Raw genomic sequence first — 56,041 nt, forward strand, 5'->3', positions numbered from 1 at the left:
ACACCGCGCCCGACTCCACGGTCTACGGATACGACAGCGCGAACGGCCTCCTGCGAGTCAGCCCGGACGGCGTCACCTGGGAGGACCGGGCCTCGCTGCGCGCCCTCGACATCGCCGTCTCCCCCACCGCCCCCGACACCGTCCTCGCCACCACCGAGACCGGCGTGGCCCTCAGCACGGACGGCGGCAGGACCTTCGCCCCCGGCACGGGCCAGGTCCTCTCGTACGTCTCCTGGGGTGCTCCCGACGCCCTCTTCGGCGTCGACCGGGGCGGGGCTCTCTTCCGCGGTACGGATACGAGGAAGGGGACCGGGGCGGGGGCGGGGACGGCACCCAGTACGGCGACGGGTTCCGGCATCCGCTGGGACCGGGTCTCGACCGTGCCGGGCGGGGCCCCGCAGGCGCTCACCGTCGTGGACGCCCGCCGACTGCTCGCCGCCACCCAGGACGGGGTGTACGAGTCGCGCGACGGCGGGCGGACCTTCGAGCGGCGGGTCACGGTGGCCGCGGGGAGCCACTGACCCGCGCGGCCCTCACCCCGCGCGCCGCTCCACGACCACCGCGCCGCCCACCACGACCGTCTCCGCCACCGTGCCCGGGATCTCCTCGGGCGCGATGCGGAGGATGTCACGGGAGAGGACGACGAAGTCGGCGAGCTTGCCCACCGTCAGCGAACCCCGCTCGTCCTCCAGGAAGTTCGCATACGCCGAGCCCAGCGTGTAGCCCTCGACGGCGGCGGCGACGTCGATCGTCTCCTCCGCCGTCCAGCTCTCCCCGCCGCCGGGCGGGCGGCGGGTGACGGCCGCGTGGATGCCCACCATGGGGTCCATCTCGGCGACGTTCCAGTCGCTGGAGAGCGCGAGGACCGCCCCGGCCGCGCGCAGCCCGCGCAGCGGCCAGGCCTTGTGCCAGCGGTCGGGACCGATGTTCTCGGCCCAGTCCTTGCCGGGGCCCGCGATGTCGGGGGCGGCGTGCCGGGGCTGCATGCAGGCGACGACGCCGAGTTCGGCGAAGCGGGGCGTGTCGTCCGGGTCGAGGCACTCGACGTGGACGATCTGGTGGCGCGCGTCGCGCGGACCGTTGGCGGCGCGGGCACGGGCGACGGCGTCGAGGACGGTGCGGATGCCCCGGTCGCCGGTGGCGTGGACGAAGCACTGGAAGCCGCGCGCGTCCAGCCGGGTGAGCAGCTCGGCGAACTCCTCCGGCGGATAGAAGGTGTCGCCGCGGTGGTGGGAGCAACCCGCGTACGGCTCCAGGAGGGCGGCCGTGCGGGGTTCGACGACGTCGTCGATGTACAGCTTGAGCGGACCGACCCGCAGCCGGTCGTCCGCGAACTCCTTCGCCGCCGCCTCGAAGTCGTCCAGGTCGTCGTCGGTCGTGCCACGCGGGTGGAAGAGCGCGGCGACGATCCGCGAGCGCAGTCGGCCCTCGGCCCGGGCGCGCTGGAAGAGGGCCAGGTCGTCGAGGGAGTTCTGCGGCTCGACGACGGTGGTGATGCCGTAGCCGATGGCGTCGTCCAGGCTCTTGGCGAGCCGGCCGTACTGCCGGTCGGGCGAGGCCCAGGGCAATCCGAGGTCGCGCAGTGCGCGGTGGCCGTCGCGGGAGAGGCCCTTGATCGCGAAGTCCTTGACGAATCCGGTGGGTTCCCCGGTGTCCGGGTCGGTCACGGCCCGGCCGAAGGGCAGGTCGGTGTGGTCGCGGTCGACCCCGAGCCGCCGGAGGGCGGCGGTGTTGAGCCAGGCGGTGTGCACGTCGTAGCTGAGGACGAGGGCGGGGGTGTCTCCGGTGGCCGGATCGAGGTCGGCGGCGGTGGGCATGCGCCCGTCGGGGACGGCCGAGTAGTCGAAGGCCTCGGCCTCGATCCACTCGGCGTCGGGGTGCGCCTCGCGCCAGGTCCGGATGCGCGTGTGGACGGCGTCGAGGGTGCGGGCGCCCGCGAGCTGGACGCAGGCGTCGTCCGAGCCGAGGCGGACGTGGTTGTGGGCGTCGACGAAGCCGGGCAGGACGAGCCGCCCTCCGGCGTCGAGGACCCGGGTGTCGGGGCCCGTCCAGGCGCCCGCTCCGACGTCGGAGCCGATCCAGACGATGCGGCCGCCGCGGACGGCGAGGGCCTGCGCCTCGGGGAGCGCGGGGTCGACGGTGTGGATCCGGGCGCCGGTGAGGACGAGGTCCGCGGGAAGGGGCGTGGTGTCGTGCATGCGGGGTGGCTCCATGACGTACGTACCGCTGGGTGTGCAGGAGGGATCGGCGAGGGGTGCGGGGGGGGATCTGCGAGGGGTGCGGGCGGGGCTCAGGCGGCGCGTGCCGGTCTGACGCTCCTCCCCGCGAGGAGCACGTACGCGAGAGCCGAGACCACCGCGCCGAGCAGGGTGAGGTCCGCGCCGCCGAGGGGGGCGACCAGGGGGCCGGTCCAGAGCTCCGAGTCGCAGGTGAGCGCGGAGAAGAGGAGGCCCGCGGTGAGCGCGGTCAAGCCGGCCGGGTGCCATCCGGAGCGGTACCAGTAGGCGCCGCCCTCGCGCACGTGCAGCGCGGCGGAGTCGTACGCGCAGCGGCGGAGCACCATGTCGGCGAGGAAGACCCCGGCCCAGGGGGCGAAGACGATGATCAGGAGGGAGAGGAAGGAGAGGAGCGAGGTGGTGAAGTCGGTGAGGAAGAGGGCTCCGAGGGAGCCGGCGGCGGTCACGGCGGCGCTGATGACGATGGCGCGGGCGCGGCTCCACGGGATGCCGAGGACCTGGAGGTTCAGGCTCGACGAGTAGAGCGTGATGATCGAGTTGGTGACCGAGCCGCCGAGGACGAGGGCGAGGAAGAGGGGCTGGAACCAGCCGGGGAGCAGGCTCGCGGCGCCCGCCACCGCGTCGGTCATGTCGGCCTGTGTCGCGGCGGCCACGCCGGCGACGCCCAGGGCGACGGAGGAGAGGAAGCCGCCGAGTCCGCCGCTGAGGGTGACGGCCTTCAGGGAGGTGGTGCGGGGCAGGTAGCGGGTGTAGTCGGCGGGCATGGGGACGTACGAGAAGGGGCCGGCGAGCATGACGACGAAGGCGATGCTCCAGCCGGCGGCGCCGGGCGCGGCGGAGGGGGCCGAGGTGTCGGCACCGGGCAGCACGAGGACGAGCAGCGCGGCGAAGCCGATGGCGAGGACGTACGCCATCCAGCGTTCGGCGAACTGGACGGTGGCGTGGCCCCAGAGGGCGACGGCGAAGGTCAGCGTGAGGGTGACGGCGAGGGCGAGGGCCCTGGAGAGGTGTCCGCCGTGCCAGCCGAGGTCGGCGAAGAAGGCTTCGAGGGCGAGGGTGCCGACCACGGTGTTCACGACGGTGTAGCCGATGCTGACGATCCAGTTGAGCAGACCGGCGGGCCAGTTGCCGCGGACGCCGAAGGCCGCCCGGGAGATCACGAGTGTCGCGGTGCCGGTGCGCACGCCGCTGAGTCCGGCCGCGCCGATCGCGAGGAAGGAGAGGCCGCCGAGGACGACGACGGCGGTGGCCTGCCAGAAGGAGAGGCCGAAGGCGACGGCGAGGGCGCCGTTGATGACGTAGGTGAAGGTGAGGTTCGAGCCGAACCAGAGCCAGAAGACGTCCTTGGCGCTGCCGTGCCGCTCCGCGTCGGGGATGGGGTCGATCCCGTGCTCCTCGACCCGGAACACCTCGTCCCGGCCCGTCGTCCCCGTGGTCACGGGCGTCGTCTCGTGTCCGATCACGACCGCACTCCTGTCTTGAATGCCGTTCTAAGTATTTGAATGGCATTCAAGATGGGCGATGGATTCAGGCCACGTCAAGACCCTCACAGGTTGCGGTTAAGGTCGACCCCACGGACAGCGGGATGCGGAACATGGATCGGGGCCCGGACGGGACCCGGATCGGGACTGGGATCGGGGGACGACGGCGGTGGCTGGGGCGGCACGACGGCGGGACGGGAACGTCACCCAGGAGCGGATGCTGGAGGAGGCCATGGCGGTGATCGCCGAGGAGGGCCTCGCCTCGCTCACCATGTCCGCGCTCGCGGAGCGGCTCGGGACGAGCGGCGGCCACATCCTGTACTACTTCGGCAGCAAGGACCTGCTGCTCCTCGCCGCCCTCCGCTGGAGCGAGGCCGCGCTCGCCGGGGAGCGCGGTGCCCTGCTGGCCCGGCGGATCCCGGCCGAGCGCAAGCTGGACCTCTTCCTGCGGCTCTACCTGCCGCGCGGGCCCCGCGACCCCCGCTGGACACTGTGGATCGAGCTCTGGGCCCGCACCCCCGGCAACACCGCGCTGCGCGAGGCCCAGGACGCGCTGGACCGGGACTGGCAGGAGGACCTGGAGGCCCTGCTCGCGGCGGGGGTCACCCGACGGCGCTTCGCACCGCTCGACGCCACCGCCCGCGCCTCCGAACTCCTCGCCCTGCTCGACGGGTTGAGCACCCGCGTCGTCCTGGGCCAGGACTCCGGCCGGGACGCGCGCCCCGCGTTGGAGGCGGCGCGCTCGGCGGCACGTCTGCTCATCGCCCCGTACGCCCCCGACACACCGCACACGTAAGCGATGTGATGGTGCGTCAGCCCCGGTAGGCCTCCAGGAGGCGCAGCCACGTCTCGCTCAGCGTCGGGTACGACGGTACGGCGTGCCAGAGCCGGGAGATCGGGACCTCGCCGACGACGGCGACCGTCGCCGAGTGGAGGAGCTCGCCGATCCCCGGGCCGACGAAGGAGGCACCGAGGACGACCTCCCTTTCGAGGTCGACGACCATCCGGGCCTGGCCCTGGTAGCCCTGGGCGTAGAGACCGGCTCCGGCGACCTGCCGCATGTCGACGTCGACGGCCCGGACCCGGTGACCGGCCCGCTCGGCCTCGGCCAGGGAGAGTCCGACGGCCGCCGCCTCGGGGTCGCAGAACACCACCTGCGGCACGGCGGCGTGGTCGGCGGTGGCCGTGTGGGCGCTCCAGCTCTCGCCGGCCGCCGGCTCGGTGCCGTGCGCGCGGGCCCCGATGGCGGCGCCGGCGATCCGGGCCTGGTACTTGCCCTGGTGGGTCAGGAGCGCGCGGTGGTTGACGTCCCCGACCGCGTAGAGCCAGTCGGTGCCGGTGACCCGGAGGCTGTCGTCGACGTCGAGCCAGGAGCCCGGTGCGAGACCGACCGTCTCCAGGCCGAGGTCCTCGGTGCGCGGGGCACGGCCGGTGGCGAAGAGCACCTCGTCGCCCTCGACGTGGTCGCCGCCCTCCAGGACCACGGTCACCGGGCCCGTACCCCCGTCGCGCACCACGGCGGCGACGTCGACACCCGTGCGGATGTCGGCCCCGCGCATCGCGAGGGCCGCGGCGACCCGCTCGCCGACGAAGGGCTCCATCCGGGGCAGCAGACCCCCGCCCCGCACCAGCAGGGTGACCTTCGCGCCGAGGGCCTGCCAGGCGGTGGCCATCTCCACGCCGACCACTCCCCCGCCGACCACGGTCAGCCGCGCGGGCACCCGGTCGGAGCTGGTCGCCTCACGGCTGGTCCAGGGCCTGGCCCCGGGCAGGCCGGGGAGTTCGGGGAGGACGGCGCGGCTTCCGGTGCAAACAGCAACCGCGTGGCGGGCCGTCAGGACGTGCTCGTCCCCCTCGGGTCCCGTGACGGCGACCCGGCGGGGCCCGGCGAGGCGGCCGTGGCCGCGGAAGAGCCGTACGCCGATCGAATCCAGCCAGTCGACCTGGCCGTCGTCCTTCCAGTGCCCGACGACGGTGTCCCGGTGGCGGAGGACCTCAAGGGCGTCGAGCGGGCCGTAGACCGACTCGCGGAGCCCGGCGACCTTGCGGGCGTCGGAGCGGGCGATCGCGGGGCGCAGGAGCGCCTTGCTGGGCATGCACGCCCAGTACGAGCACTCGCCGCCGATCAGTTCGGCCTCGACGATCGCGGCGGTGAGCCCGGCCGCCCGCACCCGGTCGGCGACGTTCTCGCCCACCGGTCCGGCCCCGAGGACCACCACGTCGTAGGTGCTCTCCTCCGCCCCGTGCCCGTGCGTGTGCCCGTGCCCGTGGCCCTGGTCCTGTCCCGCATCCACCGTTCGCGTCATGGGGACCAGTCTGGTGGCACGGGTCCGGAATAGCGCGGCTCGATACGCCGTTGTGCCGGGCGAGTCCCCAGGGGACCGTGAGGACACCGCCAGGAGACCCCGAAAGGTAGGCACCATGAGCACCGTAGAGCTCACCAAGGACAACTTCGACGAGATCGTCAGCGGGAACGAATTCGTCCTGATCGACTTCTGGGCTTCGTGGTGCGGTCCCTGCCGTCAGTTCGCCCCGGTCTTCGAGGCCGCGTCCGAGCGGCACCAGGACCTGGTCTTCGCGAAGGTGGACACCGAGGCCCAACAGGAGCTGGCCGCCGCCTTCGAGATCCGCTCGATCCCGACGCTGATGATCGTCCGGGACAACGTGGCCGTCTTCGCGCAGCCGGGCGCCCTGCCGGAGGCCGCCCTGGAGGACGTCATCGGGCAGGCCAGGAAGCTGGACATGGACGAGGTCCGCAAGTCGGTCGAGGCCGCTCAGCAGCAGTGAGCCCCGCCGTGACCCCGTGACGACGACGGGGCGAGGACGGGTCGAGGACAGTACGAGAGAGGGGTACGGGAGAGCCTCCCGTACCCCTCTCTCGTACGTACGTGTACGTACACGTACGTGCGCGGGCATGCGTGCGCGGGCGTGCGTGCCCGGGCATGCGTGCACCCGGGCCTACGCGCCCGGGTCAGCGCTCCAGGACCAGTGCCAGGCCCTGGCCCACGCCGATGCAGAGCGCCGCGAGGCCCGTGCCCGACCCGGCCGTGGCGAGCTGGTGCGCGACGGATCCGGCGAGCCGGGCGCCCGAGGCGCCCAGCGGGTGGCCGATGGCGACGGCGCCGCCGCGCGGGTTCACGATCTCGGGGTCGAGTTCCGGCCATTCGGCGAGGCAGCCGAGAGCCTGGGCCGCGAAGGCCTCGTTGAGCTCGAAGGTCTTCAGGTCGGCGAAGGAACATCCCGCCTTCGCCAGGGCCCGCCGGACCGCCGCGACCGGGCCGAGGCCGAAGAGCTGGGGCTCGATGCCGGTGACGGCCGACGTGCGGATACGGGCGAGCGGCTCGCGGCCCGTCTCGCGCAGTCCGTCCTCGTCCACGAGGAGCAGGGCCGCCGCGCCGTCGTTGAGCGGCGAGGAGTTGCCCGCCGTGACCGTGCCGCCCGTGGTGCGGAAGGACGGCTTGAGCTTGGCGAGCGCCTCCATGGAGGTGGTGTCGCGGATGCACTCGTCGCGGGTCAGGTCCACGCCGGCGTACGGGACGACCTCGTCGTCGTACAGCCCCTTCGCCCACGCCTCGGCGGCCTTGCGGTGGCTGGCGAGCGCGAAGGCGTCCTGCCGGTCGCGGGTGAGGCCGTGCTTGTCGGCGACGAGCTCCGCGCCCTCGCCGAGGGAGACCGTCCACTCGGCGGGCATCCTCGGGTTGGTCATGCGCCAGCCGAGGGTCGTCGAGTGGAGCTGCTGGTGACCGGCGGGGAAGGCCCGCTCGGGCTTCTGCAGGACCCACGGGGCACGGGACATGGACTCGACGCCGCCGGCGATGGCGACGGAGGCGTCGCCCAGCGCGATGGCGCGGGCCGCCTGGATGACGGCCTCCATGCCGGAGCCGCAGAGGCGGTTGACGGTGACACCGGGGACGCTGACGGGGAGTCCGGCGAGCAGGACGGCCATCCGGGCCACGTCGCGGTTGTCCTCGCCCGCGCCGTTGGCGTCGCCGAAGTAGACGTCGTCGACGCGGGCCGGGTCGAGCGCGGGCGAGCGGTCGACGAGCGCCCGCACCACGTGGGCGGCGAGGTCGTCCGGGCGCACCCCGGCGAGCGCGCCCCCGAACTTCCCGATCGGTGTGCGGACGGCGTCGACGATGTAGACGTCGCGGATGCTCATCGGTTCTCTCCCACGTTACCTTCGGAACGACTCTGTTCGCCTGGTGTGGAGACTTTCGTCTCCGGCATGCGCCGCCGAGTCTGTGCCCGCCGCCGCACGGTGTCAACGGGCCTCTTCCGGCCGGACGGGAGCGGGTCGGCCGGGGAGAGTGCCAGGTCAGCCGCGCGCCGCCGGGCGGACGAGGGCCGTGAGGCCGTAGTCGAGTTCGCGGCCGTCGACGAGCAGGGCCTCGACCGTCCTCGTCTCCGGGTCGATGTCGGCGACGATGCCGTGTCCCTCGTAGATCGGATAGCCGGAGGCGCCGTGCCGCCCGGTGGCCTCGACGACGGCCGTGCGGACGGCACTGTCCTCCACGGCCGCGCCGCCGCGGTCCTCGACGTGCTCAGCCACCAGCAGGATCTCGTAGCGCTTCGGAACTGTGCTCATGCACCGACGCTAAGCGCTCAGCTGGACTCCCGCCGGACGACCCGCGAGTCGAGGAGGCGACGGGAGCGGGGCGGTACGTCCGTGTCCCGGACGGCCCGGTCGACGAGCTCGGCCAGCTCGCGGCCGAGGACCATGTCGATGTGGACGGTGCTCAGGCGCGGCCTCAGCAGCCTGCCGAGGAGCAGGTCGTCGGCGCCGACGACGGCGGTCTCCTCCGGTACGGAGATCCCGGCGTCCTGGAGCGCCCGCATGAGGAGCATCGCGTACTCGTCGTTGTAGGCGAACACGGCGTCGAGCCCGAGCTCGCGCCACCGTCCGGCCAGTTCGTCCGCGGACTCCTCGTCGTACCGCAGGGGCAGGGGTACGACCGTGACACCCACTGCGTCGGCACCGGCACCGGCCTCGGTGGCGGCGGCGGTCCGCGCGGCGCGTTGCGCGCCTTCGAGACGGGGCTGCGAGAACATCCCGAGGCCCGGCTCCTCCGGCACGACGACGCCGATCCGGCGCCGGCCGCTCTCGATCAGGTGGGCGGTGGCGACCTCGCCGATCCGGCCCTGGTCCAGGGCGAGGGAGTGGGTGCCCGGGACCTGCTGTGTGCCGAGCGTGATCACGGCGCGGGCGCCGGAGCGCTTGAGGAGCTCGACCGACTGCTCCGTGAGCTCGACCTCGCCGAGCGAGACGACGGCGACCGGCCGCAGCTCGGCCCAGGCGCGGGCCGCCTCGTCGGGCTTCAGGCCGACGCTGCCGTACTGCACCACCGTGTAGTCGAGGCGCCGCAGCTCCCACTGGAGATCGTGGAAGAACTGGCTGTAGAGCGGACCGACGGGGATGTGGGCGCTCGGCAGCAGCACCATCCGGCTGTGGCCGGCGCGCAGGCTGCGGGCCGCCGCGTGGGGGACATATCCCAGCTCCTCGGCCGCCTCGCGCACCCGGCGCCGGGTGGGCTCGCTGATCCGGACGGCCGAGGTGTTGTTCAGCACGTACGAGACGGTGGCCCGGGAAACGCCCGCGAGGCGCGCGACGTCGGCACTGGTGGGGACCGCCTGACCGGTGGGGCGTTCGGGGGTCTGTTCGGTTGAGTGGCTCATCGCTCCGGCATCTTTCCAGAACAATCCGGCACAGGGTCTGGCGGATGGCCGGATTTGAGTGCTACACAGTGCTCACACGTGTCACTGACACGTGTAACCCTATCGCTCATTCCGCTCCTCGCCCCCTCATCGGGCGATCTCTCCCAGGAGGGCACTGTGGCCCTTTCCTCCTCCGGAACCGGCTCCGGAACCGGCATCGGAACCGCCGGCCCCGAAACCCCCGAATCCGGTACGGCCGGCCCCGACACCCCCGCGGCCCGCCGGCCGACGCGGGGCCTGCTGCCGCTGCTCCTCGCCGGGAACTCGGCGATGTACGCCTTGTACATCGGTGTCGGCGGGATGCTCCTCGCGCTCCAGATCGAGGACATCGACCCCGCGAACAAGGTGGCGAACTTCGGCCTCGTCGCCGGCGTGTCCGCGATCTTCGCGACCGTCTTCAACCCGGTGGCGGGCGCGCTCTCCGACCGGTCCGGACGGCGCAACCCGTGGATCCTGGGCGGCGGTCTGCTCGCGCTGCCGGTGATGCTGCTCCTCGGCAGCGTCGACACGATCCTGCTGGTCACGATCGCCTGGTGTCTCGGCCAGGCCGTCATGAACATCTACCAGGCGGCGATCACCTCCGTGGTGCCCGACCGGGTCCCGATGGACGCGCGCGGCAAGGCCTCGGCGGCCGTGGGCCTCGGTCTGCCGATCGGTTCGACGATCGGCGCCCTCATCGGTGCGGCCTTCTCCGAGAGCTACCGCACCGGCTACCTCGTCCTCGGCGCGGTCGTCGCCGGCACGGCCGTGCTGTTCACCGCCTGCGCCCGCGAGGAGCGCATGCCCCCGAAGGCCCCGCTGCCGGTCAAGCAGCAGATCGCGGCCTTCGGCAGCGCCCTCACCCACCACGACTTCCGCTGGGCGTTCATCGGGCGGGCGCTGCTGGTCCTCGGATACTTCGCGGTGGCCGGATTCCAGCTGTACATCCTGAAGGACCACACGGAGCTGCCCGCCGGTCTCTCCGCCGAGGAGGCCGTGGCCGTCCTGACCCCGCTGAACGCGGTCGCCATGGTGGTCTCCACCGTCCTCGGCGGCTGGCTGTCCGACCGCTTCGACCGCCGCAAGCTCTTCGTGGGCGCGTCGGCCGTGCTCGCCGCCCTCTCCCTGGTCATCCCGGCCGTCTCGACGAGCTGGACCGCGATGCTCGCCTTCTCGGTCGTCAACGGTCTCGGCTTCGGCTGCTACATGGCCGTGGACACCGCGCTGGTGACGATGGTGCTGCCCAAGGCCGAGGACGCGGCCCGCGACATGGGTGTGCTCAACGTCGCCAACGCCGGCCCGCAGATCATCGCCCCGTTCGTCGCCTCGCTCGTCGTCTCGCTGAGCGGTGGCGGATACACGGCCCTGTTCGTCGTGGCGGCCGTACTGTCGGTCCTCGGCGCGCTCGCCGTGCGCCCCATCCGCGGCGTGCGCTGACCGGTAGTCGGCGTCGCCCGGGGGTGCCCGGCGGATCAGGGCGTGCCGATGCCCCTGATCCACGGGGCGCCCCCGTATCCGTCGCACCACTCGGAGAGGCAGCACCGTGCGCCTGCACACCACCACATGGGGATCCGGTGACCGGACAGCCCTGCTCGTCCACGGCCTCATGGCCGATCACCGCACCTGGCGGCGGGTCGGGCCCGCCCTCGCCTCGCGGGGCTACCGGGTCGTGGCCGTGGACCTGCGGGGGCACGGGGCGAGCGGCCGAGCGGCGGGACCCGGGGAGTACCGGCCGGAGGACTACGCCGACGACCTCGTCGAGAACCTCCCCGCCGGGGCGGAACTGGCCGTCGGGCACTCGCTCGGCGGGCTCGCACTGGCGCGGGCCGTGGAGCGGCTCGCGCCGGCCCGCGCGGTGTACTCGGACCCCGCCTGGCATCTGAAGCGCGGTCCCTGCGGGTACGCGCCGGAGCTCTTCGTCCGGGGCAAGACCTTCTCCCGGGACCTCGTGAGGGGGTTCAACCCGCGCTGGTCGGACGACGATCTCGACACCGAGATGGAGTCGGTACGCGTCTGGGACGAGCAATCGGCGTACGGGCTGGTCGACTTCACCGGTACGGACATGTGGCCGGACCGGCCCGCCGTGCCGTCCCTGGTCACGCTCGCCGATCCGAGCATGCTGATCTCGGCCGAGGACGCCTCGATGCTGGAGGGGCGCGGCTTCACCCTCCGTACCGTCGCGGGCGCCGGTCACACGATCCACCGGGACGACTTCGACGGGTTCATGTCCGCGCTGGACGGCTGGATCTGACGTACCGTTGATCCATGGACGAAGCGTCGATGGACTCCTCGATGGTGGGCCTGCTGGGCCGGGTGACCGGTGTGGTCGGGCCCGGCCTCGTCGGCGAGGTGATCGTCCGGATCCGGGGCGGGGCCGAGCACTTCCTCGCCTACGCCGCGTCCCCGAAGGAGCGGATCGAGACCGGGACGGTGGTGATGGTCATGGAACATCTCCCTCCACGCACCGTCTATGTCACAGCCGCGTACGACAGTTGACCGGACCGTTGAGTGTGCGCCCGGCACAGGCGCACACTCCCTTCACCGGATCCGCACGGCTCCGGTGAAGGGGGAACTGCCCATGGGAATCGGCATTCTGGCGGGCGTCGTCGTCGGCGCCTTCGTCCTTCTGATCGTCGTCTTCAAGATGATGTGGCGCGTCGCGGAACCCAACGAGGCGCTGATCATCTCCGGTTCCAACCACAAGAACGAGGGTCTCGGCGCGGGGATGGGGTTCCGGATCGTCACCGGTCGCGGCACCCTCGTCATGCCCGGCGTCCAGGCCGTGCGCAAGCTCTCGCTCGACCTCAACGAGACGCAGCTGTCCGTCGAGTGCGTCACCCACCAGGGCATTCCGCTCAAGGTCCGCGGTGTGGTGATCTTCAAGGTGGGCGACGACTTCGTGTCGATCGCCAACGCCGCCCGCCGCTTCCTCGACCAGCAGAAGCTGATGTCGGAGCGGGTGCACATCGTCTTCGCCGGTCATCTCCGCGCCATCGTCGGCGGGTTGACCGTGGAGGACATGATCCGTGACCGGGAGAAGCTGACCGGGCAGGCGCGTTCGGCCTGTGGCACGGAGATGGAGAAGCTCGGTCTGATCGTCGACTCGCTGCAGATCCACGAGATCGAGGACCCGACGGGCTACATCAAGAACCTGGCCGCCCCGCACGCCGCCGCCGTCCAGCGGGACGCGCGGATCGCGCAGGCGGAGGCGAACCGGCGGGCGACCGAGGCCGAGCAGCAGGCCGCGGCGCGCATGTCGGAGGCGACCCGGGACAGCGAGATCCTCCAGGCGGGCTACCAGGCAGAGCGGGACCAGGCCTCGGCCCGGGCCCGGCAGGCCGGGCCGCTCGCGGAGGCGGCCTCGCGCCAGGAGGTCGTGGTCCAGGAGACCCGGGTGGCCGAGCTGGAGGGCCACCGCAAGGAGCAGCAGCTCCAGGCGGAGGTCCGCAAACCGGCCGACGCCATGGCGTACGAGACCCGGACGCTGGCCGCGGCCGAGCGTGACGCCCGGATCTCGGCGGCCGAGGCCGACGCGAAGGAGACCGAGCTGGCGAGCGCGGCCAAGGCGACGGCGACCCGGCTCACCGGTGAGGCGGAGGCGGCGGCGCAGCACGCGAAGGGGCTCGCCGTCGCCGAGGCGACCCGGGCGAAGGGCCTGGCGGAGGCCGAGTCGATCAAGGCCCGTGCGGCGGCACTCGCCGAGAACCAGGAGGCCGTCGTCGCCCAGCAGCTGGCGGAGAAGTGGCCGGAGATCGTCTCGGCCGGCGCGTCCGCCTTCGGGAACGTCGACCAGATGGTGCTGCTGAACGGCGCCGACGGCATGGCCGACGTCTTCGCCAAGGCGCTGACCATGGGCGGGACGGGCCTCGGCCTGGCCCGGCAGCTGCTCTCCACGATGAACCCGGGGGCACCGGAGCAGCCTGTCGTGGTGCCGCCGGCTCCGCGATCGGAGGAGAGCGTGGAGATCACGGTCGGCGACGGGGAGTAGCCGACGTGAGGAAGGGAGCCGGTCGGCTCCGGTAGCCGACGGGCACCCGCGCGACGGGCCCGGTGCCGTTTCGGCGCCGGGCCCGTTCGTACGATCCCCTGGCCTGGGTGCAGGCCTGGTGGCATGGCGCCACGGTCTCGTGCGCAGCGCGCCACGGCCTCGGGCGCGGCCCTGGCGCGTGTACGGCCTCGGCCGGGCTCCGGTGGCCCCTCGGTGTCAGCCGCGCTTCGGCGTCGGCTGCGGCCGGGCCTCAGTTGTGGCCGAACTTCCGCTCCTTGCGGTGGGACGCGTGCTCCACGAGCGGCATCTGCGGCTCTCTCGCCGGGGCCGCGGTCTTCTCCTTCGCGGCCGCCTCGGTGCGGTGCTCGTGGCCGCCGGTACGGGCGCCTCGGTTGGTCCGGGTCTGTTTCTTGCCCACGATCGTGCCTCCCATGAAGGGGTTTCGGACTGTGGTCCGTATGCCCTCAGCCTCGCACGGGGGAACGAAAGCCGCATGTCAGGCGGGGCCGCCGAAGACCCTGGTGAAGGCCGCGAGCGTCGGTGCGCCGGAGGAGCGGTCCAGGACGGCGAAGACGATCTCCTCGAAGTGGCCGGCGAACCGGCCCTCGCCCGTGAGCAGCGCCCGGAAGGCGCCCGCGACCACCGCCGGGTCGTTCTGGAAGACCCCGCAGCCCCAGGCTCCGAGCACGAGCCGCCGGTAGCCGGCCGCGGCCGCCGTCTCCAGGACCCGTTCGGCGCGGGCGGCCAGGGCCGCCGGGAGCTCGGCGGCCCGTTCGGGGGTGCGGCGGCGGACGACGCCGGCGTTCGGCGCGGGCGAGGTGAGGAAGCCGACCGTGAACGGCTCGTCGAGCAGCGCGCCGCGTTCGTCGCGGAAGACCGGGACCCGGGGCGAGTGGATGACCCGGTCGGTGTAGAAGACGTCCGGGTCCGCGCGGTGGTGGGCGTAGTAGTCGGGGGCGCGCAGCAGTGTCGCGTGGAGGGCGGAGGCCCGGCAGAGCGCCTCCTCCTGCGCCTGGGCGCCGTTGAGGTAGCCGCCGCCGGGGTTGCGGGCGGAGGCGAAGTTCAGGACGGCGACCGGGCGTGCGGGGTCGGCGGAGACCATCCGGCGCGCGGCGGCCAGGCTGCTCTCCCCCGTGACGTCCAGGGTGGCCGTGCGGTCGGCGTCCGGGGTGACGGGGACGGGTTCGGGGCCGTGGAGGCGGGTTCCGGCCAGGGCTGCGGTCAGGTCTTCGGTGAGGGAGACGGTCCGGCCGTCGGGGGCCTGGTACCGACCCGCGGCCACGATCTCCTCGGTCCGCCGCGCGATCTCGCGCAGTCGTGCACTCATGCCCGTCAGCATGATCGTTTCCCCTTCCCGGGGACAACGGATTTTCCGAGGTTTCCGCCGCCTGGGGAAATTTCGTGCCAACGGGGGCACAGGGGGCGCGTGCGGCTGCCGTGGGGCGCTCTTGCACGCGGGTCGGCAGTGGCTTTAGGTGGAAGCACGGGCATCCGGGGCCAGCCCTTCCGGGCGTGTCCGGTGGATCAGGAGGTGCACGGATGGCAGCGAGCGGCACAGCGCGTGGCGGCCCCCCACTCACCGAGTCGGCGGCGGAGGAGCTCCTGCGCGGCATCTGTTTCAAGACAGGACCACCCCGCACGGTGGGGGCCGAGCTGGAGTGGCTCGTCCATGATCTGCGCGATCCGCGTCTCCCCGTACGGCAGCCGAGGCTGGCCGCCGCGCTCGACACCGTACGGTCCCTGCCGCTGGTCTCGACGCTCACCTTCGAGCCGGGCGGCCAGCTGGAGCTCAGTTCGCGTCCGGCCGGGTCGCTCATGGAGTGCCTCGACTCGCTCGCCGCCGATCTGCGCGCGGTGCGGGAGGCGCTCGGACCGCTCGGTCTCACCCTGAACGGTTACGGGGTGGACCCCTGGCACTCGCCGCGCGGCCGGGTGCTCCACGAGCCGCGGTACGACGCCATGGAGATCGCGCTCGACCGCACGGGACCGGCCGGGCGGGCGATGATGTGCGACTCGGCCTCCGTGCAGGTGTGCCTCGACGCCGGGCTCGACGAGCCGGGTCCGCTCGGCTATCACCGGCGCTGGCGGCTGGCCCACGTCCTCGGCGCGGTGCTCGTGGCGGTCTTCGCCAACTCCCCGCTGCACGGCGGCCGTCGGACCGGCTGGCGCTCGACGCGCCAGGCGCTGTGGACCGAACTCGACCCGCGGCGGGCCCTCGCACCCCTGCCGGACGGCAAGCCGCGCGACGAGTGGACCGCGCACGTCCTGGACACCCCGGTGATGTGCGTACGGGCCGCCGAGGGGCCGTGGGCGGTACCGGAGGGGCTGACCTTCCGCGAGTGGCTGCGCACCGGTCACCCCCGGCCCGTGGTCCTCGACGACCTTGGCTACCACGTGACGACGCTCTTCCCGCCGGTCCGGCCGCGCGGCCACCTGGAGCTGCGGATGATCGACGCGCAGCCCGGTCCGGACGGCTGGATGGTGCCGGTGGCCGTGACGACGGCCGTCTTCGAGGACCCCGAGGCGGCGGAGGCCGTGCACCGGGCGGTCGAGCCGCTCGTCGAGCGGGCCGGACCGGGGCCGGCGCCGCGCAATCCGCTGTGGCTGGCGGCGGCGCGGGACGGCCTCACCGACCCCGGGCTGCACGAGGCCGCCCGCGCGGTCTTCTCCGTGGCGCTCGACGCGCTGCCCCGGATCGGGGCGAGCGAGGAGGTGCGACGGACCGTCGCCGCCTTCCAGGAGCGGTACGTGATCCCCGGGGGCTGCCCGGCCGACGAGCCACAGGTGGTGACGTCATGACCGGGACGACGGACCGTGCTCCGGGGACCGACCCAGAGGCGCTGCGCGCGCGGGCCCTGGACGCCCTGACCGTCGCGCGCGAGCGCACGGCCCTCCTCACCTCCTGCGTCGAGGACGACGAACTCACCGCCCAGCACTCGCCCCTGATGTCACCGCTGGTCTGGGACCTGGCACACGTCGGCAACCAGGAGGAGCAGTGGCTGTGGCGGGCCGTCGCGGGGCGGGACGCGCTGCGCCCTGAGATCGACTCCCTCTACGACGCCTTCGAGCACCCGCGCGCCTCCCGCCCCTCGCTCCCGCTGCTCCCGCCGGGCGAGGCCCGCGCCTACGCGGCGGACGTGCGTCTGCGGATCCTCGACGTACTGCGGAGCGCCCCGCTGGAGGGGCGGCCGCTGCTGGACGACGGCTTCGCGTTCGGCATGATCGCCCAGCACGAACAGCAGCACGACGAGACCATGCTGATCACCCATCAGCTGCGCCGGGGGCCGGCTGCCCTCACCGCTCCCCCGCCACCGGTCTCGCAGTCCGGTCCGCTTCCTTCCGAAGTCCTCGTCCCCGGCGGGGCGTTCACGATGGGCACCTCGGACGAGCCGTGGGCCCTCGACAACGAACGACCGGCCCATGCCCGGATCGTTCCCGCGTTCTTCGTCGACACCACCCCCGTCTCGAACGGCGCCTACCTGGCCTTCATGGCGGACGGCGGATACACGGACCGGCGCTGGTGGCGGCCCGAGGGCTGGGCGCAGATCCGGGAGCACGGCATCGGGGCGCCGCTCTTCTGGCGCCGGGACGGCGGGCAGTGGCTGCGCCGCCGCTTCGGGGTGACCGAGCCCGTACCCCTGGACGAGCCGGTCCTGCACGTCAGCTGGTACGAGGCGGACGCCTACGCGCGGTGGGCCGGACGCCGGCTGCCCACTGAGGCCGAGTGGGAGAAGGCCGCCCGGCACGACCCGGCCTCGGGGCGCTCGCGCCGCTACCCCTGGGGCGACGCCGATCCCGGTCCCGAGCACGCGAACCTCGGACAGCGGCACCTGCGGCCGGCGGCCGCGGGCAGCTACCCGGAGGGCGCTTCGCCACTCGGGGTACGGCAGTTGATCGGTGACGTGTGGGAGTGGACGGCGAGCGACTTCCTGCCGTACCCGGGCTTCACGGCCTTCCCGTACAAGGAGTACTCGGAGGTGTTCTTCGGCCCTGAGCACAAGGTGCTGCGGGGCGGTTCGTTCGCGGTGGACCCGGTCGCGTGCCGGGGCACCTTCCGCAACTGGGACCTGCCCGTGCGGCGCCAGATCTTCTCGGGCTTCCGCACGGCGCGGACCGCGGAGCTCGACTGATGTGCCGTCACCTCGCCTATGTGGGTGGGCCGGTGGCGCCGGGAGAGCTGCTGGTCCGGCCGGAGCACGCCCTGCTGCGCCAGTCCTGGGAGCCCCGCCACCAGACGAGCGGTGTCGTGAACGCCGACGGCTTCGGCATGGGCTGGTACGCGGAGGGCGATCCGGTGCCCGCCCGGTACCGGCGGGCAGCGCCCGTCTGGAGCGACCTCTCCTTCGCGGACCTCGCCCGAGTGGTCCGCACCAGGGGGCTGCTCGCCGCGGTACGGGGCGCCACGCTGCCCGGCGCCGACGGGGAGGCCGCGGCGGCTCCGTTCACCGCCGGTCCCTGGCTGTTCAGCCACAACGGCGCCGTCACCGGCTGGCCGGACTCCCTGGCCGACACGGCCGGCGCGCTCCCGGCCGAGGCGCTGCTGCGGATGGAGGCGCGCAGCGACTCGGCGCTGATCTGGGCGCTCGTCCTGCACCGGCTGCGGGCCGGCGACGACGCGGGGACGGCGCTGGCCGACACGGTGCGGGAGGTCGCCGGGGCGGCGCCCGGCTCCTCGCTGAACCTGCTGCTCACCGACGGCGCCACCGTCACCGCGACGACCTGGGGGAACAGCCATTGGTACCTGACGGGCCCCGACCGCCTGGTCGTGGCCTCCGAACCGTACGACGACGATCCGCGGTGGCGCGAGGTCCCCGAGCACACGCTCGTGACCGCCGACCGCGGCGACGTCGTCCTCACCCAGCTCAAGGAGCCGTCCGCGTGAGCCCGTTCCAGCTGACCCGCACCCTCGCCCCGGACGCCGCAGGCGCCGATCTGCGCACCGACGTCCTCCACGGGCTGACCCGCTCCCCCAAGACGCTGCCGCCCAAGTGGTTCTACGACGCCCGGGGCAGCGAGCTGTTCGAGGAGATCACCCGGCTGCCCGAGTACTACCCGACCCGGGCGGAGCGGGAGATCCTGATCGCGCGGGCTCCGGAGATCGCCGCGGCCACCGGGGCCAGGACCCTGGTCGAGCTGGGCTCGGGCTCCTCCGAGAAGACCCGGTTCCTGATCGACGCGCTCCTTCCCGGTCTGGACAGCTACGTGCCCGTGGACGTGAGCGAGTCCGCGCTGACCGGGGCGGCCGAGTCCCTGCTCGCGGACCGGCCGGAGCTGCGGGTGCACGCCCTGGTCGCGGACTTCACCCGGGGGCTCGCGCTGCCGGGGACGCCCGGCCCGCGTCTGGTGGCGTTCCTCGGCGGCACGATCGGCAATCTGCTCCCCTCCGAGCGGCGGACCTTCCTGCGCTCGGTCCGGGCGATGCTCACCCCGGGCGACGCGCTGCTGCTCGGCACGGACCTGGTGAAGGACGAGGAGGCGCTCGTCGCCGCCTACGACGACGCGGCCGGGGTGACGGCGGCGTTCAACAAGAACGTGCTGTCCGTGATCGACCGGGAGCTCGGGGCCGACGCGGATCCGGGCGACTTCGACCACGTGGCGCTCTGGGACCGGGACCGCGAGTGGATCGAGATGCGGCTGCGCGCGCGGCACGCGCTCACGGTGAAGATCCCCGAGCTGGATCTCGTGGTGCCCTTCGAGGCGGGTGAGGAGGTAAGGACGGAGGTGTCGGCGAAGTTCCGTCAGACGGGGGTGCGGGACGAACTGGCTGAGGCGGGGCTCGATCTGTCCCGCTGGTGGACGGACGACGAGGGAAGGTTCGCCCTCTCGCTCGCGACGGCCCGCTGAGCGACGACGAGGGGAGCGGCGGCGGGCGGAGCGTAGGCCCGTGGAGTGGCGGGAGGTGGGACGGCGCGCGGAGCCAAGGCCCGTGGACTGGCGGCGGGAGGAGTGGCGGCGGGTCCGGCCTCCGTGACGGCCCGCTGGGCGGCGGCGGCCAGGGAGCGGCGGTCCGGGTGCCGAGCACCAGGGATGGGTTCCAGCAGCCGTACGTCGGCGGTGACTCCGCGGGTGGCGACGAGCCGCCACAGGGAGGCGCCCAGCGGGTCGTCCCCGACGTAGGCGGCGGCATCGGTGGGCCGGTAGTCGATCCGTACGGGCTGGACGTCGGCCCCGCCGTCCAGCGCGGCCTGGAAGGCGGCGGGCCGGAAACGGCCCCCGGCCCGTCCGCACCAGGTCGACCCCTCGGGGAAGACGATGACCCGGCCGCCGCCCGCGAGCACCGCGGCCATCGCCCGTACGGTGCCGGGCAGGGCCCTGAGCCGGTCCCGGTCGATGAAGAGGGTCCCGCCGAGCACGGCGAGCGCGCCGAGGACCGGCCATCGCCGGACCTCGGTCTTGGCGACCATGCGGCCGGGGAGGACGGCCGCCAGCAGCGGGATGTCGAGCCAGGAGACGTGGTTGGCGACGACGAGGAGCGGCCGTCCGGCCGGGTCGGGGCGCCCGGCGAGGCGGGCGCGCACGCCGAAGGCGCGGACCACGGCCCGTACCCAGTACCGGACGAGTGCGAGGCGTGCCGGCGCGGGCAGGAGCCGGGCGGCCGGCACGCACAGGATGCCGAGGAGGACCACGGCGATCCCTGCGGCCAGCCGCGCCGCTGCCAGGGCGGCGCCCGCCGTGCGGGCCGTGTGGCCGGTGTCCGGGTCCGGGTGGGCGGCGCAGCGGGCCGGGGTGCAGGGCGCCGTGGGGAGCCACGGCGAGGGTGCCGTGGTCCCGGTCACGGGGCCGGGGCGAGCGACAGGAAGTGGTTGAGGTAGCGCGGGTTGGTGCGGCGCAGGGAGAGCAGGACGTACAGGTCGGCGACGCCGAAGTCGGGGTCGTGGGCGGGGGCGCCGCAGACCCAGGCACCGAGACGGAGATAGCCGCGCAGGAGGGGCGGGAGTTCGGTGCGTCCTGCGGGGCGGGCGATGCCGTCGGCGTTCCAGAGCCGGTGCGGGGTGACCCAGTACTCCTCGGGGGCGAGGTGTTTCGCCTTGACGGTGTCCCAGGTGGAGGCGGCGAGTGTGCCTCCGTCGGCGAGGGGGATCGAGCAGCAGCCGGCGAGCCAGTTGTGGCCGGTGCGTGTCATGTAGCGGGCGAGGCCGGCCCAGATGAGGGAGATGACGGCGCCGTTGCGGTGGGCGGGGTGGACGCAGGACCGGCCGACCTCCACGAGGTCGTGGCGGACGGGTCCGAGCCGGGTGAGGTCGAACTCGCTCTCGGAGTAGAGGCGTCCGGCGACGGCGGCCCGCTCGGGCGGCAGGATCCGGTAGGTGCCGACGACGTCGCCGGTGGCCTCGTCCCGTACGAGCAGGTGGTCGCAGTACGCGTCGAAGGCGTCGGAGTCGAGGCCGGGCTCGGGTCCGTCGAGCCGGGCGCCCAGCTCCCCGGCGAAGACCTCGTGGCGCAGCCGCTGGGCGGCCCGTACGTCCTCCTGGTCACGGGCGAGGCCGACCACGTACCGAGGCGCCGGCTGCTCGGCGCGGGCCTGGGGCTGGGGCTGGGGCTGGGGCTGGGTGGGGACGGATCCCGTGGGGACGGATCCCGTGGGGACGGATCCCGTGGGGACGGATCCCGTGGGGACGGATCCCGTGGGGACGGATCCCGTGGGGACGGATCCCGTGGGGACGGATCCCGTGGCGACGACGGACCCGGTGGTGAGGGCCCCGGTGGTGAGAGCCCCGGTCCCGGCGGGGACGGCGAGCGTGGGCGACGGTGCGGTCATGTCGGGCTCCTCCGGCGGACGGAAGGGGAAGGGGCGGGACCGGGCCGCGTGAGCGGTGGCCCGGCTCCTTACTTCTTCCGTCACCGGCTGGATTCGACATGACCGTCCGGGGGCTCGCGGATGTGCGAACGCTGAATGCTATTCGGCGAGCGTGTCCGAGATCGCCGACGAGGCCTTCTCGGCGGCCTCCTTCGGGTCCTCGCCCTGGAGGACGGCCGTCATGTACGGCTTGATGGGGTTGTCGGCCTCGACGTTCGCCCACTGCGGGGAGTTGGGGGTGGCCCGGCCGCGTGCGGCGGCCGCCGCCATGACGGCGGTCGCCTCCTGGCCGGAGACGACGGAGGCGAGCCCCTTCTTGTTGGGCACGTATCCCATGGCGCGGGCGAGTTCGGTCTGCCACTTCTCGCCGGCGAGCGCCTTGACGACGTCCAGGGCGGCGCCGCGCTGAGGGGCGTTCTCCGGGATGATGAGGTCGGAGCCTCCGGTGAAGACGACGCAGGGCCGGTCGGCCTTCTTGCCGGGTATCGCGAAGTAGCCGAGCTTGTCCTTGAGGGCCGGGTTGGCCTTGAGGATCGGCGCGACGGCGCTGGGCGTGGCGATGATCTGGGCGACGTCGCCCTTGGCGAAGACGTCGGCCTGCGGCGGGTTCTGCTCGTCGGCGTTCTTGGGGCCGGTGCCCAGGGACTGGAGCTTCTTGTAGAAGTCCATGCCGCGCAGGGCCGCGGGGCTGCCGAGGGCGCCCGTCCACTCGCCGCCCTTGTCGACGGCGAGTTCGCCGCCCTCGTCCCAGATGAAGCCGGAGAGGGTGTACCAGTCCTGGCCCGCGAGGTAGATGCCCTGGGCGCCGTCGCGGTTGAGCTTCTCCGTGTCGGCGAGCCATTCGGCCTGGGTGACCGGGGGCTTGTCGATCCCGGCGTCCTGGAAGAGGTCCTTGTTGTAGATGACGATGCGGTTGGCCGCGTACCAGGGAATGCCGTACTGGGACCCGCCGATGCTGCCCGGCTCGGCGAGACCGGGGAGCCAGTCCTCGCTGCCGAGGTCGCGGACGGACTCCAGGGTGAGGTCGTAGAGCTTGTCGGTGTCGGCGTACTGGGCGACCTGGGTGTTGCCGACCTCGATCACGTCGGGGCCGCCGGAGCCCTCGATGGCATCGGTGACCTTCTTCCCGATGCCGGTCCAGTCCTGGATCGTGATCTCCAGTTCGACCCCGTCGTGCTCTTCCTCGTAGGCCTCGGTGAACCGCGTGAGGAAGTCCTCGCTGGCGCTGTCCCGCATGAGCCAGATGTTGACGGTCTTCGTCTGACCCCCGCCCGGCAGCATCCCGCACCCGGCGAGCGCGAGTGCGGTGGCGACTGCCATGGGGCAGGCGAGATGGCGGTTCTTCACGTAGGTCACCTTCTGCGGTTCTGCACAGGTTCGTGCGGCATTGGGGGCTGACCCGACGTGGGGGGACCGAACGGGGTGTTCGCGCGGGTATGTGGCCTGGATTCTGGTCTGGACCAACGAAGTGGTCAAGTCCTTGACCATCTCGTTCCGGCCTCCGGACGGGGGACCTTGATCCTTACCCTCGGTAATCGGCAGCACGTCGTACGGAGTCCGTCCTGTCGCGCGCCGACGCGGCCTGGGGCACGGTGGAGGGACGCACCGAGAGGAGTTCGGCCCCCATGTCGAATCACACGTACCGCGTCACCGAGATCGTCGGGACCTCCACCGAGGGCGTCGACGAGGCCATCCGCAACGGCATCAACCGCGCCTCCCAGACACTGCGCGGCCTCGACTGGTTCGAGGTCACGCAGGTCCGCGGCCACATCGTCGACGGCGCCATCGAGCATTACCAGGTCGGGCTGAAGGTCGGCTTCCGCCTGGAGGACGAGACGGCCTGACCCGAGGGCCGGAACCGGGCCCGGGGTCGTGTGCCGCCCTGGGCCAGATCCGGCGTCAGGTCCGGGCCGGACAGGGCATCACGTACGGACGGGAGCGGGCGCCAGGCCCCGCGTCGGGCCCCTGCGCCAGGCCCCGCGTCAGGCCCCGGTCAGGCCGCCCCGCGTCAGGCCGGCCGTCAGGCCGGCCGTCGTCAGGCCCCTCGTCGGACCGGCCGTCGTCAAGCCCCGCGTCGGACCGGCCGTCGTCAAGCCCCGCGTCGGACCGGCCGTCGTCAAGCCCCGCGTCGGACCGGCCGTCGTCAAGCCCCGCGTCGGACCGGCCGTCAGGTCCTGGATCAGGTCCGGCCCTCCTTCTCCTGGGCTTCCTCCAGCGCCTCCGAAGGGACCGCCCAGTCGGCGCGCACGACGCGGAACCCCGCCGCCTCCGCCGCGTCGCACACCAGCGCGTCGTCGTCGACGAGCATCCGGACCTCGCGGTCGGCGGCCAGCCGCCGCAGGACCTCCACCTTGGTCACCCGGGCCGGCCGGAAGTCACGGTTGCTCCGCATGTGGATCCGCCCCTCCGGCAGACCCTGCGCGGCCAGCCAGGCCAGGGTGGCCCGGCGGCACCGCTCCGGCCGCCCGGTCAGGTAGACCACCTCGCACTCCTCCGCGGCCTTCCGACACAGCGCGACGCCCTCCTCCAGTGGCGGATCGTCCGGCGCCGCCGCGAAGAAGCCGTTCCAGTCCTTGGGCCGGCCCTCCAGGAAGTGCTGGCGATGGGCGGTCGCGGAAAGGGTGTTGTCCAGGTCGAAGACGGCCAGCGGCCGGTTGTCGCGTGTCACGGTCCCAGCGTAGGAGCTGGGGCCCCGCGACACGGTCCCAGCCCAGGAGCCGGGGCCCTGTCACGGGGCCGGCGGCGCAGGAGCCGGGCGCCAGGTCACGGGGCCGGCGTCGATGCCGGAGCCTCCTCGGCGTCGGGGAGGGTCAGGAGGAGCGGAGAGCTCAGCCGGGCGTCCGGGTGCATCCGCAGCAGCTGGTGTACCACCCCGGACAGCCCCGGGAGCAGTCCCGGCGCGAACGCCTCCTTGGCAAGGCCGCCGACCGGGCCGCGCTGCTCGATGCCGGTGAGCAGCTCCGCGTCGGCCTCCGCGGCGGACGGCCCCTCGTACCCCTTCAGCCCGCGCAGGCGGTGGAGGAGCTCCCAGAGTCCGAGGTCGCCGTGGCAGAGGGTGTGGCTCCAGCCGAAGCCCTCGCGCAGGCCCGCCGGTCCCGAGCGGAGCGCGGTGTCCAGATGGCGGGGGTCGCCGGTCCGCCGGTGGAGATCGACGGCGGCCAGGCCGATGCCCGTACTGCCGTGGCACCACGCGGTGGGATGGTCGACCTCTCCGCCGACCCGCGCGTCGGCCCAGGCCCCTGTCCCGGGCGAGTACAGGGACTCCTCGAAGTCATGGGCCAGGGAGCCGAGTTCGTACCACCGGCGCCGGTCGGCCGCGCTCCCGGCGGCGGAGAGGGCGAGTCTGGTCAGCGCCCAGCCGGCGCCCGTGGCGCCGTGCGCGAACCCGCCGATGCCCTCCGGGAACATCACGGTGGACCAGCGCGCCCCGCGGTCGTCGAGGACCGCGGTCCCTTCCAGCCGCCGCCCGGCCTCGGCAGCGATGTCCGACCACCGGTCCTGCCCGGTGAGTTCGGCGAGGTCGAGGAGGGGGACGATCACCCCTGCCACCCCGCCGAGCACGTCGAGCGCCCGGTCCTCGGCGATGAGCTCCGGGGTCAGCAGCGCGGCCCTGGCGCGGGCGCGGTCGAGCAGTCCGGGCGTCCCGAGGACCTGGTGGAGGGCCGCCCAGGTCCACACCTGCGAGGCGATCCCGGTGAACCCGCCGAGCTGGCGGGTCGGCATGGTGTCCTCGGTGGCGGCCAGCACCTCCAGGGTGCCGGCCAGCACGGGTTCGGCCTCGGCCACCGGGTCGGCCCGCCCCGCCCGCTGCTCCCGCAGGTACTCGGCGAGGGCGAGGGCGACGCCGCCCTGGCCGGTGTAGAGGTCAGCGCCGAGCGGGCGGACCGCCCAGCCGTAGTCCGTGAGCACGGGGCTGATCCAGGTCGCGGTGGCGTCGGTACCGCGCACGGCCGCCGCGCAGATCGTGTCCACGGCCGCGGCCGCCAGGGAGCGACGGCGCCGGTCCAGGCCCTCGGCGCCCGGAGACCTGGCGGGCGTCCGTACGCGGTCCGGGAGTTGACGTTCATTCAGATAGGCACCGACGAGCGCGCTGCGGATGGTGTCGCGCTCGCGGCTGAGGTCGGCCTGGCGCCAGCCGGTCAGGAAGGCGGTGAGCCGCTGTCCGTCCACCCGCTCACCGAAGACGGGGACGTCACCGATCAGCAGGTCCGCGATCTCCCCGTCGATCACCGCGGGTTCGCGGGGCGCGCCGGGGGCGGCGAGGGCGTTGCGGTGGAGGATGTCCCGGGCCCGCGCCAGGGCGGCTTCGGGGTCGTGCAGCGAAGCCGGGTGCCAGAGCATCCGGCCGATGTCGGTGTACGTCTGCGTGGGCCGCCGGATCCTGCGGACCTGACATCCGTCGAACTCACGCATCAGGGTGGCGAGTTCGCCGTCGGCATCGAGCTTCGCCAGCGCCTCGGTGAGCCTGTCGAAACCGGTGAGCACCTGGTCCCAGTGGCGGATCAGCACCGGCTCGGGGCTGGGGTGGTTGCCGGCCGGCGGCAGGTCCACCACACCGATCTCCATGCGGGCGGTGTCCAGCCCTCCGTCCGCGATGACGGGGACCCTGATCTGCGGCTGCTGGCCGGGCAGTCCGCCCGCGGCGGAGAGGTCCACGCCGGCGAGGGCGTAGCCGTCGGTGCGGAGCGGGAGGATGCCGGTGCGCAGCACCGTGTTGCGGATCGTCCGGGCCGCCTGGTCGACGGCGTCACCGCGCCCGCTCGGCGGGACCTCGACATCGGGCGTGAACAGGGCCTCGGCGTCGACCACGGCGGGCACGGGGCCGTGGGCGACCAGGTTCTCGGCATGCAGGTCGGTCCCGCCGAGGAGCCGCATCACCGCGAGCCACCCGCCCAGGGCCCGGTAGAAGCGGGCCAGTTCCGCCTCGTCCCGGCAGTAGTGGTGCCCGAGGTGCTCGGCCCAGCCGTAGCCGTCCCGGACCACGACCCTCGGCACGCCCAGGTCCTCGGCGCCGGGGACGGCGGCGACGAAGGAGCGCAGCGCCGCGTCCACCTCCGTCGGCCGCGGTTTGTACATCACGCTGCCCGTCTCGAAGAGCACCCGGGCCACCGCGCGCCCTCCGTGGTGCGTGTCCCCGCGGGCGAGCTCCAGGCCGCGCAGGGGGCCCGGGTCGTCGCCGAGCAGGCCGGCGAGGGCCTCCCGGTCCGCGGCGAGCCGTGCGCCCAGTTCCAGGGCGCCCTGGATCAGGAGGCGCCCGGCGGCGAAGGCCCGGTCGAACAGCGCCGGGTACCGCTGGTGCAGGGTCTCGGTGAACGCGGGGGCGGAGGCGTGCCGGACGAAGGAGTCCCAGCGGGCGGCCGGGTCCGCTCCGGGCAGTTCGCCGGCCAGGGCGGCGGCCCGCAGCTCCAGGAGGAGCACCCGGTTGAGCCGGAGCTGCAGGGTCCGGCCGAGGGCCTCGCGCGTCGCCTCGCGCAGGACCGCCCGCTCGTCGGCGGCCAGCCCGGTGACCTCCGGGATCCGGTCGTCCAGCTCTGCGAACAGCGGGCCCGCGAAGGTGTTCACCGGTCCGGCGAACCATCCCTCGGGCGGCGCTCCGTCGACCGGGCCGGCCGCTGCCACCGGTTCCCCCATGCTGCTTCCTCTCCTGGCGCCTGGTGCGTGCGATCCGGCCTGTGGTGGTGACGCGGGCCGGGGAGCCCGTGCGGGCTCCCCGGGTGTCGCGTGCGGTGCTGTGCCGTACGGCGGTTTCGTCAGCAGCAGTAGCTGTGCCACGAACCGGTACAGCTGCTGCACCCGGTGAGGAGCGCCTCGGTGGCGTCGGTCAGCGCGGCCTCTCCGGCCGCGCCGCCGACGTAGAGCGGTCCGGCCGGGTTGTCGGCGCCGAAGGCCGTCTCGGCGCCCTGGAGCCAGGCGGTGACGATCGCGTCGGTACGGGTGGCGGAAATGACGGGCATGCGTTTCCTCCTACGAGCCTGGATTGCGCGGAGCTACAGAATCCACCGGAGGATGTCCGTCCGAGACCTGCCAGAACCGGTCATTCTTCGACTGCCTGTTCCGTCGCGCCGGGCCCGCCCATGGGACCGCCGCCGCCCCGCAGGACCGGGTGCCGGCCGAGCGGTGCGCGGGGGACGCGAGCCGAGGTGGGTGACGGTGTCGGCCCCCGCGCGGCAGGTCCGGCGAGCCCGGCTCGGCGGGGATTCGGTGGGCGGTGATCGCCCCCGTCAAGTGGTGCGGTCGGTGCACATTTCGCCATTCGTCGTCCGCCATGCGGACGCTTCACCCGCCCCCGCCCGCCCCCGGGCGACCGCGCGGGGAGCCGGGCCGCGGCGGGACCGGCTCCCCCGGCCGCCGCCCACCCCACCGGGGCAAACGGGAATCCCTGGCTAAAATCGACGCATGCACGACAGCCCCCACGACCCTTACGTCCGTGTCCGCGGCGCCCGCGAGCACAACCTCGCCGGGGTCGACGTCGACATCCCGCGCGACGCGCTCGTCGCCTTCACCGGTGTCTCCGGTTCGGGCAAGTCCTCGCTCGCCTTCGGGACGATCTACGCGGAGGCGCAGCGGCGCTACTTCGAATCGGTCGCGCCCTACGCGCGGCGTCTGATCCATCAGGTGGGGGCGCCCGCGGTCGGCGAGATCAGCGGGCTGCCCCCGGCGGTCTCCCTGGAGCAGCGCCGTTCCTCGCCGAACGCCCGCTCCTCCGTCGGTACGGTGACGACGCTCTCCAACTCCCTGCGGATGCTGTTCTCGCGGGCCGGCCGCTACCCGGAGGGTGCGGAGCGCCTCGACTCCGACGCCTTCTCCCCCAACACGGCGGCAGGCGCGTGCCCTTCGTGCCAGGGGATCGGCCGCATCCACGAGACGAGCGAGGAACTCCTCGTCCCCGACCGGAACCTGTCCATCCGTCAGGGTGCCATCGCCGCCTGGCCGGGCGCCTGGCAGGGGAAGAACCTGCGGGACGTCCTGGACACCCTCGGGTACGACGTCGACCGGCCGTGGCGCGAGCTCGCCGCGAAGGACCGGGAGTGGATCCTCTTCACCGAGGAACAGCCGGTCGTCACGGTGCACCCGGTGCGGGACGCGGATCGCATCCAGCGCCCCTACCAGGGCACGTACATGAGCGCCCGGCGGTACGTGCTGCGCACCTTCGCCGACTCGAAGAGCGCGACGCTGCGGGCGAAGGCGGAGCGGTTCCTGACGAGTGCGCCCTGTCCGGTGTGCGGCGGCAGCCGGCTGCGCCCGGAGGCGCTCGCGGTGACCTTCGCGGGGCGGACGATCGCCGAGCTGGCCGCGCTTCCGCTGACGGTCCTGTCCGGGCTCCTCGCGGCGACGCCGACGGACGGCGCGGAGACGGCGCGCGTCCTCACCGAGGACCTCGTCGCCCGGATCGCGACGGTCACCGAACTCGGCCTGGGCTACCTCGGCCTGGACCGCGCCACCCCCACTCTCTCCAACGGCGAGCTCCAGCGCCTGCGGCTCGCGACGCAGCTGCGCTCGGGGCTCTTCGGCGTCGTGTACGTGCTCGACGAGCCGTCCGCCGGCCTGCACCCGGCCGACACCGAGGCGCTCCTCGTGGTCCTCGACCGGCTGAAGGCGGCCGGCAACTCGGTCTTCGTCGTGGAGCACCATCTCGACGTCATCCGCCACGCCGACTGGCTGGTCGACGTCGGGCCGCGGGCGGGGGTGCACGGCGGGCGCGTCCTCCACAGCGGTCCGCCGGAGGGCCTCGCGGCCGTCGAGGCGTCCGCGACCCGGCGGTTCCTCTTCGACCGGGAGGCGGCGCCCGCGCGGACGGTACGGGCCCCGGTCGACTGGCTGCGTACGGGGCCGGTGACCCGGCACAACCTGCGGGCGGTCGACGCGGCCTTCCCGCTCGGCGTCCTCACCGCCGTGACGGGCGTGTCGGGTTCGGGCAAGTCGACGCTCGTCGGCGCGCTGACCGAGGAACTCCCGGGAGTGCAGCGCCTGGTGACGGTGGACCAGCGTCCGATCGGACGGACCCCGCGCTCCAACCTCGCCACGTACACAGGGCTGTTCGACGTCGTACGGAAGCTCTTCACCGAGACGGCGGAGGCGAGGGCGCGTGGCTACAGGGCGGGCCGCTTCTCCTTCAACGTGGCCGGCGGACGCTGCGAGACCTGCCAGGGCGAGGGCTTCGTCTCGGTGGAGCTCCTCTTCCTGCCGAGCACCTACGCGCCCTGCCCCGACTGCCACGGCGCCCGGTACAACCCGGAGACGCTCCAGGTGCGGTGGCGCGGGCTCACCATCGCCGAGGTCCTGGACCTCACCGTCGAGTCGGCCGCGGAGTTCTTCGCCGACACCCCGGCCGCCGCCCGGAGCCTGCGCACCCTGCTGGACGTCGGCCTCGGCTATCTGCGGCTCGGGCAGCCGGCGACCGAGCTGTCCGGAGGCGAGGCGCAGCGCATCAAGCTCGCAGCGGAGCTCCAGCGCCCGCACCGCTCCGCCACGCTCTACGTGCTGGACGAGCCGACGACCGGGCTGCACCCGGCGGACGTGGAGGTCCTGATGCGCCAGCTGCACGGCCTCGTGGAGGCGGGCCACTCCGTCGTCGTGGTCGAGCACGACATGGACGTGGTCGCCACCGCCGACTGGGTCCTCGACCTGGGTCCGGGAGGCGGCGACGAGGGCGGCCGGATCGTGGCCGCGGGTCCCCCGGACCGGGTGGCGCGGGCGGCGGAGAGCCGCACCGCGCCGTATCTGCGCCGGTCCCTGGAGCCCGCCGGACGGAGCTGAGAACCGCCCGGCGGGACCGGCCCGACGGTCCCGAGGTCCGGGGCCTGGCCCGGGTCCGCGTCCGGGGCCTGGCCCGGGGCCTGGTCCGCGTCCGCGTCCGGGCCCGGGCCCGGGGCCGGGGCCTGGCCCGGGTCCGGATCCAGGTCCGGGCCCGGCCGGCCGTGCGGGGTCAGGCCGCCGTGTCGAAGGTGTAGTGGCGGGTGTGGTCCAGCATGTCCGCCGGGGTCACATCGTTCCACGGGCGCATGGTGTCGCCGAGGTCGACGACGTTCGCGGTGCCCGCGGCCGGCAGGTACGGGGACTTGGGGTGGCGGGCCTGCCAGTCGGCCCACAGCTTGTCGATGAAGGCGTGGTGCAGCCAGAACACCGGGTCGTTCGGGGAGACTCCGGTGCCCATCTGTCCGCCGACCCAGACGTGGACGCGGTTGTGGAGGTTCACGCCGCGCCACCCTTCGAGGTGGTTGCGGAAGCCGTCCGACGAGCTGTTCCACGGCGCCGTGTCGTAGGTCTCCATGGCGAGGACGGAGTCCACCTCGGCGCGGGTGGGGAGCTGACGGCCGCCCGCACCGAGGTCGCGCCGGAGGTAGTCGCGGCCGTCGACGCGGACGTTGACCGTCCAGCGGTTGGCGACGCGGGCGAACGGGCCGTCGGTCACCCGGCCGTCACGGGCCCGCCCGGTACCGCCGAGGAAGTCGGGCGCCCACAGAGAGGAGCGGGAGGTGCGGTCGGCCGTCCAGTCCCAGTAGGGGAGGTTGACGGTCGGGTCGACGGACTGCAGCGCCTGCTCGAACTCTATGAGGAAGCGCCGGTGCCAGGGCAGGAACGACGGCGAGCGGTGGCCGACGCGGTCGCCGTTGTCGGTGTCGCTCATGATGAAGGCGTTGTGCGTGGTGACGAAGGTGTCGTACCGCCCGGAGCGCTTGAGCTCCAGGAGGGCGTCGACGAAGCGCCGCTTCTCGTCGGCGGTGAGGGAGGCCTGGTTCTTGCGTACGGTCATGACGGGTGCCGTTCCTGGATCGATCAGCCGAGGGTGAGGGGTACGAGCGGGGCGCCCTGGAGTTCGCGGACGGCCGCGCGGGCCAGCGACCTGGGCGTGGCGACGGGCTCGTAGTGGTTGATGACGCTGATCCAGGTGCCGTCGGCGTTCTGCATGACGTGCAGCTCCTCGCCGTCGATCGTCACGGAGTAGCCGCCTCCGTGGTGTCCCCCGTGATGGCCTCCGCCGTGCGCGGGCCCGCCCTGGATGCGGCGGCCCTGGTAGACCTCGTCGAAGGACGCCGGGGCCGGGCCGGCCGCGGGAGCGGCGGCCCGGGGAGCGTCGGCGACGGCCGAACCGGCCAGGGCGAGGCCCGCGGCGGCCCCTGCGGCCCCGGCCGCGACGCCGAGAACCCGGCGTCGGGTGATGCTGGACATGAAACCCCCAATTGGTCTGTGCGACCGGGGGTTTGGTCATATGCCCCCGGCAGTGCACATCACTACCCGGGGGTGGGAGCGGGGCGGAAATCGCCGGATACCGGTTGGCCGCGAAGTGGACAACTTGCCACAAAATGTACAGAGTTGAACGGAGTTGATCTTGCTGCCCGGGCGGCGGACGACGCCCCCCGGAGAAGATCTTACGGAGAAGGTGATCATTTCGTGAATGATCTTTCGCAGCGGGGCGTACCGTGTGGCGGAGCCCACGTCACGAGACTGTCCGGATCCGGACGGTCCGGTGACGTGGGCTCCGCCGGACGGGCCCTACCCCTTCACCTTCCGCCGCGCCCGCAGCCACTCCCTGTTCATCGCCGTGATCGAGGGCAGCGGGATCCCCTTCGGGCAGGCCGTCGCGCACTCGCCCGTCAGCGTGCAGCCGCCGAAGCCCTCCGCGTCCATCTGCGCGACCATGTCGAGGACCCGGGTCTCGCGTTCCGGGGAGCCCTGCGGGAGGACGTTCAGGTGGTTGATCTTCGCCGAGGTGAAGAGCATCGCCGAGCCGTTGGGGCAGGCGGCCACACAGGCACCGCAGCCGATGCACTCCGCGTGCTCGAAGGCCGAGTCCGCGTCGGCCTTCGGGACGGGGGTCGCGTGGGCCTCGGGTGCCGAGCCGGTCGGGGCACTGATGTAGCCGCCGGACTGGATGACGCGGTCGAAGGCGGAGCGGTCGACCACGAGGTCCTTGACGACCGGGAAGGCCGCCGCGCGCCAGGGCTCGACGTCGATCGTGTCGCCGTCGCGGAAGGAGCGCATGTGGAGCTGGCAGGTGGTGGTGCGCTCGGGGCCGTGCGCGTCGCCGTTGATGACGAGGCTGCACGCGCCGCAGATGCCCTCGCGGCAGTCGTGGTCGAAGGCGACGGGGTCCTCGCCGCGCAGGATGAGGGCTTCGTTGAGCGTGTCGAGCATCTCCAGGAACGACATGTCGGCGGAGATGCCGTCGACGTCGTAGGTGGACATGGCACCGGGGGCGTCGGCATCGCGCTGGCGCCAGACGCGCAGGGTGAGCTTCATGCGTAGCTCCGCTGGGTGGGGTGGACGTACTCGAAGGTGAGGTCCTCCTTGTGGAGGACGGGTGAGGCGGCGGGCGCCCCGCCGTGTTCTCCCGGGGGACGACCCCCGGGCCCCCGGAATTCCCAGGCCGCCGCGTACGCGAACTCCTCGTCGCGGCGCGCGGCCTCGCCGTCCGGGGTCTGGGACTCCTCGCGGAAGTGGCCGCCGCAGGACTCCGCCCGGTGCAGCGCGTCGAGACACATGAGTTCGGCGAGCTCCAGGTAGTCGACGATGCGGTTGGCCTTCTCCAGGGACTGGTTGAACTCCAGGCCCGTGCCCGGGACCTTCACGCGGCGCCAGAACTCCTCCCTGATCCGGGGGATACGGGCGAGGGCCTTGCGCAGGCCCGCCTCGGTGCGGGCCATGCCGCAGAACTCCCACATGAGTTCGCCGAGTTCGCGGTGGAAGGAGTCGGGGGTGCGGTCGCCGTCGACGGCGAGGAGGAGGTTCAGCCGGTCCTGGGTCTCGGCGAGGACCTCACGCACCGCCGGGTGGTCGTCGGTGACGGGTTCGGCGTGGGGGTGGCGGGCGAGGTAGTCGTTGATGGTGGCGGGAAGGACGAAGTAGCCGTCGGCGAGGCCCTGCATGAGGGCGGACGCGCCGAGCCGGTTGGCCCCGTGGTCGGAGAAGTTGGCCTCGCCGATCGCGAAGAGGCCGGGGACGGTCGTCTGCAGGTCGTAGTCGACCCAGAGGCCGCCCATCGTGTAGTGCACGGCGGGGTAGATCCTCATGGGGGCCTCGTACGGGTTCTCGGCGGTGATCCGCTCGTACATGTCGAAGAGGTTGCCGTACTTCTCCTCGACCGCCGCCCTGCCCATGCGGCGGATGGCGTCGGCGAAGTCGAGGTAGACGCCCTGGCCGCCGGGACCGACGCCACGGCCCTCGTCGCAGACGTTCTTCGCGGCGCGGGAGGCGATGTCCCGGGGAACGAGGTTGCCGAAGGAGGGGTAGATCCGCTCCAGGTAGTAGTCGCGCTCGTCCTCGGGAATGTCGGCGGCGGGACGGGTGTCGCCCTTGGCCTTCGGGACCCAGATGCGGCCGTCGTTGCGCAGCGACTCGCTCATCAGGGTCAGCTTGGACTGGTGGTCGCCGGTGCGCGGGATGCAGGTGGGGTGGATCTGCGTGAAACAGGGGTTGGCGAAGTACGCGCCGCGCCGGTGGGCCCGCCAGACGGCGGTGGCGTTGGAGTTCATCGCGTTCGTCGACAGGTAGAAGACGTTCCCGTAGCCACCGCTGGCGAGGACGACCGCGTCCGCGTAGTGGGTGGAGATCTCGCCGGTGATCAGGTCGCGGGCGACGATGCCGCGGGCCCGCCCGTCGACGACGATCAGGTCGAGCATCTCCGTACGGGCGTGCATCTCGACGCTTCCGGCGGCGATCTGCCGGGACAGCGCCTGGTAGGCGCCGAGGAGGAGCTGCTGGCCGGTCTGGCCGCGGGCGTAGAAGGTGCGGGAGACCTGGACGCCGCCGAAGGAGCGGGTGTCGAGGAGTCCGCCGTACTCGCGGGCGAAGGGCACGCCCTGGGCTACGCACTGGTCGATGATCTCGACGGAGATCTGGGCGAGCCGGTGGACGTTGGACTCGCGGGCGCGGAAGTCGCCGCCCTTGACGGTGTCGTAGAAGAGGCGATGGACGGAGTCGCCGTCGTTGCGGTAGTTCTTGGCGGCGTTGATGCCGCCCTGGGCGGCGATGGAGTGGGCGCGGCGCGGGGAGTCCTGGAAGCAGAACTGGACGACCTGGTAACCCTGTTCGGCGAGGGTGGCGCCGGCGGAGCCGCCGGCGAGGCCGGTGCCGACGACGATGATCCGGTGCTTGCGGCGGTTGGCGGGGTTGACCAGCCTGGCCTGGAAGCGGCGGGTGTCCCAGCGCTCGGCGATCGGGCCCCCGGGGGCGGTGGTGTCGGAGAGCGGGGCACCGGTGGTGTAGTCCGCGAAGTCGGTGGGGTTCATGTCAGCTCACCACTCCGGTCATGACGGCGACGGGGACGGAGACGAAGCCCGCGGTCAGGACGAGCGCGAGGGTGTTGGCGAGGACCCTGAGGAGTCGCTCGCGGCGGGCGTTGCCGACGCCCAGGGTCTGGGCGGCGCTCCAGAAGCCGTGGCGGACGTGGAGTCCGACGGCGAGCATGGCGACGATGTAGATGACGTTGCCGTACCAGGTGGAGAAGGTGTCGACGACGTTCTGGTAGGGCTTGCCCTCCTCGAAGCCGCCGGGGTGGACGGTGCCGGTGGTGAGGTCGAGGACGTGCCAGACGATGAAGAGGGCGAGGATGATCCCGCCCCAGCGCATGGTGCGGGTGGCGTACGAGGCGCGCCTGCGGCGGTGGACGTACGCGGTGGGGCGGGCCTTCAGGTCGCGCCGGCTGAGCTGGTACGCGGAGACGGCGTGGGCGCCGACGGCGGCGAGGAGCACGATCCGGACGAGCCAGAGGGCCCACTCGTGGTGCAGGACGGGGGCGCCCATCACCCGCAGCCAGTGGCCGTAGGCGTTGAACTCCTCGGGGCCGAAGAAGACCTTCAGGTTTCCGGCGACGTGGGCGACGAGATAGCCGAGCATGAGCAGCCCGCTGACGGCCATGACCGTCTTCTTGCCGAGGGTCGATGACAGGAATCCGCGTGACGGTGTGGGGGACGGCGGGCGGCGCGTCGTCCGGTCCCTCGTGGGTGCCAGAGCCATGCCCACGACGCTAGGGCCGAAGGACCCCAGAGGTCCAAGACATGGTCCGGCTGATCTCGATAGGCAGCACCTATTCATGTCGCCTACCCTGGGGGCATGCAGTTCCAGCAGCTCCTCTACTTCGTCGCCGTCGCCGAGACCCGTCACTTCACGCGGGCGGCCGAGCGCGTCCACGTCTCGCAGCCCTCGCTCTCCCAGCAGATCAAGGCCCTGGAACAGGAGTTGGGCGCGGAGCTGTTCAGCCGGGCCAGGGGGAACATCACGCTCACCGACGCGGGCGAGGCGCTGCTGCCGCTCGCCCGCCGGATCCTCGCCGACACCGAGACGGCCAGGCTGGAGGTGCAGGAGCTGGCGCAGCTCAAGCGGGGCCGGGTGCGGCTCGGCGCGACCCCGAGCCTGTGCACGGGGCTCCTTCCGGACGTGCTGCGCGCCTTCCACGACCTGCACCCGGGCATCGAGCTCCTCATCGAGGAGGGCGGCTCGCACGATCTCGTACGGGAGCTGGCCCGCGGGGCGCTCGACCTGGCGCTCGTGGTGCTGCCGCTGCCGTCCCCGTCGCCCGCGCTCACCACGGTCGAGCTGCTGCGGGAGGACCTGGTGGCGGTCACCTCGGCCTCGGCGCCCGCGCCGACCCGGCCGGTGCGGATCAAGGACCTGCGGGACCAGCCGCTCGTGATGTTCCGGCACGGCTACGACCTGCGGGAGCTGACCGTGGCGGCCTGCCGGGCGGAGGGCTTCGAGCCGACGTTCACGGTCGAGGGCGGGGAGCTGGACGCGGTCCTCGGGTTCGTACGGGCCGGACTCGGGCTCGCGGTCGTCCCGGCGATGGTGGCGGCTCGGGCGGGCCGGGACCTCCGCGTGACGGCCCTCGCCCGCCCGGGCCTGCGCAGGACGATCGCCCTGGCCCACCGCAGCGACGTGGCACCCCCGCGAGCGGCCCGGGAGCTCCAGCGGATGCTGCTGGCCTCGCGGCGGGACGGCCCGGCCCGGGCGGCGGACGGCCTCTGAGAGGAGGGCCGGTGAATCCGGGTTCGGGTGGCGTCCGAGACGGCTGCCGGTGGATCCGCGCGCGGACGGCGTCCGAGACTGCGGCCGGTAAATCCGCGTGCGGGTGGCGGGCGGCGGCTGGGAGCATGCCCCCATGGCCCACGCTCTCGAACACCTGGTCGTCCAGCACACCCGCCGTCTCCCCGCCCCCACCGGCCCGGCCGGGGACGGGGCCGCCGTCACGCGCAGGTTCGACGCGGCCCTGATGACCGCCGGGTTCAAGCTGTCGGGCGACCTGGTCGAGCGCCTGTCGGGGCTCGCCGGGCCGACCGTCACCGAGATCGCCGTCCGCGCCCTCGCGACCGTCCGTGACATCGTCGGCGACCACGTCCGGCACAACGCCTACTTCGTCGACTTCCCGGAAAACGTGCCGGACACGCTCGACTTCTGGAGGGCGTGTGTGGCCGAGGCGCTCGCCGACGGCGACACGCGCGACCGTACCGTCGAGCAGCTGAGCGCCGGCGTCCTCGACCTGCTGACCCTCCCCGCGTACGGCCGCTACCGGCACACGTACGAGGAGATGCTCGCCGTCCACGACGAGCTGATCGCGGCGGCCGGAGACCGGCTGACGGTGCTGCACCTCGGCGCGGAGCCGGACGCCGAGGTCACCGCGCTCTATCTGGCCCTGGCCGGCGGCACGACCCCGCTCGGCGAGGAGCACCTGCGCGATCTGGCCGTGCTCGCCGAGCACTGCGCGGACGGCCCGCAGCCCGAGACGATGGCGGTCCGGGAGAACCGCGCCGTCGTCAACCATGCCCGGCTGCGGGTGGGCGCCACGCCGCTGCTCGACACCGTGACCGACGTCCTGCGGCTGGCCTGCGCCCTCGCGGACGGCGATGTCACCCTGCACGAGCCCACCCGGTTCCGCGCGCTGTCCCGCCCCCACCGGCGGGCCCTGCTCGCGGGGCTCGACTCGCTCGTGGCCGCGTCCCCCGCGAAGCTGTCCGACGTGTCCGCGCACGGCGAGGCATGGAAGCGCCTCGGGGAGCGGCTGCATCCCCACGAGTACCCGCACTGGCCGCACGCCGCCGAGGTGTTCGCGGTCGCCCGGGGCGAGCGGCGGGCTCCGTCGTTCGACAGCCGCGTCGAGGAGCTGCTGGCACGCGGCGAGGTCACGGGCACCGCGGAGCTGCTGGCCTCCCACGCCCCGGGGCGCCTGTTCCGCGCCCTGGACCGGCTCCTGCGGACGGCGAGCGGGGGCAAGGAGCGGGAGGCGGTCCTCGCGGCCGCCGAGCGGGCCGCGCCGGAGGTCTCGGGCCGGGTCGTCCTGTCTGTGCGCGAGCACCTGCAGAACCGCGCGGGCTGGAGCGACGGGGAGCGCCGGGTGTTCGTGAGCCGGGAGGCCAAGGCCTGGATGGCCGACGACACGCGTCCGCCGCTGGAGGACTCCGACCGTGAGCGGCTCATCGCGCTGCTCGACGCCGAGACCAGGCGCCGACTCCCCTCTCCGGGACGCCTGTTGATCGACCCGGACGTCCTGGACGTGGCGCTGCCGCTGACCGGCCGTGCGTCCTCGGCGGGGCTCGGTGTGCTGCCGCGCGGCTCGGTCTCACCGGTCGACGGGGAGCTGCTGCGCTTCTTCACGTACTGGCGCCAGGCGCAGCGGACGACGGACCTCGATCTGTCGGCGCTGGTCCTGGACGAGGACTACGCGACGGTGACGTGGCTGTCGTACACGGCCCTGACCGACGTCGAGGGCCGGCACTCGGGTGACGTCACCGAAGCGCCGGACGGGGCCTCGGAGTTCATCGACCTGCGGCTCGGCGCGGTGCGGGGCACGTTCATCGTGCCGCAGGTGTACGTCTTCTCGGGCGAGGGCTTCGACGAGGTGGCGGAGGGCTTCTTCGGCTTCATGCTCCGCGAGGGCGAGCAGCGTGGCCGGCCGTTCGAGCCGCGTACCGTGCGGATGAAGTCGGACCTTCGGGGCGCGGGCCGGGTGGCGTTGCCGCTCGCCTTCCGGCGGGACGACGAGGGCCGCTGGCACGCGCACTGGCTGCACCTGTACCTGAGGGGAGCGCCTGCGGCGAACCAGGTCGAGGACCACCGGGTGACGATCTCGGCCGTGATGCGCGCCCTGATGGGCCGCACGCATCTGACCATTCGTCATCTCGTGGCGCTGATGGAGGAGTCGGGGGCCGAGACCACGCTGTGGGACGGCCGGACGGTGCCCGATGCCCCGGTGACGTACATCGGTCTGGAGCGGCCTGACGGCCTCGCTCCCGGTTCGCAGGTGTTCACGCCGGAAAATCTGCGCGACCTGCTGCCCGCCTGAGTGCTACGTTCTTTCCGGGGCGAGGCCATGGAGAGGCTTCCTTCTACCCACTCCTTGATATAGCTTCTCCGCTTTCCTCCCCCGTACCTCTTCCCGGCCTCCCCGCTTCCTGCGGGGAGGCCGGTTTCGTGCGCCCGGATATCAGACCGCGTCGGCCAGGAGCAGCGAGTGGATGCGGTCCGGGGCGCCGGGACGGGCGTAGTACCAGCCCTGGGCGGTGTCGCAGCCGAGCTCGCGGAGTCGGCGGGCCTGGGCGCCGGTCTCCACGCCCTCGACGGTGACGGCGAGCTCCAGGCTGTGGGCCAGGGAGACGATCCCCTCGACGATCTTGAGGTCGACCGGGTCCACCGGGTGCTGCTGCATGCCCCGGGTGAAGGACCGGTCGAGCTTGAGGACGCTCACCGGCAGGCGGCGCAGGTTGGCGAGGTTCGAGTAGCCGGTGCCGAAGTCGTCGAGCGCGATGTCCACGCCCATCTCGGCGAGTTGCCGCAGCGGCTTCAGGAGGTCCTCGTCGGCGCCGATCAGCGCCGACTCGGTCACCTCCAGGCAGAGCGCGCCCGGTTCGAGCCCGGACCGCTCCAGGACGTCGACGGTGTCGGCGACCAGCCGCGGGTGGTGCAGCTGGGTCGGGGACAGGTTGACGTTGATCCGCAGCGGGCCGCCGTCGGAGTGCCGCGCCTGCCAGAAGCGGGCCTGGCGCACGGCCTCCTGGAGCACCCAGCGGCCGAGCGGCACGATGAGGCCGGTGTCCTCGGCGAGCGGGATGAACCGGTCGGGGCCGAGCACGCCGTGCTGCGGGTGGCACCAGCGGACCAGTGCCTCCGCTCCGTGCACGCTGCCGTCGCCGAGGTGGACGAGCGGCTGGTACTCGATGAAGAACTCGCCGCGCTCCAGGGCCGTGGGCAGCGCCGTCGTCAGACCGTGCCGGGTGATCGCGCGGGCGTCGGCCTCGGGGTCGGCGAGCTCGAAGCGGTTGCCGCCCGCCGACTTGGCGCGGTACATGGTGATGTCGGCGCTGCGCAGCACCTCGGCCGGGGTCCGCTCCCCCGCCGGTCCCTCGACGACGCCGAGGCTGCCGCGGACGGTGAGTTCGCGGCCGTCGATGCGCAGCGGGGTGGCGAGGGCGCCCAGGATGCGGTCGGCCAGTTCGGTGACGTCCTGCTCGCCGGCGCAGCCGGTGGTGAGGGCGACGAACTCGTCCCCGCCGAGCCGGGCCACCATCTCGCCCGGGCCGGTGACGCAGCTCTGCAGCCGGTCGGCGACCTCGACGAGCAGTCGGTCGCCGGCGGAGTGTCCGAGGCTGTCGTTGATGACCTTGAAGCCGTCGAGGTCGAGGTAGCAGAGGCCGAAGCGGGCGTTGTCGCCGGAGACGAGAGCCTTCTCCAGGCGCTCGAAGAACAGGGTCCGGTTCGGCAGCCCGGTGAGCGCGTCGTGGGTGGCCTCGTACCGCAGGCGCAGGTGGAGCAGGCGCCGTTCGGTGGTGTCCTCCATCAGCGCGAGCTGGTACTGGGGCAGTCCGTCGGCGTCACGGAGGAGCGAGACGGTGAGGTTGGTCCACAGAACCGTTCCGTCGCCTCGGTAGTACGGCTTTTCCACCCGGTAGGACTCGCGCTCGCCGCGGACGAGCTCCTCGTACAGCTTCCAGACGTGCGGGCCGTCCTCCGGGTGGACCCACTCGCTGACCTTCCGGCTGCGGAGCGGGCCCTCCATCCCGCCGAACATGCGGGTGAGGGTCTCGTTGACCTCCAGGACGTTGCCGTCGAGGTCGGCGATGCCGATGCCGATGGCCGCCCCGTCGAAGACCGCGCGGAAGCGGCTCTCGGTGGCGTGCAGGGCGATCTCGGCGGCGCTGCGCGCGGAGAGCGCGGAGTGGGCGATCGCCTCCTGCTCGGCGCGGGTCCGCTCGCGCAGGGCCTGGGCGTAGCCGGTGGCCATGGCGTGCTGGAGCCGGGCGCAGCGGGCGCGCAGCTCCTCGGCCGGGACGTCGGACTCCGTACCGCAGTAGAGGACCAGGTACGAGTCGACGACGCCGAGGCTGCGGCCGAGGGCGTCGGGGTCGGTGCAGTGGGCGGCGACGAGGGCCGCGCCGGCGCGCTGGGCCGGGGCCGTGTCGAAGGGCCGGGCGTGCAGGGCCTCGCACAGGGTGCGGGCCAGCGGCAGCAGGTGCCCCTCGAACTCGGTGCGGGTCAGCGAGGTGGCCGTCACCGGGAAGATCGCGCGGCTCCAGATGGTGACGAACCGCCTGAGTCGGTCCTCCGGACCGTCCGCCTCCGCGACGGAACCGGCGGGCTGCGACGGGACCTTCACGCCTTGCGCCCCACCCCTGCGAAACCGGAGAAGGCGTACGGATCCTCCTCCTCGACCGGACTGTCCGGTCGCCAGGCCGGCATCGGGACGAGGCCGGGCTCGACCATCTCGGTGCCGTCGAAGAAGCGGGTGATCTCGGCACCCGACCGCATCACCAGGGGGTTGCGGATGTTCCGGTAGACACCGATGGTGCCGCCCGCCTGCTCCTGTGAGAGCGGGATGCCCTCGTACGAGGCGTGGGTGAGGATGAGGAGGCTGCCGGGCGCGAGGGAGTCGATCAGCTGGGCGACGGCCTCGTAGGGCCGGTCCTCGTCCTCCAGGAAGTGGAGGACGGCGACGAGGAGCAGGGCCACCGGCCGGTCCAGGTCGAGGAGTCGGGTCACCTCGGGGCTGTGCAGGATGTCGGCCGGCTTGCGCAGGTCGGCGGCGACGACCGCGGCGGCCTCGTCACCCTCCAGGACGGCGCGGCTGTGGGCGACGGCGACGGGGTCGTGGTCGACGTAGACGACCCGCGCGGCGGGGTCGGCGGCCCGGGCGACCTCGTGCACGTTGCCGAAGGTGGGTATGCCGGAGCCGATGTCGAGGAACTGGGTGACGTCGTTGTCAACGGCGTGGCGGACGGCGCGACGCATGAAGGCACGGTTCGCCTGCATGATCTTGGGGAGGCCAGGCATGAACTCCATGGCCTTGCGCGCCGCTTCCCGGTCCACTTCGAAATTGTGCGAGCCGCCCAGATAGAAGTCGTACATACGGGACACGCTCGGCACCGAAATGTCGATACCCGGCGGAGCCCAGGCGGGACGCTCCATCAATGTCTCCAACAAGTCGCCATGGGGGATGCGGCCATGTGTTCGCGGCCGGTGTTCGAGGTGAGGCTACTGATCGCCCGCCGGGAGAGCGAGTAGAAACGGAAATTAGCGGTCCGTTCTTGGTCACACGTCATTGGCACATGCTCGTGAAGCGCAGAGTTCACGCCTTCAGCTCGTGCAAATTCACGTGCATATGAGTGTGCGTCGACTTCCCGGCCGGTGCCGTCCGCACCTTACGGGGGCCAAGGCCCTTGGCGCACCTCGGTCGTTGCCGCCGACGGGGCCTCGTCGACGGCCCGGGAGGCCCTGTCGGCCGGGACCCCCGGCAGGGCGACAACCGGACACTTCTTCGGCGGGAGCCCCCGTGGAGTGCCGCGGAGTACCACCGGAGTCCCGACGGGACACCGACTAAGTCAGGTCGCCGGCAACGCCGAAGCGGAGAGGAGCGCGCGCGGCCAATCGCACGGCTCGGCGATACCCGGTCATTGCGCCGAATCCGCCTCCGGGCCGCCGAAACGTCAAACCGCGCGTCCCGAAACCCCACCATCCGGCGAATCCCCGCCGTTTCGGCCCCGGTTCGCCGCGTCTGTGATCAAGCTCGACGGCGTGTCTCTGTACGGATCATCCCTCGCGCGGTCGCTGGCGGCCCTCGGACTGGTGTGGCTGCTCGCCGCGCCCGTCCCCGCCGCCGCCGACTCCTGCGCCTACGCCACGACCGGCCCCGACGGCTCGCACACCTCGGTGGCGGTCATCGGGCCGGGCGCGTGCTCACCCACCCCCGCTCCGCCACCGCCTCCGCCGCCCACGAAGCCGGCACCCAGGCCCACGACGCCGCGGCCTCAGCCGCAGCCCCCGACCGTCCCGGCGCCACCCCCGCCTCCCGTACGGACGACGACGCCGCCCCCTCCCCCGGTGACCACCCCCGCACCGCGCCCGGAGCCCGCCTCCCCCGCACCGGCCACCCCGGTCCCCCCGGAGCGCACTCCGGCGCCCGCGCCCCCCGCGTCACCTCCCGCCCCGGCGCCCGCGCCGGGGCGGGAGGTGACGCCCACGACGCGGCCCCGGCCCGCGGCCCCCGGGCCCGTCGCCCTCCCGCACTACCGCCGCGCAGCGCGGCCCCAGCCGAAGGGCGGCACGTCCGTCGTCACGATGACGCTGGTGATCATCGCCCCCGCAGTGCTCGCGACCGCGATCCTGCGCCCCCGCTCCCGCTGAACCCCCTCTGAGGTCCCTCCATGTCCGAATGGCTCGTACTCACCCTCGCGATGGCCGCCGCCTGCGCCGTCGTCCTGACCATCGTCGTCATCAACCACCGTCGTATCCCGGAGGACGACGACCCCAGCGAGACCCCCGACGTCATCGAGTACATGACGATGATGATCGGCGTGATCTACGCGATCGTCCTCGGTCTCGCCATCGCCGGCGTCTGGGAGGCCCGCGGGGCCGCCCAGGAGACCGTGCGCCAGGAGGCCCAGGCGATGCACGAGATCTCGGCCCGCGCCGAGGTCTACCCCCTGGACGTCCGCACCAGGATCCGCGCCGACGTCGACGCGTACGTCGCGTACGTGGTCGACGAGGAGTGGACGTACATGTCCGAGAACGGCGAGCTGAGCGAGGAGGGCACCGCCCTCCTGGAGAAGGTGCGCCGCAGCGTCACCGACTACCAGCCCGCCAACGACTTCGAGGGCCAGGCCTACCAGCCGCTGGTCGACCAGGTGGCCGCCGCCGACGACGCCCGGGGCGCGCGCGGGCAGAACGCCGGGGCGACGATGCCGGGGGTGGTCTGGTTCGGCCTGATCATCGGCGCCCTGGTGACCGTCGGCCTGATCTTCACGCTCCAGATCCGCAGGACGGGACGGGAGTTGCTGCTCGCCGGGCTGTTCAGCGTGCTGATCGCGTTCCTGCTCTTCCTCATCTGGGACTTCGACGCGCCGTTCGGCCGGGGCATCTCCGCCACCGCCACGCCGTTCACCGATCTGTTCCCGCAGGTCACGGGGTGAGTCAGGGCGTGCGAATGGGCCGCACGGGGGACAAGCGTGCCCCATTCGCACGTCTGGGATCGCGGCTGTGGTAGTGCACTCCTAGCGTTTCGGGCATCGAGGTGCACGCAGCCTTCGCGGGAATCCCGTTCCGCGGCTGCCCCTCGGGACCCGGAGGATTCACCATGCGCGCGATACGTGCCGCGTCCACTGCCCTGCTGGGGGCGGCCGCCCTCGCCCTGGCCGCCCCCGCCACCGTCGCCCTCGCGGCGGAAGGTGCCCCCGCCACCAACCCGCGGGCACCGGGAGCGAAGGCACCGGGCGATTTCGTCGTGTCGCCCTCGCTCGTCGCCCCGGGCGGCCGGGTGACGCTGAGCGCACCCGGCTGCGCCAGCACGGCGACGGCCTCGGCCGGCATCTTCGACACCGTCGTCATCGCCCCGAACTCGGCGGCGACCGCCATCGTGGACTTCGACGCCCGGCCCGGTGCGGTGTACACGGTGTCGTTCAACTGCACCGGCGGCGTGCAGGACACCGTCGGTCTGACGATCAGCGGTACGCCCACGGCCACCCCGACCCTCAGCGCCACGCTGCTCACTCCCCCGCGCGGGGTGCGGGGCGGTCTCGGCGGCTCCGTGGACGAGGTGAACACCGGCATGCTCGCGACCGGTACGGCCCTGGTGCTGGCCGCCGCCACCGGTGTCGTGTACGTGGTCCGGCGCCGCTCCGGCTCCTCCCGCCGCCACTGAACGGGAGCCGCGGAGCATGGCGCGGACCCGACCCGCGACCGGCGTCCCCGGACGCCCGTCGCCCCCGGGTCCTGGCGAGGACTCGGGGGCGACGGGCACAGCGGGCCGACCGGGAGGTTCGGCCGGTCAGACCCCGGCGCCCGTCATACGGCGACGACGGATGATGAAGAGTCCGCCGCCGAGCGCGGCGGCGGCGACCAGGCTGCCGCCGACGGCCATCTCGGTGGAGCTGGGTGCGAGCGAGCCGCCGAGACCGCCCTGCGCACCACGGCCCGGGAGGACGCGGAACGACTCCGTGACCACGTTGGAGCCGCCGTTGCACCTGACAGCCAGGTTGTAGTTGCCGGGCGTGGCGTTGTTGTGGACGCGGGCAACGGCGGTGTTGAGGCCGTTGCCGCCCGAGAGGTTGGCCTCCGGGAAGGCGTTGGACGTGACCGTGCCACCACGGTTGCAGCCCCTGGCGGTGATCGTGAGCGTCGACCCCGGGTGGACCTCGAAGGGGCTGACGGTGACGTCTCTCGGGGTGTTGTTGGAGCCACCGGTGACGACGTTGCCCGGACCGTAGGTGGCGGCGGCGAGGGGGGCGGCGAGCCCGACCGCCGCGAACGCGGTGGCGGCCACCGCCAGAGTGCGTGCAGCACGCATGGTTGAACCTCCAGTGGAAGACGCCCCAAAGCGGTGCTCCGGGAAATTCGACGAGTACGCCTTCCATGACGAACCATCACAAGTCGGGGCGAGCCGTGCATGTCGGCACTGGTCCACCCCGGTGAGGCGACACGCCCGGAATCGGCCCCTCGCAGAGCACGGAACCGCAGGTCACGGCCTTCCGGGGCGCTTATCTGACGAATACTCGGATGGGTCAGCCCCTTGTCACCCGGCTGTCCCCACGGGGAGCTCACCACTCTCGGAGTGCGGACGCCACCGCGTGCCCACGGGTCCGCCGGGGCTCTGTTCCGCGCCCCGGCACCCGTCCGGCGGCGCCCCCCACCCGTTCGCCGCGTCCAGGGCGACGGACCGTCCCCCCGCCCTTACCGTTCTGACGACGCCACGAAGGGAGAATCATGCCCCCGAAGGACTTCCGCGTCTTCGAGCGCAGGAGACGCCAACCCTGGGGCGTCCTGGCCCTCGCCATGCTGTCCGGGCTCGCCATGATGCGCAACGGGGTGGACGTCGCCCTCGGGCCGCCCCAACCCGCCGCCGCGGCACGGCCCGTGGTCCGTCCGGTGGTCCCGCCGCCGACGGAGGAGAGCGCCGGCCTGGAGGCGCTGCCCTTCGCACCGGCCTCCCGGATCAAGATCCCCGCCATCCAGGTGGCCGCGCCGATCATGGACGTGGGCCTGGACGCGGACGGCTGGGTCGCGGCACCGCCCCCGCAGGACGCCAACCTCGCCGGCTGGTACCAGAACGGCATCTCCCCGGGCCAGCGCGGCACTTCGGTCGTCGTCGGCCATGTCGACAACGCGCGGGGCCCGGCGGTCTTCTACGGCCTCGGCTCGCTGGAGAAGGGCCAGCACATCGAGGTCGAGCGGTACGACGGCCGGGTCGCCGTCTTCGAGATCTACGGAGTCGAGGTCTACGCCAAGAACGACTTCCCCGGCGTGCAGGTCTACGCGGACACCGGACAGCCCGAGCTCCGGGTGATCACCTGCGGCGGCGGCTACACACGGGCGCACGGCTACGACGGGAACGTCGTCGTGTACGCCCACATGGTCGGCTCCCGCTGAGCTTCGCGCCGCGCGAAGGGCCCCGGCACCAGGGAGTGCCGGGGCCCTTCGCGTACCGCCCGCGTCAGCGCCGGGGGACGGTGATGTGGTACCCGGCGTCGAGGAGTTCGGGCAGGTAGCGACGGAGCGCGGCCACGCTCTGGCTGCGGTCCCCGCCCGCGTCGTGGGACAGGACGACGGCGCCGGGGGCGGCGCCGTCGAGCACGCGGCGGACGATCGTGCCCGTGCCGGGCTCCTTCCAGTCGAGGGTGTCGACGGTCCAGGCGAGCGGCTCCATGCCCAGCTCGGCGCCGATCTCGAAGGAGTGCCGGTTCCAGGCCCCGTAGGGCGCGCGGTACCAGAGCGGCGCCGCGCCGAGTGTCCGCTCGACGACCTCGCTGGTGGAGCCGAGCTCGTCGCGGATCCGGGAGGGCCGCAGCTTGGGGATGAGGGGGTGGGACCACGAGTGGTTGCCGACGACGTGCCCGTCGGCGGCCATCTCCCGCAGCAGGTCCGGGTTCTCGACGGCCATCTCGCCGCAGACGAAGAACATCGCCCGGCACTCGTACCGGCGCAGGGTCTCCAGGATGGCGGGGGTGTAGCGGGGGTCGGGGCCGTCGTCGAAGGACAGCACCATGGAGCGGCCGACCCCGGACATGCCGAGGAAGGGCCGCTGCCGCACGGGCGGCACCGCCCGACGGAAGGCCGGGGGCGCGTACGCGGTCATCGGCTGGAGTCGGTAGGCGGACGGGCGCAGCCGGCCGGCACCCGCCGCCTGCGGCCCGGCGGCCGGCTCCGCGCCGGGCCCCGCTCCCGGCGGGCCCTTCGGCGCGGGGGCGGCGCCCGGGGGCCGCTCGGGTTCGCCGAACCGGTCCGCCGCCAGGTATCCGACGGTGGCCGTGGCGCCGAGCGCCGCGGCGAGGCGCAGCACCGCCCGGCGCCCCTGGGGCATCTGATCCTTTTTCATGACCAATGGTTCGTTCGGGGGAGTGCCCACCCGCCCCATCGACACCGGCCCCGTGCCCGAAAACACCCGATGAGCCGATACCGCGTTACTTCCCCATCGTCAGGCCGTCCTTCTCGGCGCCCCTGCTGAGCACGACCTGGCGGATCGTCTCGCGGATCGAGGTGTGGCGCGGGTCGCCGTCGCCCGCCGCGCCGAGGTTGACGACCCGGCCCCGCCCGGTGTCGAACCACTGCGGGACGAACTCGGCCTTGGTGACCTCCCAGCGGGCTCCGGGCGACTTGGGCGGGGCGAAGGTGAAGCGGCCGAGGGTTCCCTGGTTGCCCCGGGGGTCGTAGGACCCCTCGTGGTTGATCATGTCCCCGGCAATCTGGTCGCCCATCCCGTAGACGATCCAGGTGCCGTTGACCTTCTCGTACGCCTGCGGCACGTGGGCGTGCGTACCGATGATCAGGTCGATGTCGGGGCGGCCTCCGCTCGTGGAGGCGGTGAGCGCGCGGCCGAGGGAGAGCTGCCGCTGGTCGGCTTCGGTCTGCCACTCGGTGCCCCAGTGGACGCTGACCACGACGACGTCGGCGCCGGCCGCGCGGGCGGCTCGCGCGTCGGCGATGACCGTGCTCTCGTCGAGAAGCCGGACCGCCCAGGGCTGCCCCTCGGGCAGCGGGTAGCCGTTGGTGTCGTAGGTGTAGGCGAGCTGGGCGACCGTGGCGCCGCCTGCCTTCATGAGCGTGGGCCGCGCCGCCTCCTCGGCGGTACGGGCGGATCCCGCGTGCCGGATCCCGGCGGCGTCGAGGGCGTCGAGGGTGCGGCGCAGTCCGGCCGCGCCGTCGTCCAGGGCGTGGTTGGAGGCGGTGGAGCAGGAGTCGTAGCCGGTGGCCTTGAGGGCGGCGGCGACCTCGGGCGGCGACTTGAAGGCGGGGTAGCCGGTGTAGGGGCCGCCCTCCTTCCCGTACACGGTCTCCATGTGGCAGATGGCCAGGTCGGCGGGGGCGACGACGCCCTTCGCCCCGGCGAACATGGGGCCGAAGTCGTAGCCGTCGCCGCCGGCGTCCTGGGCCGCGCGGCGGATGATCGAGTCGTGCGGGAGGACGTCGCCCGAGGCGACGAGGGTGAAGCCGGTGGACGCGGAGGCTCCGCCGGGGGCGGCGGACGCCGGTGCCGGGCTCCGCCCGCCGGCGGTGCCGGCCGAGGTCCCCGGGGTCGGGGTGCCGCCCGGGGTGTTCCCGGCGGTGCAGCCCGTGGCCGCCGCGACGAGGAGGGCGGCGACCGCCACCGCTGCCGGTGTGGTGCGTGAGGTCATCTACGGCACTCCGCTCGACTCTTGCTATGAACACCTGTTCTGAAGAATTGATCGCGCGGGAAAGCCGCAGTCAAGGGTCAAGGCCGCACAAGCGCATGAACCGCACCGAAACGGACGCAACCACTCCGCCTGACCGTTCGCCGTACCATTCGCCGCTCCGTGCGACCGTTCGCCGCATACCGATGTCCCTTCCCTGTCCCTCCTCTTCCGGATGCGTTCGTATACCGCCGGGACGAGGAGCCGAGGGAGAGGCGCGGAGGATGACGACGGCGACGACCGACGAACGGAACCTGGAAGGGCTGCAGCGGGACCACGGCCCGGCGCTGCTCTCCTTCCTGCTCGGGCTGACCTACGGGGACCGGCAGCGCGCCGAGGACCTCGCCCAGGAGACGCTCGTACGGGCCTGGCTCCACCCCGAGGCCTTCGAGGGGCCGTACGAGTCGATGCGGCCCTGGCTCTTCACCGTGGCACGCCGACTGGCCATCGACGCCCGCCGCTCACGCCTCGCCCGCCCCGCCGAGATCGGCGACGGCGTCCTCGCGGTGACGCCCGACCCCGCCGACGCGACCGCCTCCGCCGAGGCCGCGCTCGACGTCCGGGCCGCCGTCCGCGAACTGAGCCCCGAGCACCGGGAGGTGCTCGTCCGGATCTACTTCCACGGACTGACCGTCAACGAGGCCGCCGTCGACCTCGGCATCCCCGCCGGGACCGTCAAGTCCCGCTCGCACTACGCCCTGCGCCAGCTCGGCCGGTCCCTGCCCGGCTACCGCCCGCACCGCGCGGGCGTTGCCCGGCCACGCGCCGCGGCCCCACAATGACGCCGTGACGCTGACTCCCGACGCCGCGGCCCTGACTCCCGCCGCCGCCGAAAAGATCCTCGCCGACAACTTCGCCCCCTGGGTGCTCGATCTGGGCCTCACCATCGAATCGGTGGACTCGGTCGACGGCTCCGGGGCCGTGCTCCGGCTCCCCTGGTCCGACCGGCTCGCCCGGGAGGGCGGCGGGCTCTCCGGCCAGGCCCTGATGGCCGCCGCCGACACCGCGACGGTCATCGCGGTCGCCGTTTCCCGCGGCGGATTCGTGCCGATGACCACCGTCCAGCAGTCCATCACCTTCCAGCGAGCGGTCGTCGGCAGCGACGTCCTCGTGCGGGCCAGGCTGACCAAGTCGGGCAAGCGGATGGCCTTCGCCGACATCACGATGACCGCCGACGGCTCGGAGGAGATCGCCGCCCACGCGACCGCCGTGTACGCGCTGCTCGGCTGAACCGGCCACGACACACGGTCCGCGCCACTTCTCCCCCGCCCGCCACCTGTGGCAACAGGAATCCCACCGGCACCGATCCGGCCGGGAAACGTATCCGAAACCACACCGGCGAGTTGAGCAAAGCGGGACCCGCGGGGGTCCTTCACGGTGGAGGCTCTCCCCCGGGCCCCCGACGTCCGGGGCCCGACGTCCGGGAGAAGAAGGTGGGAGCGTTGCTGCCCGAGAGCACGAACGGCACCGGCGGCACGAGCGGCGGCGGGCTCGCCGTCCCGATGGCCTGGCTGTGCGCCGAGTACCTGGCCGACGAGGTCCTGCGGACCGCCGCGCTCGTGGCGCCCGGCTCGCTGGAGTACCGGGCCGGCCTCCAGGCCCTGGCCCTCACCGTCCTGTTGTCGGAGTCCCCGGACGGAGCCGGGGGGTCGGACGGGGCCGAGGTGCACCGCGGCCGCGGCGCCCCCGTACGGATCGAGGCCCTGCTGCGCCGTACCGCGCACGACCGGCCCTGGACGTCCTGGATCGAGGAGCGGATCGCCGAGCGCCTCGCCGCGGAGGGGGAGGGCCCCGACCTTGCTCTCGCCCTGACCGCGTGGCAGCGGCTGCGCGACACCTGGGTGCGCGCCGCAGACCTGGACGGCCCGTCCGCCGGCGAACCCGGGGCGGCGGACGCTCCCGCGCCGACGGTCGACGAGCAGGACCAGATCTGGCTCCCGGCCTGGAAGCTGGGCCTGCCCCTGGCGCACCTCTCGCTCTACCTATGCTGAACGATGCACACCCGGACGGTACTTGGGGATGCGGACCGTCACCTTCATGCCCGCACCCACGCCGGTCTCGATGACGAGACCGTGCTCCGGCCCGTAGACCTGCCGGAGCCGCTCGTCCACATTGGAAAGACCGATGCCGGAGCCCGCCGGGTGCTCACCGCGCAGGACGGCCCGCAGCAGCTCCGGGTCCATGCCGACCCCGTCGTCCTCGACGGTCACCACGGCCTCCGCGCCCGCGTCCCGCGCCGCGATCGTCACCCGGCAGCCCCGCTCGCGCTCCTGGAGGCCGTGCTTGACGGCGTTCTCCACGAGGGGCTGCAGGCAGAGGAAGGGCAGCGTCACCGGCAGCACTTCGGGGGCGATCTGGAGCGTCACCTTCAGCCGCTTCCCGAAACGCGCACCCGCAAGGGCCAAGTACTGCTCGATGGAGCGCAGTTCGTCGGCGAGCTGGGCGAAGTCGCCGTGCCTGCGGAAGGAGTACCGGGTGAAGTCGGCGAACTCCAGGAGGAGTTCCCTGGCGCGCTCGGGGTCGGTGCGGACGAACGAGGCGATTGCGGCGAGGGAGTTGAAGATGAAGTGGGGCGAGATCTGGGCGCGCAACGCCCTGATCTCGGCCTCCACGATCCTGGTCCGCGAGCGGTCGAGCTCGGCAAGCTCCAGCTGGACGGAGACCCAGCGGGCCACTTCGGTCGCGGCCCGCACCAGGACGGCGGACTCCCGTGACCCGTAGGCGACGAGCGCGCCGAGGACCCCGTCCTCGCCCGTGAGCGGGGCGATCACCGCCCAGCGCAGGGGGCAGGCCGGGTCGGCGCAGTCGGTGTGCGCGGACCGGCTGCGGCCGGTGTCGAGGGTGTCGGCGGCCAGCGCGGGGACGTGCGCCCGGTGGTGCTCCCCGCCCGGCCCGTCCCAGGCGAGGACCGCGCCCCGGTCGGTGAGGCAGAGCGCCTCCGTGCCGAGCAGCGAGCGCAGCGTGCTCGCCGCCTTTCGGGCGGTCTCCTCGGTGAGTCCGGCGCGCAGCGGCGGCGCGGCGAGCGAGGCCGTGTGCAGGGTGTGGAAGGTGGCCCGCTCGACGGGGGTGCCGAGGCCGGGGTCGGCGGTACGGCCCGCACGGCGGGCGGTGAACCGTCCGAGGACGAAGCCGACCGCGAGCAGCACCGCCCCGGCGGCGCCCGCCGCGGCGAGGGCGATACCGGTCATCGGCGTACCCCTCGGGTGGGAGGTGAGCCGGTCATCGGCCTACCCCTCGGGTGGGAGGCGAGCCGGTCGTCGGGGGCGCCTCCCAGGAGGAAGGCGAGCCGGTCATCGAAGGCGCCTCCCAGGAGGAAGGCGAGCCCGTCGTCGGGGGGCGCCCCCGGGAAGGAGCGGATGCCGTCATCGGCGTACCTCCTGGGCGGGGACGGTGCCGGTGAGTTCCTCCGGCAGGTGGAGCCGGGCGAGAAGTGCCGGGGTGCCGGGTGGGACGCGTCCCGGGGTGGCGAGCGAGACGAGGAGCATCGTCAGGAAGCCGAGGGGAACGGACCAGACGGCAGGCCAGGCCATCAGGGTGTGGGCCCAGCCCTCGGGCGCGAGCCCTGCCCGGGTCGCCATCACGGCCGCAAGGGCAGAGCCGCCGCCGAGCAGGAGCCCGGCCATGGCGCCCGGCGGGGTGAGCCGCCGCCACCAGATGCCGAGGACGAGCAGCGGGCAGAAGGAGGAGGCGGACACCGCGAAGGCGAGGCCGACGGCGTCGGCGACCGGCACCTTCGAGGCGACCACGCCGACCCCGAGCGGGACGGCGGTGGCCAGCAGGGTCCCGAGGCGGAAGTGGCGTACGCCCCGGGAGGGCAGGACGTCCTGGGTGAGGACGCCGGCGACGGACATGGTGAGCCCGGACGCGGTGGACAGGAAGGCGGCGAAGGCCCCGCCCGCCAGGAGCGCGCCGAGGACGTCACCGGCGAGCCCGCCGAGGATCCGGTCGGGCAGCACGAGCACGGCGGCGTCGGCGGAGCCCGTGAGGGCGAGCTCGGGGGCGTAGATCCGGCCGAGGGCGCCGTAGAGCGGCGGCAACAGGTAGAAGGCGCCGACGAGGCCGAGGACGACGAGGGTGGTCCGGCGGGCCGCGCGGCCGTGGGGGCTGGTGTAGAAGCGGACGGCGACGTGCGGCAGGCCCATGGTGCCGAGGAAGGTCGCGAGGATCAGTCCGTACGTCGCGTACAGCTGGTGTCCGTCGTGTCCCCCGGCGAGCGGCTGGGACCATCCGAGGGGATCGGCGCCGGTGGCGGCCCGCTCGGGCAGCACCGCCCCCGGGGCGAAGGCGAGTTCGGTGCCGGCGAGGACGTGGTGGGTGCCGGGCGCGAGGGCGACGGTCCCGTGGTCGTACGGGACGTCGTCGACCCGTCCGGTGACGGTGACGGTCAGCGGGTCGTCGAGGCCGATCCGTACCGTGTCGGCGACCCGGACGACGGTGTGCTCGCGGAGGACCGCGGGGGCGTCGAAGCGGGCCCGGGGCGCTCCGTCGCCGTACCAGGCGGCGAGGAGGAAGAGGGCGGGGACGAGCAGGGCGGTGAGCTTCAGCCAGTACTGGAAGGCCTGGACGAAGGTGATGCTGCGCATCCCGCCGGCCGCGACGGTGCCGGTGACGACGAGGGCGACGAGCAGCCCGCCGACCCAGTCGGGGGCGCCGGTGAGGATCTCAAGGGTGAGCCCGGCGCCCTGGAGCTGCGGCAGCAGATAGAGCCACCCGATGCCGACGACGAAGAGGCTCGCGAGGCGGCGGGCCCGCCGGGATTCGAGGCGGGCCTCGGCGAAGTCGGAGAGGGTGTACGCGCCGGAGCGGCGCAGCGGGGCGGCGACGAGGACGAGCAGGACGAGGTATCCGGCCGTGTAGCCGACCGGGTACCAGAGCATGGCGGGGCCCTGGACGAGGACGAGTCCGGCGATGCCGAGGAAGGAGGCGGCGGAGAGGTACTCGCCGCTGATGGCGGCGGCGTTGAGGCCCGGCCGGACGGTCCGCGAGGCCACGTAGAAGTCGGACGTGGTGCGGGATATCCGCAGGCCGAGGGCGCCGATGAGGACGGTCGCGAGGACGACCGCGGTGACGGCGGCGACGGCATAGGTCTGGTTCACGCGGTCTGCTTCACCGCTCGACGAGGCCGGTGAAGTCGCGCTCGTTGCGCTCGGCGCGGCGGACGTACCAGTGGGCCGTGCCCCAGATGACGGGGTACACCCCGACACCGAGCACCCCCCAGACGAGGGCCTCGGGCGCGGGCAGCGCGAGCAGCAGGGGCAGCGAGCCGACGAGCAGCGCGAGCGCGCCGAGGGCGGTGAGCGCGGCGCGCAGCTGGCTGCGCATCAGGGAGCGGACGTAGGTGTGCCCGAGGGTGGTCTGCTCGTCGATCTCGGAGCGGGCCGGGGCGTGCGCCGGGGGCCGCCGGGCGGGGCCGGGGACGGCTCCGTGGGCTCCGTGCGCCGAGGCGTACGTGACGGTCTCGCGCCGGGGTCTGCGCGGCGGGTGGGGCTCCGGCATCGGCGTCCGCTCTCTGACTGGCTGCTGGGCCCGTGGAGTGTAGGCAGATGGCGATCGGCGCCGGTAGGGGGTGTGGTCAGCCGCCGGCCCGGCGCATCAGCAGGTCACGGAGGTGGCGGGCGTGGCGACGGCTGACGGCGAGGTCGGTGTGGCCGAGCCGTACCGAGGTGGCTCCCCCGTCGAGCCGTAGTTCGTCGATCCGGTCGAGGGCGACGAGATGGCTGCGGTGGATGCGGACGAAGCCCCGGGCGGCCCACCGCTCCTCGAGGGTGGACAGCGGGATGCGGACGAGGTGGCTGCCGTGGTCGGTGTGGAGACGGGCGTAGTCGCCGTGGGCCTCCACGTACGCGATGTCGTCGACGGGGACGAAACGGGTGACCCCGCCGAGTTCGACGGGTATCTGCTCGGGTGCGGCGGGAGTGGCCGCGGGCGCGGCCGGGCTAGCGGCAGCGGCGTGGACCAGGTCGTGGACACGGCGGACGGCCTCGGCGAGACGTTCGCGGCGGACCGGCTTGAGGACGTAGTCGACCGCCTTCAGGTCGAAGGCCTGGAGGGCGAAGCCCTCGTGGGCGGTGACGAAGACGACGAGCGGCGGGCGGGCGAAGCCGGCGAGCAGCCGGGCCACGTCGAGTCCGGTGAGGCCGGGCATGTGGATGTCGAGGAAGACGACGTCGATGCCGTCGTCCCCGTCGGGCCCGTTCTCCAGGGCGCGCCCGATCCGGCGCAGGGCCGCGGTCGCGTCGCCCGCGCCCTCGGCGGTACGCACCCGCGGGTCGGCGCGGAGCAGGTAGAGCAGCTCCCCGAGGGCGGGTTCCTCGTCGTCGACGGCCAGTACGCGCAGCATGCGGCGGAGTGTAGTGCGAGGCCCAGCGTGCTATTTGAGGAGCTTCGACATCCGGCGGTCGGCGAGCGGCTTGCCGCCGGTCTGGCAGGTGGGGCAGTACTGGAGGGAGGAGTCGCTGAAGCTCACCTCGCGGATGGTGTCCCCGCACACCGGGCAGGGCTCGCCGGCGCGGCCGTGGACGCGCAGGCCGCTCTTCTTCTCGGCCTTGAGGCGGCCGGCGGCGAGTCCGTGGGAGCGCTCGACGGCCTCGCGGAGGGTGGTCCGCATGGCCGTCCAGAGGGCGGTGGTCTCCTCAGGGGTGAGGTTCTGCGTGGGTTTGAAGGGCGACATCCGCGCGGCGTGGAGGATCTCGTCGCTGTAGGCGTTGCCGATGCCCGCGATGAGGCCCTGGTCCCGCAGGGCTCCCTTGATCTGCCGCCGCTCGCCCGCGAGGAGGGCCGCGAAGGCCTCGGGACCGAACTCCTCGGCGAGCGGATCGGGGCCGAGCCGGGCGACGCCCGGCACCTCGCCCGGGTCGTGGACCAGGTGGACGGCCAGCCGCTTGGTGGTGCCGGCCTCGGTGAGGTCGAAGCCGTCGCCTCCGGTGAGCGCCGTACGCAGCGCCAGCGGGCCCTTGCCCGGCCTCGGCGGCCCGGAGGGCAGCGGGTCGTGCCAGCGGAGCCAGCCCGCGCGGGCGAGGTGGATCAGGAGGTGGAGCTCGCCGGCCGCGCCGGTGGTGGTGAGGTCGAGGAACTTCCCGTGCCGGCCGACGGCGGTGACCTCGGCGCCCTCGACGGCGGTGAGGGGCGGGTCGTACGTCTTGAGGACGCTGATCGCGACGGGCAGGACGCGGGCGATCTCCTTGCCGACCAGATGCGCGTCGAGGAACTCGCGCAGCGCTTCCACCTCGGGCAGTTCGGGCATGCCTCCACCCTGCCGCACGGGTGGCGGGGCCGCGCGTCGGTGGCGCGCTCCACCCGGACGTGTCAGGGACGTGCGCGCCCGGTCGCGGGGCGACGGCGACCGCGGCGGGTCCTGCCCCATGGTTTGTAGACGGACAGAGCCGTCGCCGTGACCAGCAGCACGAGGGACACGCTCATGCTGATCACCAGCCGCAGGCCGAGGGATTCGGGGGCGTCGGGGGCGTCGGTCATCTCCGCCTGTACGCGCAGCCAGTGCTGGAGGAGGAAGTGGCCGTTCAGCATCAGGGCGACGGTGATGACGAGCTTGGTCACGATCCAGTAGTGCTTCAGCAGGCCCCACTGCGTCACCGCGGAGAGGAGCAGGCCCGTCAGGAGGGTCGTCCAGGCCGCCGCGGCGATCAGTTCGATCCCGAGGATCTCCATGACGACGCGGGTCGCGCGGACGACTCCGGCGTCTCCGGTGGAGAGCCCGACCAGCCCGA

Annotated in this window: 52 protein-coding genes (2 of these 52 cut by a window edge); 22 read left to right on the top strand and 30 right to left on the bottom strand. The window is 73.2% G+C overall.

Annotated features, from left to right (window positions below; all coding sequences use genetic code 11):
• On the top strand, positions 1-521 hold the 3' portion of the coding sequence (locus tag IE124_RS26810; RefSeq protein ID WP_189511203.1) for a F510_1955 family glycosylhydrolase. 412 nt of this gene lie to the left of the window's left edge; 521 of the gene's 933 nt are visible here — the last part of the coding sequence; its start codon lies beyond the left edge, outside the window; its stop codon occupies positions 519-521.
• A gap of 12 nt (positions 522-533) precedes the next feature.
• On the opposite strand, the gene IE124_RS26815 is transcribed toward IE124_RS26810, so the two are convergent.
• Positions 534-2,198 (bottom strand): amidohydrolase, encoded by a 1,665-nt coding sequence (locus IE124_RS26815; protein ID WP_189511205.1) that lies wholly within the window; start codon positions 2,196-2,198, stop codon positions 534-536.
• A 92-nt stretch (positions 2,199-2,290) separates the two neighbouring features.
• Positions 2,291-3,700, bottom strand: coding sequence for a purine-cytosine permease family protein (locus IE124_RS26820; protein WP_189511207.1), 1,410 nt, complete (start codon positions 3,698-3,700; stop codon positions 2,291-2,293).
• A 187-nt stretch (positions 3,701-3,887) separates the two neighbouring features.
• On the opposite strand from IE124_RS26820, the gene IE124_RS26825 reads away from it, so the two are divergent.
• Positions 3,888-4,514: a TetR/AcrR family transcriptional regulator gene (locus IE124_RS26825; protein WP_189511208.1), complete on the top strand. Its 627-nt coding sequence runs from the start codon at positions 3,888-3,890 to the stop codon at positions 4,512-4,514.
• A 16-nt stretch (positions 4,515-4,530) separates the two neighbouring features.
• Here IE124_RS26825 and IE124_RS26830 read toward each other — a convergent pair whose 3' ends face one another.
• A complete protein-coding gene (locus tag IE124_RS26830) occupies positions 4,531-6,024 on the bottom strand; it encodes a dihydrolipoyl dehydrogenase family protein (RefSeq protein WP_189511210.1) in 1,494 nt (497 codons plus the stop codon).
• A 115-nt stretch (positions 6,025-6,139) separates the two neighbouring features.
• Between IE124_RS26830 and trxA the strand changes: the two genes are divergently transcribed.
• Positions 6,140-6,505: a thioredoxin gene (gene trxA / locus IE124_RS26835; RefSeq protein WP_024757223.1), complete on the top strand. Its 366-nt coding sequence runs from the start codon at positions 6,140-6,142 to the stop codon at positions 6,503-6,505.
• A gap of 184 nt (positions 6,506-6,689) precedes the next feature.
• Here the strand turns inward: trxA and IE124_RS26840 are convergent, their stop codons facing one another.
• The 3 genes from IE124_RS26840 to IE124_RS26850 all read right to left on the bottom strand — a co-directional run bounded on the left by IE124_RS26840 (position 6,690) and on the right by IE124_RS26850 (position 9,391).
• On the bottom strand, positions 6,690-7,877 hold the full coding sequence (locus IE124_RS26840) for a thiolase family protein (RefSeq protein ID WP_189511212.1): 1,188 nt from the start codon (positions 7,875-7,877) through the stop codon (positions 6,690-6,692).
• 156 nt (positions 7,878-8,033) lie between these two features.
• Entirely contained in the window at positions 8,034-8,303 is a 270-nt protein-coding gene (locus tag IE124_RS26845) for a hypothetical protein (protein WP_189511214.1), read from the bottom strand.
• Positions 8,304-8,320: 17 nt separating this feature from the next.
• Entirely contained in the window at positions 8,321-9,391 is a 1,071-nt protein-coding gene (locus tag IE124_RS26850) for a LacI family DNA-binding transcriptional regulator (protein WP_189511215.1), read from the bottom strand.
• 156 nt (positions 9,392-9,547) lie between these two features.
• On the opposite strand from IE124_RS26850, the gene IE124_RS26855 reads away from it, so the two are divergent.
• The 4 genes from IE124_RS26855 (at position 9,548) to IE124_RS26870 (ending at position 13,397) form a co-directional block, all read left to right on the top strand.
• Entirely contained in the window at positions 9,548-10,846 is a 1,299-nt protein-coding gene (locus tag IE124_RS26855) for an MFS transporter (RefSeq protein WP_189511217.1), read from the top strand.
• A gap of 106 nt (positions 10,847-10,952) precedes the next feature.
• Positions 10,953-11,660 (top strand): alpha/beta fold hydrolase, encoded by a 708-nt coding sequence (locus IE124_RS26860; protein WP_189511219.1) that lies wholly within the window; start codon positions 10,953-10,955, stop codon positions 11,658-11,660.
• Between the two features lie 41 nt (positions 11,661-11,701).
• Positions 11,702-11,905 (top strand): NfeD C-terminal domain-containing protein, encoded by a 204-nt coding sequence (locus IE124_RS26865; RefSeq protein WP_189511364.1) that lies wholly within the window; start codon positions 11,702-11,704, stop codon positions 11,903-11,905.
• Positions 11,906-11,987: 82 nt separating this feature from the next.
• On the top strand, positions 11,988-13,397 hold the full coding sequence (locus IE124_RS26870) for a flotillin family protein (protein ID WP_189511221.1): 1,410 nt from the start codon (positions 11,988-11,990) through the stop codon (positions 13,395-13,397).
• Positions 13,398-13,647: 250 nt separating this feature from the next.
• On the opposite strand, the gene IE124_RS26875 is transcribed toward IE124_RS26870, so the two are convergent.
• Together IE124_RS26875 and IE124_RS26880 are read right to left on the bottom strand one after the other, a co-directional pair.
• Complete coding sequence (locus tag IE124_RS26875; protein WP_189511222.1) at positions 13,648-13,830, bottom strand: hypothetical protein; 183 nt, start codon at positions 13,828-13,830, stop codon at positions 13,648-13,650.
• 63 nt (positions 13,831-13,893) lie between these two features.
• Complete coding sequence (locus IE124_RS26880; protein WP_189511224.1) at positions 13,894-14,724, bottom strand: TIGR02452 family protein; 831 nt, start codon at positions 14,722-14,724, stop codon at positions 13,894-13,896.
• A 212-nt stretch (positions 14,725-14,936) separates the two neighbouring features.
• Between IE124_RS26880 and egtA the strand changes: the two genes are divergently transcribed.
• The 4 genes from egtA to egtD are packed head-to-tail and all read left to right on the top strand — an operon-like array spanning position 14,937 to position 19,241.
• A complete protein-coding gene (gene egtA, locus IE124_RS26885) occupies positions 14,937-16,196 on the top strand; it encodes an ergothioneine biosynthesis glutamate--cysteine ligase EgtA (RefSeq protein ID WP_189511226.1) in 1,260 nt (419 codons plus the stop codon).
• Complete coding sequence (gene egtB / locus IE124_RS26890; RefSeq protein ID WP_189511228.1) at positions 16,193-17,527, top strand: ergothioneine biosynthesis protein EgtB; 1,335 nt, start codon at positions 16,193-16,195, stop codon at positions 17,525-17,527. The genes egtA and egtB overlap by 4 nt, the downstream gene beginning before the upstream one ends.
• Entirely contained in the window at positions 17,527-18,279 is a 753-nt protein-coding gene (egtC, locus tag IE124_RS26895; protein ID WP_189511230.1) for an ergothioneine biosynthesis protein EgtC, read from the top strand. The genes egtB and egtC overlap by 1 nt, the downstream gene beginning before the upstream one ends.
• Positions 18,276-19,241, top strand: coding sequence for an L-histidine N(alpha)-methyltransferase (gene egtD / locus IE124_RS26900; RefSeq protein ID WP_189511232.1), 966 nt, complete (start codon positions 18,276-18,278; stop codon positions 19,239-19,241). Before egtC ends, egtD begins: the two co-directional genes overlap by 4 nt.
• Here the strand turns inward: egtD and IE124_RS26905 are convergent.
• From IE124_RS26905 to IE124_RS26915, 3 genes are all read right to left on the bottom strand, one after another.
• Complete coding sequence (locus tag IE124_RS26905; RefSeq protein ID WP_189511234.1) at positions 19,136-20,173, bottom strand: lysophospholipid acyltransferase family protein; 1,038 nt, start codon at positions 20,171-20,173, stop codon at positions 19,136-19,138. The two genes, egtD and IE124_RS26905, sit on opposite strands and share 106 nt — an antisense overlap.
• A complete protein-coding gene (locus IE124_RS26910; protein WP_189511366.1) occupies positions 20,170-20,889 on the bottom strand; it encodes a GNAT family N-acetyltransferase in 720 nt (239 codons plus the stop codon). Before IE124_RS26910 ends, IE124_RS26905 begins: the two co-directional genes overlap by 4 nt.
• A gap of 405 nt (positions 20,890-21,294) precedes the next feature.
• Positions 21,295-22,542, bottom strand: a complete 1,248-nt coding sequence (locus IE124_RS26915) for an extracellular solute-binding protein (RefSeq protein ID WP_189511236.1) — start codon at positions 22,540-22,542, stop codon at positions 21,295-21,297.
• Positions 22,543-22,820: 278 nt separating this feature from the next.
• On the opposite strand from IE124_RS26915, the gene IE124_RS26920 reads away from it, so the two are divergent.
• Positions 22,821-23,039 (top strand): dodecin, encoded by a 219-nt coding sequence (locus IE124_RS26920; protein ID WP_189511238.1) that lies wholly within the window; start codon positions 22,821-22,823, stop codon positions 23,037-23,039.
• 335 nt (positions 23,040-23,374) lie between these two features.
• Here the strand turns inward: IE124_RS26920 and IE124_RS26925 are convergent, their stop codons facing one another.
• The 3 genes from IE124_RS26925 to IE124_RS26935 form a co-directional block, all read right to left on the bottom strand.
• Positions 23,375-23,863 (bottom strand): phosphatase domain-containing protein, encoded by a 489-nt coding sequence (locus IE124_RS26925; RefSeq protein ID WP_189511240.1) that lies wholly within the window; start codon positions 23,861-23,863, stop codon positions 23,375-23,377.
• A gap of 95 nt (positions 23,864-23,958) precedes the next feature.
• Positions 23,959-26,826: a type 2 lanthipeptide synthetase LanM family protein gene (locus IE124_RS26930; RefSeq protein ID WP_189511242.1), complete on the bottom strand. Its 2,868-nt coding sequence runs from the start codon at positions 26,824-26,826 to the stop codon at positions 23,959-23,961.
• A gap of 119 nt (positions 26,827-26,945) precedes the next feature.
• The gene (locus tag IE124_RS26935; RefSeq protein ID WP_055639995.1) at positions 26,946-27,149 is read right to left on the bottom strand and encodes a DUF6229 family protein; all 204 of its coding nucleotides are present in this window, start codon (positions 27,147-27,149) and stop codon (positions 26,946-26,948) included.
• 442 nt (positions 27,150-27,591) lie between these two features.
• Here IE124_RS26935 and IE124_RS26940 point away from each other — a divergent pair, with 442 nt between their 5' ends.
• Positions 27,592-29,952, top strand: a complete 2,361-nt coding sequence (locus IE124_RS26940; RefSeq protein ID WP_189511244.1) for an ATP-binding cassette domain-containing protein — start codon at positions 27,592-27,594, stop codon at positions 29,950-29,952.
• Between the two features lie 169 nt (positions 29,953-30,121).
• Here IE124_RS26940 and melC2 read toward each other — a convergent pair whose 3' ends face one another.
• The 5 genes from melC2 to IE124_RS26965 all read right to left on the bottom strand — a co-directional run bounded on the left by melC2 (position 30,122) and on the right by IE124_RS26965 (position 35,151).
• Complete coding sequence (gene melC2, locus IE124_RS26945) at positions 30,122-30,949, bottom strand: tyrosinase MelC2 (protein ID WP_189511246.1); 828 nt, start codon at positions 30,947-30,949, stop codon at positions 30,122-30,124.
• A 23-nt stretch (positions 30,950-30,972) separates the two neighbouring features.
• The gene (gene melC1 / locus IE124_RS26950; RefSeq protein WP_189511248.1) at positions 30,973-31,365 is read right to left on the bottom strand and encodes an apotyrosinase chaperone MelC1; all 393 of its coding nucleotides are present in this window, start codon (positions 31,363-31,365) and stop codon (positions 30,973-30,975) included.
• A 324-nt stretch (positions 31,366-31,689) separates the two neighbouring features.
• The gene (locus tag IE124_RS26955) at positions 31,690-32,436 is read right to left on the bottom strand and encodes a succinate dehydrogenase/fumarate reductase iron-sulfur subunit (RefSeq protein WP_189511250.1); all 747 of its coding nucleotides are present in this window, start codon (positions 32,434-32,436) and stop codon (positions 31,690-31,692) included.
• Positions 32,433-34,424: a fumarate reductase/succinate dehydrogenase flavoprotein subunit gene (locus IE124_RS26960; protein WP_189511252.1), complete on the bottom strand. Its 1,992-nt coding sequence runs from the start codon at positions 34,422-34,424 to the stop codon at positions 32,433-32,435. The genes IE124_RS26955 and IE124_RS26960 overlap by 4 nt, the downstream gene beginning before the upstream one ends.
• A gap of 1 nt (position 34,425) precedes the next feature.
• On the bottom strand, positions 34,426-35,151 hold the full coding sequence (locus IE124_RS26965) for a succinate dehydrogenase (RefSeq protein ID WP_189511253.1): 726 nt from the start codon (positions 35,149-35,151) through the stop codon (positions 34,426-34,428).
• A 96-nt stretch (positions 35,152-35,247) separates the two neighbouring features.
• Between IE124_RS26965 and IE124_RS26970 the strand changes: the two genes are divergently transcribed.
• Both IE124_RS26970 and IE124_RS26975 read left to right on the top strand, forming a co-directional pair.
• Entirely contained in the window at positions 35,248-36,159 is a 912-nt protein-coding gene (locus IE124_RS26970; protein WP_189511256.1) for a LysR family transcriptional regulator, read from the top strand.
• A gap of 133 nt (positions 36,160-36,292) precedes the next feature.
• On the top strand, positions 36,293-38,470 hold the full coding sequence (locus IE124_RS26975; protein WP_189511258.1) for a TerD family protein: 2,178 nt from the start codon (positions 36,293-36,295) through the stop codon (positions 38,468-38,470).
• A gap of 141 nt (positions 38,471-38,611) precedes the next feature.
• On the opposite strand, the gene IE124_RS26980 is transcribed toward IE124_RS26975, so the two are convergent.
• Both IE124_RS26980 and IE124_RS26985 read right to left on the bottom strand, forming a co-directional pair.
• Positions 38,612-40,777: a putative bifunctional diguanylate cyclase/phosphodiesterase gene (locus tag IE124_RS26980; protein WP_189511260.1), complete on the bottom strand. Its 2,166-nt coding sequence runs from the start codon at positions 40,775-40,777 to the stop codon at positions 38,612-38,614.
• Positions 40,774-41,586: an SAM-dependent methyltransferase gene (locus tag IE124_RS26985; protein ID WP_189511261.1), complete on the bottom strand. Its 813-nt coding sequence runs from the start codon at positions 41,584-41,586 to the stop codon at positions 40,774-40,776. The genes IE124_RS26980 and IE124_RS26985 overlap by 4 nt, the downstream gene beginning before the upstream one ends.
• A gap of 606 nt (positions 41,587-42,192) precedes the next feature.
• On the opposite strand from IE124_RS26985, the gene IE124_RS26990 reads away from it, so the two are divergent.
• From IE124_RS26990 to IE124_RS27000, 3 genes are all read left to right on the top strand, one after another.
• Positions 42,193-42,801, top strand: a complete 609-nt coding sequence (locus IE124_RS26990; RefSeq protein WP_229832922.1) for a hypothetical protein — start codon at positions 42,193-42,195, stop codon at positions 42,799-42,801.
• A gap of 20 nt (positions 42,802-42,821) precedes the next feature.
• A complete protein-coding gene (locus IE124_RS26995) occupies positions 42,822-43,586 on the top strand; it encodes a bestrophin-like domain (protein WP_189511265.1) in 765 nt (254 codons plus the stop codon).
• Positions 43,587-43,750: 164 nt separating this feature from the next.
• Complete coding sequence (locus IE124_RS27000) at positions 43,751-44,314, top strand: hypothetical protein (RefSeq protein ID WP_189511267.1); 564 nt, start codon at positions 43,751-43,753, stop codon at positions 44,312-44,314.
• 126 nt (positions 44,315-44,440) lie between these two features.
• On the opposite strand, the gene IE124_RS27005 is transcribed toward IE124_RS27000, so the two are convergent.
• Entirely contained in the window at positions 44,441-44,959 is a 519-nt protein-coding gene (locus IE124_RS27005) for a hypothetical protein (protein ID WP_189511269.1), read from the bottom strand.
• A 416-nt stretch (positions 44,960-45,375) separates the two neighbouring features.
• Here IE124_RS27005 and IE124_RS27010 point away from each other — a divergent pair, with 416 nt between their 5' ends.
• Positions 45,376-46,038, top strand: a complete 663-nt coding sequence (locus IE124_RS27010) for a class F sortase (RefSeq protein ID WP_189511271.1) — start codon at positions 45,376-45,378, stop codon at positions 46,036-46,038.
• 64 nt (positions 46,039-46,102) lie between these two features.
• On the opposite strand, the gene IE124_RS27015 is transcribed toward IE124_RS27010, so the two are convergent.
• Both IE124_RS27015 and IE124_RS27020 read right to left on the bottom strand, forming a co-directional pair.
• A complete protein-coding gene (locus IE124_RS27015; protein WP_229832904.1) occupies positions 46,103-46,969 on the bottom strand; it encodes a polysaccharide deacetylase family protein in 867 nt (288 codons plus the stop codon).
• Positions 46,970-47,069: 100 nt separating this feature from the next.
• Complete coding sequence (locus tag IE124_RS27020; RefSeq protein ID WP_189511275.1) at positions 47,070-48,281, bottom strand: CapA family protein; 1,212 nt, start codon at positions 48,279-48,281, stop codon at positions 47,070-47,072.
• Positions 48,282-48,541: 260 nt separating this feature from the next.
• Between IE124_RS27020 and IE124_RS27025 the strand changes: the two genes are divergently transcribed.
• The 3 genes from IE124_RS27025 (at position 48,542) to IE124_RS27035 (ending at position 50,308) form a co-directional block, all read left to right on the top strand.
• Positions 48,542-49,099, top strand: a complete 558-nt coding sequence (locus tag IE124_RS27025; RefSeq protein ID WP_189511277.1) for a sigma-70 family RNA polymerase sigma factor — start codon at positions 48,542-48,544, stop codon at positions 49,097-49,099.
• Positions 49,100-49,103: 4 nt separating this feature from the next.
• A complete protein-coding gene (locus IE124_RS27030) occupies positions 49,104-49,547 on the top strand; it encodes a PaaI family thioesterase (protein WP_229832905.1) in 444 nt (147 codons plus the stop codon).
• Between the two features lie 212 nt (positions 49,548-49,759).
• Positions 49,760-50,308: a hypothetical protein gene (locus IE124_RS27035; RefSeq protein WP_189511370.1), complete on the top strand. Its 549-nt coding sequence runs from the start codon at positions 49,760-49,762 to the stop codon at positions 50,306-50,308.
• Here the strand turns inward: IE124_RS27035 and IE124_RS27040 are convergent.
• The 6 genes from IE124_RS27040 to IE124_RS27065 form a co-directional block, all read right to left on the bottom strand.
• Positions 50,300-51,505 (bottom strand): histidine kinase, encoded by a 1,206-nt coding sequence (locus tag IE124_RS27040; RefSeq protein WP_189511279.1) that lies wholly within the window; start codon positions 51,503-51,505, stop codon positions 50,300-50,302. The genes IE124_RS27035 and IE124_RS27040 overlap by 9 nt on opposite strands.
• A 174-nt stretch (positions 51,506-51,679) precedes the next feature.
• Positions 51,680-53,413 (bottom strand): sodium/solute symporter, encoded by a 1,734-nt coding sequence (locus IE124_RS27045; protein WP_189511281.1) that lies wholly within the window; start codon positions 53,411-53,413, stop codon positions 51,680-51,682.
• Positions 53,414-53,423: 10 nt separating this feature from the next.
• The gene (locus tag IE124_RS27050) at positions 53,424-53,813 is read right to left on the bottom strand and encodes a hypothetical protein (RefSeq protein ID WP_189511283.1); all 390 of its coding nucleotides are present in this window, start codon (positions 53,811-53,813) and stop codon (positions 53,424-53,426) included.
• Positions 53,814-53,889: 76 nt separating this feature from the next.
• Positions 53,890-54,657, bottom strand: a complete 768-nt coding sequence (locus IE124_RS27055; RefSeq protein ID WP_189511285.1) for a LytR/AlgR family response regulator transcription factor — start codon at positions 54,655-54,657, stop codon at positions 53,890-53,892.
• A 30-nt stretch (positions 54,658-54,687) separates the two neighbouring features.
• Positions 54,688-55,560, bottom strand: a complete 873-nt coding sequence (locus IE124_RS27060) for an Fpg/Nei family DNA glycosylase (protein WP_189511287.1) — start codon at positions 55,558-55,560, stop codon at positions 54,688-54,690.
• 62 nt (positions 55,561-55,622) lie between these two features.
• Positions 55,623-56,041: the 3' portion of a hypothetical protein gene (locus IE124_RS27065; protein WP_189511289.1), read on the bottom strand. It continues 163 nt past the right edge of the window; only the last 419 of its 582 coding nucleotides appear in the window; its start codon lies off the right edge, out of view — the gene reads right to left on this strand; it ends in the stop codon at positions 55,623-55,625.

Source organism: Streptomyces narbonensis, assembly GCF_014649015.1.
GTDB lineage: Bacteria > Actinomycetota > Actinomycetes > Streptomycetales > Streptomycetaceae > Streptomyces > Streptomyces narbonensis.

Bases quoted from the DNA above. Each gene is read 5' to 3' on its own strand.
- IE124_RS26815 (WP_189511205.1), bottom strand. From the start codon at position 2,198: ATGCACGACACCACGCCCCTTCCCGCGGACCTCGTCCTCACCGGCGCC.
- IE124_RS26830 (WP_189511210.1), bottom strand. From the start codon at position 6,024: ATGACGCGAACGGTGGATGCGGGACAGGACCAGGGCCACGGGCACGGG.
- trxA (WP_024757223.1), top strand. From the start codon at position 6,140: ATGAGCACCGTAGAGCTCACCAAGGACAACTTCGACGAGATCGTCAGC.
- IE124_RS26840 (WP_189511212.1), bottom strand. From the start codon at position 7,877: ATGAGCATCCGCGACGTCTACATCGTCGACGCCGTCCGCACACCGATC.
- IE124_RS26845 (WP_189511214.1), bottom strand. From the start codon at position 8,303: ATGAGCACAGTTCCGAAGCGCTACGAGATCCTGCTGGTGGCTGAGCAC.
- IE124_RS26850 (WP_189511215.1), bottom strand. From the start codon at position 9,391: ATGAGCCACTCAACCGAACAGACCCCCGAACGCCCCACCGGTCAGGCG.
- IE124_RS26865 (WP_189511364.1), top strand. From the start codon at position 11,702: ATGGTGGGCCTGCTGGGCCGGGTGACCGGTGTGGTCGGGCCCGGCCTC.
- IE124_RS26870 (WP_189511221.1), top strand. From the start codon at position 11,988: ATGGGAATCGGCATTCTGGCGGGCGTCGTCGTCGGCGCCTTCGTCCTT.
- IE124_RS26875 (WP_189511222.1), bottom strand. From the start codon at position 13,830: ATGGGAGGCACGATCGTGGGCAAGAAACAGACCCGGACCAACCGAGGC.
- IE124_RS26880 (WP_189511224.1), bottom strand. From the start codon at position 14,724: ATGAGTGCACGACTGCGCGAGATCGCGCGGCGGACCGAGGAGATCGTG.
- egtA (WP_189511226.1), top strand. From the start codon at position 14,937: ATGGCAGCGAGCGGCACAGCGCGTGGCGGCCCCCCACTCACCGAGTCG.
- egtB (WP_189511228.1), top strand. From the start codon at position 16,193: ATGACCGGGACGACGGACCGTGCTCCGGGGACCGACCCAGAGGCGCTG.
- egtC (WP_189511230.1), top strand. From the start codon at position 17,527: ATGTGCCGTCACCTCGCCTATGTGGGTGGGCCGGTGGCGCCGGGAGAG.
- IE124_RS26920 (WP_189511238.1), top strand. From the start codon at position 22,821: ATGTCGAATCACACGTACCGCGTCACCGAGATCGTCGGGACCTCCACC.
- IE124_RS26930 (WP_189511242.1), bottom strand. From the start codon at position 26,826: ATGGGGGAACCGGTGGCAGCGGCCGGCCCGGTCGACGGAGCGCCGCCC.
- IE124_RS26935 (WP_055639995.1), bottom strand. From the start codon at position 27,149: ATGCCCGTCATTTCCGCCACCCGTACCGACGCGATCGTCACCGCCTGG.
- IE124_RS26940 (WP_189511244.1), top strand. From the start codon at position 27,592: ATGCACGACAGCCCCCACGACCCTTACGTCCGTGTCCGCGGCGCCCGC.
- melC2 (WP_189511246.1), bottom strand. From the start codon at position 30,949: ATGACCGTACGCAAGAACCAGGCCTCCCTCACCGCCGACGAGAAGCGG.
- melC1 (WP_189511248.1), bottom strand. From the start codon at position 31,365: ATGTCCAGCATCACCCGACGCCGGGTTCTCGGCGTCGCGGCCGGGGCC.
- IE124_RS26955 (WP_189511250.1), bottom strand. From the start codon at position 32,436: ATGAAGCTCACCCTGCGCGTCTGGCGCCAGCGCGATGCCGACGCCCCC.
- IE124_RS26960 (WP_189511252.1), bottom strand. From the start codon at position 34,424: ATGAACCCCACCGACTTCGCGGACTACACCACCGGTGCCCCGCTCTCC.
- IE124_RS26965 (WP_189511253.1), bottom strand. From the start codon at position 35,151: ATGGCTCTGGCACCCACGAGGGACCGGACGACGCGCCGCCCGCCGTCC.
- IE124_RS26970 (WP_189511256.1), top strand. From the start codon at position 35,248: ATGCAGTTCCAGCAGCTCCTCTACTTCGTCGCCGTCGCCGAGACCCGT.
- IE124_RS26975 (WP_189511258.1), top strand. From the start codon at position 36,293: ATGGCCCACGCTCTCGAACACCTGGTCGTCCAGCACACCCGCCGTCTC.
- IE124_RS26985 (WP_189511261.1), bottom strand. From the start codon at position 41,586: ATGGAGCGTCCCGCCTGGGCTCCGCCGGGTATCGACATTTCGGTGCCG.
- IE124_RS26995 (WP_189511265.1), top strand. From the start codon at position 42,822: ATGTCCGAATGGCTCGTACTCACCCTCGCGATGGCCGCCGCCTGCGCC.
- IE124_RS27000 (WP_189511267.1), top strand. From the start codon at position 43,751: ATGCGCGCGATACGTGCCGCGTCCACTGCCCTGCTGGGGGCGGCCGCC.
- IE124_RS27005 (WP_189511269.1), bottom strand. From the start codon at position 44,959: ATGCGTGCTGCACGCACTCTGGCGGTGGCCGCCACCGCGTTCGCGGCG.
- IE124_RS27010 (WP_189511271.1), top strand. From the start codon at position 45,376: ATGCCCCCGAAGGACTTCCGCGTCTTCGAGCGCAGGAGACGCCAACCC.
- IE124_RS27015 (WP_229832904.1), bottom strand. From the start codon at position 46,969: ATGCCCCAGGGGCGCCGGGCGGTGCTGCGCCTCGCCGCGGCGCTCGGC.
- IE124_RS27020 (WP_189511275.1), bottom strand. From the start codon at position 48,281: ATGACCTCACGCACCACACCGGCAGCGGTGGCGGTCGCCGCCCTCCTC.
- IE124_RS27025 (WP_189511277.1), top strand. From the start codon at position 48,542: ATGACGACGGCGACGACCGACGAACGGAACCTGGAAGGGCTGCAGCGG.
- IE124_RS27040 (WP_189511279.1), bottom strand. From the start codon at position 51,505: ATGACCGGTATCGCCCTCGCCGCGGCGGGCGCCGCCGGGGCGGTGCTG.
- IE124_RS27050 (WP_189511283.1), bottom strand. From the start codon at position 53,813: ATGCCGGAGCCCCACCCGCCGCGCAGACCCCGGCGCGAGACCGTCACG.
- IE124_RS27055 (WP_189511285.1), bottom strand. From the start codon at position 54,657: ATGCTGCGCGTACTGGCCGTCGACGACGAGGAACCCGCCCTCGGGGAG.
- IE124_RS27060 (WP_189511287.1), bottom strand. From the start codon at position 55,560: ATGCCCGAACTGCCCGAGGTGGAAGCGCTGCGCGAGTTCCTCGACGCG.